The 57,671-nt window shown below is 39.7% G+C and carries 46 protein-coding genes (2 of these 46 cut by a window edge); 33 read left to right on the top strand and 13 right to left on the bottom strand.

All coding sequences use genetic code 11. The annotated features are described in order from the left end of the window. Both D7322_RS20040 and D7322_RS20030 read right to left on the bottom strand, forming a co-directional pair. Nucleotides 1–568: the 5' portion of a type 1 glutamine amidotransferase domain-containing protein gene (locus tag D7322_RS20040; RefSeq protein WP_121126069.1), read on the bottom strand. Its footprint begins 128 nt before the window's first position; 568 of the gene's 696 nt are visible here — the first part of the coding sequence; the start codon lies at nt 566–568; its stop codon lies beyond the left edge, outside the window. 847 nt (nt 569–1,415) lie between these two features. Continuing rightward, nucleotides 1,416–1,691, bottom strand: coding sequence for a helix-turn-helix domain-containing protein (locus D7322_RS20030; protein WP_121126007.1), 276 nt, complete (start codon nt 1,689–1,691; stop codon nt 1,416–1,418). A gap of 350 nt (nt 1,692–2,041) precedes the next feature. Between D7322_RS20030 and D7322_RS20025 the strand changes: the two genes are divergently transcribed. From D7322_RS20025 to D7322_RS20005, 4 genes are all read left to right on the top strand, one after another. Beyond that, nucleotides 2,042–3,385 carry a MutS-related protein gene (locus D7322_RS20025; RefSeq protein WP_121126006.1) on the top strand — a complete coding sequence of 448 codons (1,344 nt, stop codon included), beginning with the start codon at nt 2,042–2,044 and terminating at the stop codon, nt 3,383–3,385. A gap of 381 nt (nt 3,386–3,766) precedes the next feature. Further along, on the top strand, nt 3,767–3,955 hold the full coding sequence (locus D7322_RS20020; RefSeq protein ID WP_121126005.1) for a hypothetical protein: 189 nt from the start codon (nt 3,767–3,769) through the stop codon (nt 3,953–3,955). Between the two features lie 510 nt (nt 3,956–4,465). Next, nucleotides 4,466–5,464, top strand: a complete 999-nt coding sequence (locus tag D7322_RS20010) for a hypothetical protein (protein ID WP_147430495.1) — start codon at nt 4,466–4,468, stop codon at nt 5,462–5,464. A gap of 276 nt (nt 5,465–5,740) precedes the next feature. Then, the gene (locus tag D7322_RS20005) at nt 5,741–7,327 is read left to right on the top strand and encodes a glycoside hydrolase family 16 protein (protein WP_220700134.1); all 1,587 of its coding nucleotides are present in this window, start codon (nt 5,741–5,743) and stop codon (nt 7,325–7,327) included. A gap of 233 nt (nt 7,328–7,560) precedes the next feature. Here D7322_RS20005 and D7322_RS20000 read toward each other — a convergent pair whose 3' ends face one another. After that, a complete protein-coding gene (locus tag D7322_RS20000) occupies nt 7,561–8,817 on the bottom strand; it encodes a hypothetical protein (protein ID WP_147430494.1) in 1,257 nt (418 codons plus the stop codon). A gap of 131 nt (nt 8,818–8,948) precedes the next feature. Between D7322_RS20000 and D7322_RS19995 the strand changes: the two genes are divergently transcribed. The 3 genes from D7322_RS19995 (at nt 8,949) to D7322_RS19985 (ending at nt 10,831) form a co-directional block, all read left to right on the top strand. Beyond that, nucleotides 8,949–9,515 carry a Crp/Fnr family transcriptional regulator gene (locus D7322_RS19995; RefSeq protein WP_121126001.1) on the top strand — a complete coding sequence of 189 codons (567 nt, stop codon included), beginning with the start codon at nt 8,949–8,951 and terminating at the stop codon, nt 9,513–9,515. 54 nt (nt 9,516–9,569) lie between these two features. Beyond that, nucleotides 9,570–10,019: a DoxX family protein gene (locus D7322_RS19990; protein ID WP_121126000.1), complete on the top strand. Its 450-nt coding sequence runs from the start codon at nt 9,570–9,572 to the stop codon at nt 10,017–10,019. A gap of 101 nt (nt 10,020–10,120) precedes the next feature. After that, entirely contained in the window at nt 10,121–10,831 is a 711-nt protein-coding gene (locus D7322_RS19985) for an HAD hydrolase-like protein (protein WP_121125999.1), read from the top strand. A gap of 91 nt (nt 10,832–10,922) precedes the next feature. Here D7322_RS19985 and D7322_RS19980 read toward each other — a convergent pair whose 3' ends face one another. From D7322_RS19980 to D7322_RS19970, 3 genes are all read right to left on the bottom strand, one after another. Continuing rightward, nucleotides 10,923–13,448 carry an outer membrane beta-barrel family protein gene (locus D7322_RS19980; protein WP_121125998.1) on the bottom strand — a complete coding sequence of 842 codons (2,526 nt, stop codon included), beginning with the start codon at nt 13,446–13,448 and terminating at the stop codon, nt 10,923–10,925. 125 nt (nt 13,449–13,573) lie between these two features. Then, a complete protein-coding gene (locus D7322_RS19975) occupies nt 13,574–14,287 on the bottom strand; it encodes a LytR/AlgR family response regulator transcription factor (protein WP_121125997.1) in 714 nt (237 codons plus the stop codon). Beyond that, the gene (locus D7322_RS19970; RefSeq protein ID WP_121125996.1) at nt 14,277–15,317 is read right to left on the bottom strand and encodes a sensor histidine kinase; all 1,041 of its coding nucleotides are present in this window, start codon (nt 15,315–15,317) and stop codon (nt 14,277–14,279) included. The genes D7322_RS19975 and D7322_RS19970 overlap by 11 nt, the downstream gene beginning before the upstream one ends. 233 nt (nt 15,318–15,550) lie before the next feature. On the opposite strand from D7322_RS19970, the gene D7322_RS19965 reads away from it, so the two are divergent. Genes D7322_RS19965 through D7322_RS19955 form a run of 3 tightly spaced genes read left to right on the top strand, consistent with a single transcriptional unit; the run spans nt 15,551 to nt 18,047 of the window. Beyond that, nucleotides 15,551–16,510, top strand: coding sequence for an aldo/keto reductase (locus tag D7322_RS19965; protein ID WP_147430501.1), 960 nt, complete (start codon nt 15,551–15,553; stop codon nt 16,508–16,510). 29 nt (nt 16,511–16,539) lie between these two features. Then, entirely contained in the window at nt 16,540–17,025 is a 486-nt protein-coding gene (locus D7322_RS19960) for a YdeI/OmpD-associated family protein (RefSeq protein WP_121125994.1), read from the top strand. Between the two features lie 38 nt (nt 17,026–17,063). Beyond that, entirely contained in the window at nt 17,064–18,047 is a 984-nt protein-coding gene (locus D7322_RS19955) for a Gfo/Idh/MocA family protein (RefSeq protein WP_121125993.1), read from the top strand. A gap of 192 nt (nt 18,048–18,239) precedes the next feature. On the opposite strand, the gene D7322_RS19950 is transcribed toward D7322_RS19955, so the two are convergent. Beyond that, entirely contained in the window at nt 18,240–19,223 is a 984-nt protein-coding gene (locus D7322_RS19950) for an aldo/keto reductase (protein ID WP_121125992.1), read from the bottom strand. A 296-nt stretch (nt 19,224–19,519) separates the two neighbouring features. Between D7322_RS19950 and D7322_RS19945 the strand changes: the two genes are divergently transcribed. From D7322_RS19945 to D7322_RS19935, 3 genes are all read left to right on the top strand, one after another. Further along, nucleotides 19,520–21,199 (top strand): FAD-binding dehydrogenase, encoded by a 1,680-nt coding sequence (locus tag D7322_RS19945; RefSeq protein WP_220700133.1) that lies wholly within the window; start codon nt 19,520–19,522, stop codon nt 21,197–21,199. A 163-nt stretch (nt 21,200–21,362) separates the two neighbouring features. Next, nucleotides 21,363–22,646, top strand: a complete 1,284-nt coding sequence (locus tag D7322_RS19940; protein ID WP_121125991.1) for a Gfo/Idh/MocA family protein — start codon at nt 21,363–21,365, stop codon at nt 22,644–22,646. Between the two features lie 33 nt (nt 22,647–22,679). Next, nucleotides 22,680–24,446, top strand: a complete 1,767-nt coding sequence (locus D7322_RS19935) for an alpha-L-fucosidase (protein ID WP_220700132.1) — start codon at nt 22,680–22,682, stop codon at nt 24,444–24,446. Between the two features lie 27 nt (nt 24,447–24,473). Here D7322_RS19935 and D7322_RS19930 read toward each other — a convergent pair whose 3' ends face one another. Together D7322_RS19930 and D7322_RS19925 are read right to left on the bottom strand one after the other, a co-directional pair. Then, a complete protein-coding gene (locus D7322_RS19930) occupies nt 24,474–24,950 on the bottom strand; it encodes a hypothetical protein (RefSeq protein WP_121125990.1) in 477 nt (158 codons plus the stop codon). Nucleotides 24,951–24,961: 11 nt separating this feature from the next. After that, entirely contained in the window at nt 24,962–25,798 is an 837-nt protein-coding gene (locus D7322_RS19925; RefSeq protein ID WP_147430493.1) for a cold-shock protein, read from the bottom strand. 303 nt (nt 25,799–26,101) lie between these two features. Between D7322_RS19925 and D7322_RS19920 the strand changes: the two genes are divergently transcribed. Both D7322_RS19920 and D7322_RS19915 read left to right on the top strand, forming a co-directional pair. After that, entirely contained in the window at nt 26,102–26,515 is a 414-nt protein-coding gene (locus D7322_RS19920; RefSeq protein WP_121125988.1) for a GNAT family N-acetyltransferase, read from the top strand. 15 nt (nt 26,516–26,530) lie between these two features. After that, the gene (locus D7322_RS19915; protein ID WP_121125987.1) at nt 26,531–27,415 is read left to right on the top strand and encodes an SPL family radical SAM protein; all 885 of its coding nucleotides are present in this window, start codon (nt 26,531–26,533) and stop codon (nt 27,413–27,415) included. A gap of 481 nt (nt 27,416–27,896) precedes the next feature. On the opposite strand, the gene D7322_RS19910 is transcribed toward D7322_RS19915, so the two are convergent. Continuing rightward, a complete protein-coding gene (locus D7322_RS19910) occupies nt 27,897–28,214 on the bottom strand; it encodes an ABC transporter ATP-binding protein/permease (RefSeq protein ID WP_121125986.1) in 318 nt (105 codons plus the stop codon). 146 nt (nt 28,215–28,360) lie between these two features. On the opposite strand from D7322_RS19910, the gene D7322_RS19905 reads away from it, so the two are divergent. The 11 genes from D7322_RS19905 (at nt 28,361) to D7322_RS19855 (ending at nt 38,601) form a co-directional block, all read left to right on the top strand. Further along, nucleotides 28,361–29,341 carry a helix-turn-helix domain-containing protein gene (locus D7322_RS19905; protein ID WP_121125985.1) on the top strand — a complete coding sequence of 327 codons (981 nt, stop codon included), beginning with the start codon at nt 28,361–28,363 and terminating at the stop codon, nt 29,339–29,341. Nucleotides 29,342–29,514: 173 nt separating this feature from the next. Next, nucleotides 29,515–29,946, top strand: coding sequence for a siderophore-interacting protein (locus D7322_RS28790; protein ID WP_394342599.1), 432 nt, complete (start codon nt 29,515–29,517; stop codon nt 29,944–29,946). Nucleotides 29,947–30,207: 261 nt separating this feature from the next. After that, nucleotides 30,208–30,924 carry a response regulator transcription factor gene (locus D7322_RS19895; RefSeq protein WP_121126065.1) on the top strand — a complete coding sequence of 239 codons (717 nt, stop codon included), beginning with the start codon at nt 30,208–30,210 and terminating at the stop codon, nt 30,922–30,924. A 28-nt stretch (nt 30,925–30,952) separates the two neighbouring features. Then, on the top strand, nt 30,953–32,311 hold the full coding sequence (locus tag D7322_RS19890; RefSeq protein WP_121125984.1) for a HAMP domain-containing sensor histidine kinase: 1,359 nt from the start codon (nt 30,953–30,955) through the stop codon (nt 32,309–32,311). Between the two features lie 134 nt (nt 32,312–32,445). Then, a complete protein-coding gene (locus tag D7322_RS19885) occupies nt 32,446–32,877 on the top strand; it encodes a hypothetical protein (RefSeq protein WP_147430492.1) in 432 nt (143 codons plus the stop codon). Between the two features lie 60 nt (nt 32,878–32,937). Continuing rightward, a complete protein-coding gene (locus D7322_RS19880) occupies nt 32,938–33,939 on the top strand; it encodes an ATP-binding cassette domain-containing protein (RefSeq protein ID WP_121125982.1) in 1,002 nt (333 codons plus the stop codon). Next, nucleotides 33,929–35,290 (top strand): HlyD family secretion protein, encoded by a 1,362-nt coding sequence (locus D7322_RS19875; RefSeq protein WP_121125981.1) that lies wholly within the window; start codon nt 33,929–33,931, stop codon nt 35,288–35,290. Before D7322_RS19880 ends, D7322_RS19875 begins: the two co-directional genes overlap by 11 nt. Nucleotides 35,291–35,300: 10 nt before the next feature. Further along, the gene (locus D7322_RS19870) at nt 35,301–36,731 is read left to right on the top strand and encodes a TolC family protein (protein WP_121125980.1); all 1,431 of its coding nucleotides are present in this window, start codon (nt 35,301–35,303) and stop codon (nt 36,729–36,731) included. A gap of 131 nt (nt 36,732–36,862) precedes the next feature. Next, nucleotides 36,863–37,381: a hypothetical protein gene (locus tag D7322_RS19865; RefSeq protein ID WP_121125979.1), complete on the top strand. Its 519-nt coding sequence runs from the start codon at nt 36,863–36,865 to the stop codon at nt 37,379–37,381. Continuing rightward, on the top strand, nt 37,368–37,868 hold the full coding sequence (locus D7322_RS19860; RefSeq protein ID WP_121125978.1) for a hypothetical protein: 501 nt from the start codon (nt 37,368–37,370) through the stop codon (nt 37,866–37,868). Before D7322_RS19865 ends, D7322_RS19860 begins: the two co-directional genes overlap by 14 nt. Next, a complete protein-coding gene (locus D7322_RS19855) occupies nt 37,852–38,601 on the top strand; it encodes a YoaK family protein (RefSeq protein ID WP_121125977.1) in 750 nt (249 codons plus the stop codon). Before D7322_RS19860 ends, D7322_RS19855 begins: the two co-directional genes overlap by 17 nt. A 57-nt stretch (nt 38,602–38,658) precedes the next feature. On the opposite strand, the gene D7322_RS19850 is transcribed toward D7322_RS19855, so the two are convergent. Further along, on the bottom strand, nt 38,659–41,166 hold the full coding sequence (locus D7322_RS19850; RefSeq protein WP_121125976.1) for a kelch repeat-containing protein: 2,508 nt from the start codon (nt 41,164–41,166) through the stop codon (nt 38,659–38,661). Nucleotides 41,167–41,524: 358 nt separating this feature from the next. Here D7322_RS19850 and D7322_RS19845 point away from each other — a divergent pair, with 358 nt between their 5' ends. From D7322_RS19845 to D7322_RS19825, 5 genes are all read left to right on the top strand, one after another. Beyond that, nucleotides 41,525–42,985, top strand: a complete 1,461-nt coding sequence (locus tag D7322_RS19845) for a glycoside hydrolase family 76 protein (RefSeq protein WP_220700130.1) — start codon at nt 41,525–41,527, stop codon at nt 42,983–42,985. A gap of 123 nt (nt 42,986–43,108) precedes the next feature. After that, nucleotides 43,109–46,288, top strand: coding sequence for a SusC/RagA family TonB-linked outer membrane protein (locus tag D7322_RS19840; protein ID WP_121125975.1), 3,180 nt, complete (start codon nt 43,109–43,111; stop codon nt 46,286–46,288). 20 nt (nt 46,289–46,308) lie between these two features. Then, the gene (locus D7322_RS19835) at nt 46,309–48,369 is read left to right on the top strand and encodes a RagB/SusD family nutrient uptake outer membrane protein (protein ID WP_121125974.1); all 2,061 of its coding nucleotides are present in this window, start codon (nt 46,309–46,311) and stop codon (nt 48,367–48,369) included. Between the two features lie 121 nt (nt 48,370–48,490). Beyond that, nucleotides 48,491–49,303: a DUF3823 domain-containing protein gene (locus D7322_RS19830; RefSeq protein ID WP_121125973.1), complete on the top strand. Its 813-nt coding sequence runs from the start codon at nt 48,491–48,493 to the stop codon at nt 49,301–49,303. Nucleotides 49,304–49,473: 170 nt separating this feature from the next. Continuing rightward, nucleotides 49,474–51,651: a hypothetical protein gene (locus tag D7322_RS19825; RefSeq protein ID WP_121125972.1), complete on the top strand. Its 2,178-nt coding sequence runs from the start codon at nt 49,474–49,476 to the stop codon at nt 51,649–51,651. A 277-nt stretch (nt 51,652–51,928) separates the two neighbouring features. Here the strand turns inward: D7322_RS19825 and D7322_RS19820 are convergent, their stop codons facing one another. Further along, nucleotides 51,929–52,696 carry a response regulator transcription factor gene (locus tag D7322_RS19820; RefSeq protein WP_245971392.1) on the bottom strand — a complete coding sequence of 256 codons (768 nt, stop codon included), beginning with the start codon at nt 52,694–52,696 and terminating at the stop codon, nt 51,929–51,931. 2 nt (nt 52,697–52,698) lie between these two features. Continuing rightward, nucleotides 52,699–55,854, bottom strand: coding sequence for a ligand-binding sensor domain-containing protein (locus D7322_RS19815; protein ID WP_183078778.1), 3,156 nt, complete (start codon nt 55,852–55,854; stop codon nt 52,699–52,701). A 173-nt stretch (nt 55,855–56,027) separates the two neighbouring features. Here D7322_RS19815 and D7322_RS19810 point away from each other — a divergent pair, with 173 nt between their 5' ends. Beyond that, nucleotides 56,028–57,191 carry an aldose epimerase family protein gene (locus tag D7322_RS19810; protein ID WP_121125969.1) on the top strand — a complete coding sequence of 388 codons (1,164 nt, stop codon included), beginning with the start codon at nt 56,028–56,030 and terminating at the stop codon, nt 57,189–57,191. A 158-nt stretch (nt 57,192–57,349) separates the two neighbouring features. Continuing rightward, nucleotides 57,350–57,671, top strand: the 5' portion of a protein-coding gene (locus D7322_RS19805) for a beta-L-arabinofuranosidase domain-containing protein (RefSeq protein ID WP_121125968.1). The gene runs 1,724 nt beyond the window's last position; only the first 322 of its 2,046 coding nucleotides appear in the window; its start codon is at nt 57,350–57,352; its stop codon lies beyond the right edge, outside the window.

Genomic DNA, 57,671 nt, shown 5'->3' with positions numbered 1-57,671 from the left:
CAAGATTGATCAATTCGTCTTCAACTAGAAAAGGGACAACATCTGTCAACTGTACAGCTTCCTCTTCGGAATTCGAAAAACCGGTAATTTTTTTGCCCTGCACCAATGGACTGCCATCAGGATTTTTTACAAATCGAAAGACTCCAGGGGCGTGGCATACAGCAGCAACAGGTTTATTGTGCTTCCAGAATGTCTCAATCAATGAAATAGAAGTTTTGTCATTTGCGAGATCCCACAGTGGACCATGGCCGCCCGGATAGAAAATTGCGTCGTAATCCTGTTCATTAATCTCAGACAAAACGACACTGTTGGCTAATTTGCGCTGAAGTTCATTATCCGCATCAAAGCGCTTTGTTGCTGCGGTCTGGAAATCAGGAAGTGCGCTTTTGGGATCTATAGGTGGTTGCCCGCCTTTTGGCGAAGCGATGGTGATGTCAATGCCTGCATCGGCCATAATATAGTAGGGAGCTGCGAACTCTTCCACCCAAAAACCTGTTTTAGCTCCTGTATCTCCCAGCTGGTCATGTGAAGTCAAAACGACCAATACCTTTAAATTCTCTTTTTTCATCTTTTTAAAAATTAATTGTCTAAATGGTAACACAAAATAGGGCATAAATCTTCAGACCCCTATGTGATATACATCACATTTTAAAGAATGGTTTGTTTTGGTGATATAGACCACATTATTTTTAGTGATAGAGCTGGCTGAGTGTCTCACGCCCCCCCGAGATAAGATGCAATCAAATGTTTTGGAACAATATTATACAATTCAGGATATTGGAGCACCAATTCCTCATAACGACTGCGCGAGTCGTTGTTGAGTAGGGATAGAATAATGGATGGTTTTATCGATATGTTGCCTGAGAATTTCGCGACCGTTCATAGCTTACAGTTAATTAATGGACTAAAATTAAGCAAAATCTCCTGATCTCAGCGTGCTGCGTCTTCTTTTGGAAGTGTGTCTACATATAATTGGTTATTTACTAAATATCAAGCGGATAAGCTCTACTGTATAAATAGGTTATTACCAGCTTAATATCACCTACTGAAATAAAAGTGAAATAATACTATTTTTATACTGTATTAATAAGGGGTTAATAGGGTATTACCCCTGATAAACCCCTGTTAATCCCTTGTTATATCCCTGTAATTACGATGTTACTATTGGCTTTGAGATTAATTAATTCCGGGTTTGTATACTAGATCAAGGAGATTATGTTATTTTTCAAAATCAATGTTTAACCGGTTTAGCGAAGATGAGAAATCCTATTTTTTTTATTTTTTATTTTGTTTATACAAAGTTTTTTTCTACTTTAGTGTTGCCCATCACGGGCACTTTTCATAAAATAGGTTAATAATATGGCTAAAACACCCGGAGTACCCCATGCTATCGGGTGTTTTTTTATTAAAGGCTTTTATTTTCTGTATTCATTCGGTGTAAGTCCTCTGTGTTTTTTTAATAATTTTGAAAGATGGTTTTTGTCACTGAACTCCAATTCGTGGGCGATTTCTCCAAGTCGCGTGCTACTATAACGCAGGTAAGTTTCGACCAATTCCAATCGATAAGCAAGCCGGTAATCTAGGGAGGATGTTCCGGTCTGTTGTTTGAAATACTCATCAAAATAATTTTTGGATATGCCAAAGTGTGAAGCGATCTGCCGGATTGTGGGTTTTATCTTTGTCCTTAGCATACCGCTGTATGTACGTGATGACCTTTAAAATAAAGCTTTTTGATCCTCCCGGATTTCGGATATTTCCTTTCGGATGAGGTTTGCCGTAAAATTCAAGTGAAGGGAGATGCTTTTCGGGTAATAAGGTAATCGTCTATTTTATGAAATGAACTCACGAGCGACCTGAATAACGAGTATTTTTGCAAAACTTTCATCCGAATGATCCGGAATACCGGCACGAGCATGGTAACTGTTGTTGGTATACTGAGAAGTATACAATAACTATTCTGATACAGTATTGTGAATAGTAGTGATTTTAAGTAAGTTTAAATACAAGGAACCAAAGATTACCATAAAAATTCCAAGAAAATATGTTTATTATTGACAAACAGACATTAGCAGACTTAAATGTTACGAATAATCAATATAGAGATTTGTTCGATTTGTTTGATGGTACAGTTACATTGGGCGGGCGTGATACCTTGTATTCCTATTTTCTTGATCCTCTTTCAGCTAAATCTAAGATATTGGACAGGCAATGGATTATCCGTTATATGCAAGAAGTAGATATCACAGATATTTTGGATAAGTATATGATGCAAGACTTGGAACAATATTTATCTTTGCCACTGGAGCCGTATTCACCGACCAGGACCTCCTATTATTTAGAGCTTGTCACCACAAATTTTCTTTCAGTGGATTTTAAAAAACGCCATCTATTAATTAGACGCTCCATTCATGAAATAGCTAAAATAATAGATTATCTCAATGTATTTCTTGGTGCTGTTAAATCTGCGCATCCCACAAAAAGTTTTATCGCTGATTATTTCAACAAAATTGATCGCGTATTGGAAGATATTGATTTAGGTGAGTTTGAAAAATTACTTGAGGATAAACTTTCACTGGAACTGATGATTAAATACGATTATCTTTTTAGGAATATCAAACGGAATGCGATACGTGAAGTCTTTGCTGTCTTGTATCAATTGGATGCGTTGTATGGTGTAGCTATATGTACTAAAGAAAGGCATCTTGTATTCCCCGATATAAAGGATCATGACCCAGGTTCCGATATGGTTCGAATTCAGGCCGGATATAATCTCTTTTTGGAAGATCCGGTTAAGAATGATATTGAAATAAAAAGTGGCGGTAACTTATGGTACCTGACGGGTGCGAATATGACGGGAAAATCTACATTGTTAAAAACAATAGGTACCTGCGTGTATTTGGCGCATATGGGTTTTCCAGTTCCTGCGGAAGCGATGGAAACAGTGCTCTTTGATGGCATATTGGCGACAATAAATTTAGGGGATAATATCAGCGCTGGAGCTAGCCATTTTTTTAATGAGGTGCTTCGCCTTAAGCACTTAGCTGAGTTGCTTGCAGCGGGTAACAAGATATTTGTCCTGATGGATGAGCTGTTTAAGGGAACAAATCATAACGATGCCAGTGAGGCGACGTCACAACTTATCAGCTGTCTTCGGGGATTTGAGAATAGTATATTCTTACTATCATCTCATATCACCGAAATTTCTTCTTCCCTGGAAGAAAAAGGGGCTGTAATGAAACATTTAGGCGTGAAACTGGATGAATCCAAAGGGCTCATCTTTACCTATAAACTCTTAGAAGGTGTCGCTCAAGATAAACTTGGTATGTGGCTATTGAAAAGAGAACAGGTATTTAACGTTTTACTTGCAGCCAGGTCACGGTATTAATCGTATCGGCGGATAATGGCAATGCAGTTGATTTTACTTCTTTCCAAAGTTATTTAAAGTATACAATGGAATGGCATTGATCATCGTAAAAGCGAAAAAGGAGAAACGAGCGAAATCCGTATTAAAGCATCAAGTAAAGAATTAACCCGGCATCCGTAAAAATAAAGGTCAATAACCGAATCTAAGTTTGTTGATCTGAAAATAAGTAATATATTTTACATTATTTACTCAGGGGGTTAGAATTTTTATACCTTGATCGTGGTTGAAAACGACGAATCATAAATTATCCAAGACGAATCGTAAGCGAGAGGAGAAGGGAGGAAAGAAGCTCTTTATATTTGTATCGAAAATTACTGTAGCTGTATCCCATGTATTAATATAATGGAAATTATTAAGGCATTTATCACTTATTTGGTTACTTACGCCATTACATATTATGGTATTAAGTATTCACTTTCCGATCATTTTTTGGTCATTACGCTAAATCTTGGAATTTCGGCGTTGACTGCGGCATCCATTACTGCTTTATTGTCAACTGATCTTTTAAAAAGAAATAAAAACGAATCATAAAGTCCTCTTGTTTGAAATCTGGAAAAGTTATCCAAGTAGTTGATAAGCCTGTTGTTGATCAGCTACCACCTCAACAACTGTGGTAGCCAGACAATCACCTGCGGGATACGGTAGATACGAATCGTAAATCACAGATACGGATTGTAAATAGATGGTACACAGGAGAAATAAACGAGATATATTTGGAATAGGAGATCAACACGTTACCGGTGGCGGTATAGATGTTTTTCATTAGGTTAGAAAGAAGCCGTTCGGAATTCCCCGTTCCAGCGGCTTTTACTTTTTAAGAATTTGCGATTTCCATGATTATCTCTATCTTCTGCTGGTTGCCCGGGATGTTGTACGTATACTTATGATGCTGTTTTTTGTCTTATCCATTTGTTATTCTGATTTTTATATAGGTTAGAATAGTATTTTTCTATATCTTTGATAAAGAGCCAAAAGCCTTTAGCCTTACCGCTGTATGTACGGAAATATTTTGACTTTTGGAAAGCGAGTAATTTTTGAATCATGAAACATCTTTTTGTACTGTTGCTCGGTTTGTTTTTATTGTCCAGTTGTGACAAGGAGGAAGTTGATCCTGATTCCATGGAGATCGATGGTAGTACATTATCAAAAAAATTTAAATTTATTAGTCGTTCTGTTGGTTTTTCGATAAACCAGTTCTACGTTGACCAGACCGTAGATAAAGATTTTTATTTAGGAACAGTATGGGGACTGAAAGATACTATGCCTACCGTTGGACTTGTTTCCTTGCGTAGTCACTATAAGCCGTTTAAAATCAAAATAGTACCAACCACTCCTGTTATATCCAGCGCGAAAATCGTACCTACGTTTGAAGGTGTTCGTTCATATGCCCGAAAAAATAAAAGTTCTGAGTTTACTATGTCGGGTTTTTCAGTGACAGATTTTTTTGATTATGAGTCAATTCGTTATCACCTCAATAATAGTCCTGATGTAGACAGTGTCCTAAAGCTTGTTGAACACCATGATTCAACAACCGTTATAAGAGCTTATAGCTGTTTGATGCGTAGTGAAAATATCGCATTTTCATTAATGGCACAATTCAATGAGTTTTCGTCTGCCTTTCCAAGTAAAGATGTTGTTCAACTCAGGCATGCCGGTTTTAATCCCTATTATACGAATGTTGTGAATTACGGTACTCATGTGATTATGATGGGGGAGAGTGATTTTCCGCGAGTTGATTTCAAAAACGCGCTCGATAAATTACTGAGCGGCCAACCATTGGTTGAAAAAGAGAAAACGATCCTTAATGCTTCGGATCTGTTGATCTATTTACGCGGTGGCAGAAAAGAAAGCTTTATCAGACGTGCGAATGGTCTACAAGAAATTTCAAAACTGGTAACGGAATTTAAAAAAGAGTTTGAAAAGCAAAGCAATTCATTTGATTTTCCCATAAGCTATTCACTCAGAAGTCTTGACAATTTTTCACTTTTAAAGTTTTGGTATTCCTATGATTTTCTTGTTCGCGAAGAAAAGAGTAATTAAATGCGCTAATGGGGGCTCGAAGATTTTTATTATTTGCTCTATAATCTGATGAATACCTTGGGTGTGTTTTTATTTCTGGGAACAATAGAAATCAGCTTTCCATTACGACGGATAAAACGCGTCGGGCCTCCCTGTTTGTCTGCGCTGCCAAATTAAACAAACGGTTGCGTTTTGATCAGAGTTGCCAATACTGATAATTCTCATTATTATCGTGTGGTTATAGTCTGCTCGTAAATAGATCAGCTATAGCTGGTTCTTTTATAAAATCAGACAATTGTGAAAATATATATATTTCTTGCCAGTATTCAGGTATTGTCAGCGCTCGGGCTATTGGCTCAAACGGCGAAATCGGACATACCATTACAACTATTGGGCACCCGGAGCTGGATCCGTGTGGATCTGGATGATAATCAACCGAACATGACCGGGACGAAGGTCTTTTGGGCGAAAACGAATAAGAAGCCGCAGACAACCAATGCCATATTAGCTGATGGAGCCAGACGTTACTATATTCAACAGGTAGACCCCGAAACGGCTTATTATATCTGGGTGGAATCTGCAACAGGTAAATCGTTGGCGAATGGAAAAGTGCATACGAGCAAGACATGGCAGCTTGATGATATGGAGCTAGGTGAAGTACAAAAAAATCCGAGTTCAAGAGCGGTTCCGCTTGGTATGGAAGTCTATTGGCAGGACGAGTTTAATGATCGACTTTTAAACCGGAATAAATGGACCACCAATTATTTCTCCTCATTGAATTATCTAAATGAAAAATCAAAGCAGGAGATGTTGCAGAATCAATTACCCCAGCCGGCCTATACGCTTGACGGATCCGCAATTAACCTCTATGTGAATGATACCATCCCAAAGCGAATCTTTACAGAAGGTGGAAACCAAAAGATTTCATCCATTCAGACCTATGACTGGAAAACGAATGAAAATTTGCTGGACAATAGTAAAGGTGGTTATTTTGAGGTAAAAGTACGGCGCAACCGCCAAGGTAACCCGAAAGGAACAAATACTGCATTTTGGTTCGATTCACCAGGACCGGATATTCGTTACTATCTTCAAGAGGGAGCCGAGGTTGATGGAATAAAAGGAATACGCCCAAAAGGCCAATTGTTTGAAATAGATGTGTTTGAATATATCACGGCTCAATTTGTCATCCACGGACATGTCGATACGAAAGGGGTATTTCAACGTAATCTTGCCACACATATTGCCGAAGGATATGAGCATGTAGGCCAGTGGGTTACCCATGGTGTGTTGTGGACTCCAACGAGTGTTAAACATTATATCAATGGTGATTTAATTAAAGAGTACGACGATAAAAATCAAATCTACTCACCCAACCATTTTATGAATGTGTTTTTAGGCACATACGGTTCCGAAGGTGGGGTAAATATGGAGGTCGATTATATCCGTGCCTATAACTGGCCTTTGCGTGATGGAAATGAGCTCCCTAATCCCGATTTTGAGGGAAAAGCTGGTCTCAAACCCTGGGAAGGAGACGGTACGATTGCGGAGGGTATAGGTGAAAAGGGAAGTAAGGCTCTTGTACTTGCGCAAGGGAAAAAGATAGAACAGTACATTTATCTGGACCCAGCGCAACAATTTAACCTTAGGTATTGGGGCAGAGGTGGCAGTATAGCCGTAACAGTAGACGATGTGAAGGTTGTGAGCGGAGAACTGTCGAATCTAAAGCAACAGACACTGGAGTTGGGTAAGAAAGGTAAAAAACAAGAAATTAATTTTGTGACTGGTCAGGAAATCAATCCAAATAAAAAGATAGTGCGAATAGCTTTTACGAACACAGGTAAAGAGACCATATATTTAGATAATATAACAGTAAAGAAGAAATAAAATAACTGAAACTTATCCTACCATAATTATGGAAATATGGCTCCATGTAGATGAATATCTTTTTTTAGATCTCCACTTTTTTGTTATGCCTGTTTCAAACATTGGCTTTTGGTTAAATATAGTAAAAAAAAGAATGATAAAATTAAGTAGACACGTTTTGTCTTACTTTTTCCATTAATTGTACCAAAAAAAGCAATGTACCCTTTCCAAAAGCTCTTCAATTGTGGAACTTTTTAACGGCTATTTGGATACTCCTGTATCCAATGGAAGGAGCGTTTCATTAATCCTGATTTTTGAGAATCCTGTTTGATAAGCTTAATTTTCTCAATACGGTTTTCAATAGTTTTCGTCAATAAGATATTTCCATTTCGATCGATTTCATAATCATATTGATAATTGTTCAATGTGAGTTTTTGTTGTTGGGAATCAATTAAGACAGATAGGGACAGAGGATTGTAGTCTATATCACGGACAAAGGCACGATCGTTATCCTGCTGAAAAATGATTTGCCGCCATTCTTTTGGAATGGTTTTGATATTCTCATCGTTTTTTTCAAAATGGTAGATTCCGTAGAGCGGTGATTTTTTAAAAAAGGCGTCGATTAACTTCTGGGTGTTAAAAGTCCCAATTACTTGCTGTACTCCAAAGATGGTAAGTATTAATATTTTAAAGACGACAAGTCCTTTTCTCTTCCATACTTTATTAAATAATGGTTGTTGAATGGTTAATAACTGTGCAGGTTGCCCTTTAATAAATAGGGAAACCAGTGTATGTGCGGAAGGTAGCAACAAAAACAGTGAAAACAAAAACAAGGCAGTCGAAACCATCTTCACTGGAACATCGTAAAAATAGTTGATGGACATGATATTAATGCTCGTGACAATGGTTACTAGAGCGCCCAACACAACGGTTTTCCGGAATAGAAGGAATCCCGACAATATTTCAGCTATTCCAATGAGAATATTGTAGCCTTTAGAAAAACCAATAAATGTCCATGCCAGTCCCATCGGAGTGTATTCTCCCAGTGGTTGCATCAACTGTGACAGTGAGGGCGGCTGCATTTGGAAATGCATCACTTTAATTACACCGTAGTTTATCAACATGAATGCAATATAATAACGTATTGTTGTGGTCAACCAATAATATAAGGTTTCATAGTTTTGACGCTTCAAATCAAATAAAGACCAGCTAATTGCGGCTACTGCGGCAACTATGACAAGCAAAAGTAACGATACCCAAGCATAGGAAGTATCCCCACTTCCATTGATAAAAATAGTATAATCGTACTGATATTGTAAAATGGTTTTCGCAAACCAAGGTGTGATCCAATGCATAAGATCAGTTAATGGTTTGCCGATGTATCCGAAAAGTGGAAAAGCACCATTATTGAAAACTAGTATGAATGAAAAGATGAAAACGAAAGAAAATCGGAAGAAGAATTTCTTTGATGGGGACCACGCTTTGATACTTTTTTCTGCAATAGAAGTCATAATAGAAGTTTATATTGATTAATTTAATATTTATCCATGAAATTAAGTGATTAAATAATTAAATAGATAATAAGATCGTGGTTTCTCTTGTTTGACCAGAAGTTTTTATCTTGTTTTAAAATATGGATAGAATGGATAAAATCAAGAATTATTTTGACTCACTCATTAAGATGGAGGCGGGGGACTGGGATATTTTTTCGTCAATGCTTTCCAAGGCAGTTTTTTCGAAAAGATCATTGATTCTCGAAATGGGCAAAACGGAGCGCTATCTATCTTTTATTGAAAAGGGAATTGTTCGGTTCAATATTCCAAAATTAGATTACGATTTTACCTTTGGTTTTGCGTTTGAAAACTCTTTTGTGAGTGCCTATGATTCATTCTTGACCCAAACTGCATCGTCTTATAATCTTGAAGCGATTACAGATTGCGTCTTGTGGCGAATATCTTATGATGATCTGGATACTGTGTACAAAACGACACAGGTAGGGAATTTTATCGGACGAAAGGCAATCGAAGATATCTTTTTGAAGAAAATGAAACGTGAATTTACCTTACTCGAAGATTCAGCCAAAACGAGGTATGTCAATCTGATGCGGGAACAGCCTGAGTTAATTAATAATATCCCACTCAAATACTTGGCATCTTATATTGGGATTAGACCACAATCACTAAGCAGAATCCGGAAGGAAATTTCTTAACAATTGTTCATTGATAGGGAATAGAAAGACCCATAACTTTGAATAAAAAAGATTATGAAACCACTTTTTGTTTTACTTACCGTATTTTTCATCAGCAATTTAGTTATACGACAGTATAAGGGCGATATGGATTATCATTTGGCTGGAAAAATAGCCCTTGCTACCACATTATTGTTTACCTCCCTTGGACACCTTATTTACACAAAGGGAATGGTGTTGATGCTTCCTGATTTTATCCCATTAAAAAAAGAAATAATTTATGTGACTGGACTATTGGAGGTCATGGGGGCCTTTGGTTTATTCATACCATCTATAAGTCGTCTTACAGGGATGCTTTTAATTGTCTTTTTTATACTGATACTACCGACAAATATATATGCGAGTATGAGGCACCTGAACTATGAAACTGCGACTTTTGATGGAAAAGGTACCGAATACCTGTGGTTTAGGATTCCATTTCAACTGCTGCTTATCGGCTGGACTTATTATTGTGTACTACGTTAATTTACGCTCCTCTTAACTTAAAGATAGCAATAACTTAATATTGATAAGTTTAGTGTTGTTTAACAATATTTTATTTTTGCTAAACATTTAATGGTAAATAAATGAGAGAAGCGATCAAGATGGTGGTATTTGATATGGCAGGTACTACTGTAAATGAGGATAATATAGTTTACAAGACACTTCAACAGGTGATAAATCAAATTGGTGGTTATCAACTTACATTGACAGAAGTGTTGGAGCACGGAGCTGGCAAAGAAAAATTACAGGCCATTAAGACTATACTAAAAAATTGCCTCAATATAGTTGATAGCCAATTGGCGGAGCAGATGTTCCAATCATTTTTGCAAGCACTTGAAAATGCCTATGAAGTAGCAGACATTTATCCGAATTCAAATGCGAATGAACTTTTTGCGATTTTGAAAGAGATGAATATACTTCGGGTATTAAATACGGGATATGACCGTAAAACGGCGGAATCCCTTTTGAAAAAGCTTAATTGGGCTGTCGGTCGAGATATTGATGCACTGATTACAGCATCCGATGTGCCTAAAAATAGACCTTATCCGGATATGATCGATCTTGCAAGAGTAAATTTTGCAATAACAGAGCCCACAGGTGTAGTAAAAATAGGGGACTCGATTATTGATATAAAAGAAGGTCAGAATGCGGGTTGTGCTTTGAGTATTGGTATTACGACAGGGGCGCATCTTGCTGACCAGCTAAAGTCAGCTCATCCGGATTACGTGATTGATGATCTACTGGAAATTGTACCCATTATCGAAAAATACAATATACCAAGTCAGGTGGTTTAATGAAATGAAGACCGTATAAAAGAAATAAAGCAGAAAGAGACCATCCAATCGGTCTCTTTCTGCTTTAATATGTCAAACTAAATGTAAGTGTCTATTGCATTTGTATACCTTCCATGGAATTTTGGTTTTTGTTTTTCTTGAACATATTCATGTCCATTTTGCCAAAACGATAGGAAAGGTTCAATTTGACAAGCTGCGGATTGGAGAGGCGATAATAGTCTTGGTAGAAACCATCCCCTGAAGAGACTATGGTATTGCTGCGGGTCCTAAAAATATCGTTTACAGCCAATGTCACGGAAGCAGCTTGATTTTTCAGGAAACTTTTCTTGATGGCAAAATCAATTCCATAAAAAGGCTTTATGTATCCCTGAGAGGAACTTTGAGCCTGATTCATCGGCGGACCAAAGGTTTGATTTTGTGTGACCGGCATATTTGTTTTCCCTTGATATTCAAACGCGAGCTGAAGGTTCCAATTCTTTTTTAGATTGAATGTATTATTTAATTTTCCAAATACAGTCCACATACCTTCCGATGGTGTCTTGTCATCTATTTCAATTTTTGAATTATAGAAATTGAGGTCTGCAGTCAGATCCCACCATTTTTTTAGGTTATTCGTGTACGTAAACTCTGCCCCATAGTTTTTGCTGGAATTTGCATTAATATAGGTATTGATAAAATCCATTTTATCGGTAATGGGATTGAGTTCCTGAGTTAGGTAACGGGTGATCAGGTTCGTGGTTTTTTTGTAATAAACCGAAGCCAAGAAGGTACCTTTGCCATGTGTCCGGCTATAGGATAATTCGCCTGAAGTTGTAAACTCCGGGACGAGGTCCGGATTACCACGTGTAATATTTAAGCTGTCCGTATAGTCAACAAATGGAATTAACTGAAAGAAGTTGGGACGATTCACACGACGGGTGACACTCATCTGTAGCTGATCTTTCTCGGTCAGTTTCTTGCTAAGGAATAGGGAAGGAAAGAGACTAAGCGGGTATTTATTGTGGAATTTTTGGTTTGTGTTGATTAATTCACCGTCATAGGTGGAATTTTCTACACGCATACCGACTTTATAAGATACCCAATCTCTGAGGTCGCCACCAAGTGAAGCATAAGCCGCATAGACCGTATTCTTGTTATCGTAATTGGCTGACGCAGCGCTGATATCCTCGTAATCATCTTTATCGCGGGCTTTAAGGCTGTTGTTATTCAGGTTTTTGAGTTTGTTGATCTGCGCGCGAACCCCCGTCTCAAGTTTCATCCCATTTTTAAATGGTTTAACATAATCTGCCTGTACGGTCATAAATTTATTGTCACCAGATCCAATGTTCTTTTGGATCTGTGAACCAATGATTCCACTTTTATCTAAATAATTGGTGGTGTAAGTACCATGAGAATTGTTTGTTCCACCGAAATAATTAAAGTCCGCGGTCAATTCTTCACCCTCGGTTTTGAATTTCTGAACAAGGCCTGCCTGTAAACCTCTAGGTTTGAAACTACGTTCGGATTCGGAAATTCTATTGCTATTGCCTTGCGTTTCCGTCGTTATCATCGTGTTTTCATTGGGGCGAAATTTACCTTCGACAAAGATTCCGGCAACAGATACTGTCGTGCGTTGACTAAGGTCATAGTCTACCCCGAGCCTTCCAAAGCTGATCATTCCCTTTGTTTTACCTTCGATATCCTGATTAACCTCAGAATTAACGCCACCAATTGTGCTGTTCCGATAGCTATCACCTTCGGTATTTGTCCGCATACGCATATTCATTCCCGTAAGGGATATATTGAATTTGTTTTGACGCAAATTGAGACTTCCCATAAAATTGGTCCCGCCAAAGCGATCTGCTCCAAGAGTAACCATACCGTTGTAACCTGTTTTTTTATTCTTTTTCAGAATAATATTTAAAATTCCGGCCATACTCCCCGAAGCATCATATTTGGCAGAAGGATTGGTGATGATTTCGATCTTTTCGATGACGTCAGCAGGTATTTGGTCTGGGGTTAATGTTGTGGGTTTGCCATCTACAAAAATAGTCGGTGCAGCATTCCGGAGCTTGACATTCCCATCAATATCAACTTGCACAGAAGGCATATTGCGCATAACATCGATGGCAGTACCACCCGCTGCTACGATATTCTTTTCTACATTGTATACTTTTTTGTCGATATCCATTTCAAGTAAAGCTTTACGACCTGTGACCGTTACTTCGTCTAGCTTTCGATTATCATTTTCCAATGTGATAGCACCAAGATCTTTATCCAAAACTTTGCTATCAGATCCATACTCGACCACAATATCTTTAGGGCTGTAACCTACCGAGCTTATTTTTAACTTCCATTTGTCTTTGGTGGATAGTGCCGTAAAACTAAATTTTCCATTTTCAAGCGAACTCGTGCTTTTGAATAAGATTTCCCGCTCTTTGCCTGAAGACTGATCATGGATCACCCGCAGTAGATTGACAGAAGCCTGTGCGATTGGTTTGCCCTGAAGGTCTATCAGTTGACCGGAAAGTTTGCCTTCAGCGACGGAGAAACTACCTGGACGGCTACCGGGAACTGTTTGGGCATGTAAAGAGGCAACCGCAGTTGCCAGTAAGAGTGCTGCTATAATTTTTTTCATTTTTTCTTTGCTATACGGATCAATAGCTGGTGTTGGACAAATTGACCCCAAGCAAATTTGTAAATGATTTTTATTTTACACAATCATCTGTAGACCGATGGGCTGAATGTGTAGACCAATGGCTGTTATCCTTTGTTCGCTGACCCTTTTGTCTGGAACTGCTCTATATTTTTGACATATTTTCTGCCAATTGGTAGTGCAACTTCAGGTAAGGTAAGTTTTGCCGGTGTGCAATGTTCGATTCTGGCTTTGTTGACAATAAAAGAATTGTGTATGCGTAGGAAATCGCTTGCTGGCAATAGCTTTTCCATACCACGTAAATTACTTCGGGTTAGGAGTGGGGTCTGCCGGTCAACCAAATAGATTTTTACGTAGTCTTTTAAACCTTCGATATAGCTGATTTCGTGGTGATAAATCTTGGTTTTTTTATATTCCACATGCACGACAATATGGTCTTTTTCGACAAGGTGTTTGTTCCGTAGTGTCATGATATCCGCTACTTTTCGAACCGCAGCCGTGAGCCGTTCTTTTGAAATAGGCTTCAAAAGATAATCTACTGCATTTAATTCAAATCCCTCAACAGCATATTGATGGTAGGCAGTTGTAAATATGATTAACGGTGGATCTTCGAGATCCCTGACAAATTGTGTTCCTAGTTTTTCCGGCATCTGGATGTCCAGAAAAATGAGATCTACCGAATGATTCTTCAGGTAGTTAACAACGTCTACAGGAGCATGGAATTTCTGTAGAATTTCGATTTGGTCAAAACTTAACAGATCATCCTCCAGCAAATTAAGGGCGAATGGTTCGTCGTCAATGAGTATACATTTAATCTTCATCTGTCATTAGTCTGAGTGCAACTTCAAAATAGTCGTCTGCTGTTCTTTTGATCGTGAGTTCATGGCGATTGGGATAAAGCAACTGTAATCGTCGTTTTACATTTGTCAATCCGATCCCTTCATTTGGCTGGTGCTCGGTATATTGTAATATTTTATTAACTGATTTAAAAACAAGCCCACCCGGAATATCTATGAATTGAAACTGTATGTAGGGGCTGTTTTTGCTATCCACCCCATATTTGAAGGCATTTTCTACAAAATGAATAAATAATAAAGGCGGGATCATTCTATTCTTGACGCTACTTTCGATTTGTAGATCAACTTCACCTGCAATGGGAAGCCTTAATGTCTGCAAAGCAATGAAATTACGCATATGATCAATTTCTTTGAAAAGTTCGACCTTCGGTCCATCAACTTCATAAAGTATGTAGCGCAGCATTTCGGAGAGCTTGACTATTGTCCCTTCGGAGTCAGGAGATTGCTTGCGGATCAGCCAGCGAATATTGTTGAGTGTGTTGAATAAAAAATGTGGACTAATTTGCAGTTTCAAAATAGTCAGTTCAGCTGTTGTCTTCTCTAATGCAATTTGCTTATTAAGTTCTTTCTGTCTCGCTTGTTCATTATAAAGAAAGATCATGGACGAAGTGATCATACATAGAGAGTAGATAATACCTGGACCTACTACAAGTCGCACAAATAGGATATTCTCTTTTTTAAAATGTGCTAATTCTCCGTTTGGGTTGAAATAAACGATGGCATAATTGAGCAGGACGTAGGCCACAAAACCTAGTGCGATGAATAGGATAAAAATCTTTCGGTGACCAAAGAAGTACTTCGGTGCAACAACATAACAATGCAGATAAAAGTTACTCGCCAGGAAGACGATATTGCTGAGATGTGATAGCGCTGAGTAGATTTTGAAATCAGCGATTTTATCGGGCTGATAGAGATAAGTAATAAAAGGGAGTAATAGCAGGATGGTCCATATCACTAGGTGTAAATAGAATTTTCTTAAGAATTTACTGATCATGATGCGCTCTTCAAGTTGTGCTATTATTGGAATGTAATCAAAAGTATAAAAATATTTGCGATAGTAATACGATATCGATGGCAGGGAATGGTATAAATTTTAGTTTAAATTGTTATGTCTCGAAATATTTCGGGACATTGGTTATTGCGTTTGCATAAACTCTTCAAAATAGTTTTGTATTTTGCATACATAAACTTGACAACGTGACATTCAATCCAAACCGATATAATTTAATGCCTTATAGGCGATGTGGGAAAAGTGGTATCCAGCTTCCGGCTATTTCCCTTGGTCTGTGGCAAAATTTTGGTGATATCGATCAAAAAGAAGTGTTTAGGCAGACGCTACGTACGGCTTTTGACAATGGTATCACACATTTTGACCTCGCCAATAATTATGGTCCACCTCCCGGTAGCGCGGAGCGAAATTTTGGTGCTATGTTGAGCTCAGATTTTGTTGGACATCGGGACGAACTTTTGTTGTCGACCAAAGCGGGATACACCATGTGGGATGGACCCTATGGCGATTGGGGAAGCCGTAAATATTTAATGGCAAGCTTACTTCAGAGCTTAAAGCGCCTAAAACTTGATTACATTGATATTTTCTATCATCATCGACCTGACCCGCAGACGCCTTTGGAAGAAACGATGACTGCCTTAAGTGATATTGTACGACAGGGAAAAGCCCTGTATGTCGGTCTATCAAACTATCCTGCGGATTTAGCGAGGAGGGCAATTGCACTATTACATGATCTGAGATGTCCTTGTCTGATCCATCAACCCAAGTATTCCATGTTGGTGCGTAAGCCAGAGGATGGACTGTTGGACGTGTTGGATGAAGAAGGGGTAGGAGTTATTGCTTTCTCTCCCTTGGCACAGGGATTACTGACCAATAAATATTTACAAGGCAATATTCCGACAGGTTCTCGAGCTTCAAAAGAACATTTCTTGAAGAGTACCACTATTACATCTGACCTGATCACAAAATTATCTGCTTTGGATGAAATCGCATTGCAACGAGGCCAATCACTGGCGCAGATGGCTATTGCATGGCTATTAAAGGATGAACGCCTGACTTCGGTTTTGGTCGGAGCGAGAAACAGTGAACAACTGACGGATTCGTTAAAGTCGCTTGATAATTTGAGCTTTAGTATAGAGGAACTCAACCGGATAGCGCATATACTTGATGTAGCTTAATTTTTAACGAATGATAAATAGCAATGTATATGTCGGTCTTTAAAGCCAAATTGGAGATAATAGGAATCAATCCTTTTGTTTTTGTGCCTGATGAAATTTTACATAATCTCTTCGCCGAAGCTGGAGTGGATAAGGGATATATCCCTATCAGTGGGAAGGTAAATGGTAAAGATTATAATCAGACCCTATTACGGTATAAGGGCGAGTGGCGATTGTATATCAACACCCAAATGTTGCCAAATTCACCTAAACGAATCGGTGAAATATTGGAATTATCTGTTGTTTTTGATCCGGAAGACCGAAGTCTGCTCCCGCATCCCGAACTAGAGCAGGCATTATTAGAAAATGAAGAAGCTAAAACAGTCTTTGACCGTTTGGCACCATCCAAAAGAAAGGAGATTATCCGTTATATTTCTTTTCTAAAGACCGATGACAGCCGACGTAAAAATATTGAAAAGGCAATTGGATTTTTGCTTGGTAAAAATGCGTTTATCGGGCGCCTGAAACCGGAATAAAAATTTTTGTTGGGGGATTAGTTCAAAAAATAAATAAAATGGAAGATGCAAAGGTAAGGTGGGGAATCATAGGGTGCGGTGATGTGACAGAGAAAAAAAGCGGTCCCGCGTTTAATAAAGTTAAAGATAGTAGATTATTGGCTGTAATGCGGAGAGATGCCGCTAAAGCTGCCGATTATGCCCATAGACACCAAGTTTCGCATTGGTATTCGAAGGTCGAAGACTTGTTGGACAATCCGGCATTGAATGCTATTTATATTGCGACTCCACCGTCTTCGCATTTTGACTATGCATTGAAGGCGCTAGCAGCCGGAAAAGATGTTTATATCGAGAAACCGGTTACCTTAAATGCACATGAAGCAAGACTGCTTTTGGATGTTGTCAGGAAGACTAATGGCAAGCTTGTCGTTGCGCATTATCGAAGACAGTTACCGCTATTTCTCAAAGTAAAAGAGTTGCTGGACACAGGGCGGATAGGAACAGTTCGTACTGTCCAGCTCCGGTTATGGCAGAGTCGGTCGCCGGATTTAGTGACCAAGGGGGCGGCAGACTGGCGCACAGACCCAACAATATCCGGAGGTGGATATTTTTTTGATCTTGCACCACATCAATTGGATCTGATGTTGTATTTTTTTGGCTTACCGATTTCTTTTGAAGGATTTAGCCAGATTCAGGATGTAGCCTCTGCTGTCGCAGATCAAACAACTGGAACTATATTATTTGAGCATCAAGTTGTTTTTAATGGAAGCTGGTGTTTTAATGTCAGGCAAGAAGATCAGGTAGATCACTGTGAGATCATAGGTAGCCGCGGGAAGATTACCTTTTCCATATTTGGCAATTCGGTAGCCGTTCAATCTGATGATGAAGAGAATGAATTTGTGTTTGAGCATCCTGAGCATATACAATATCCCATGATCGCTAGTACAGTGGCTTTCTTTGAGGGGAATGGTCCAAATCCTGCATCTATGGAGGAAGCAGTGACTTTAATGGAGATTATTGATTGTTTTGCCAAAATAAAATAAGTGACCAGTGACAGGCCGGCGATAGATTTCAACGCTTATAGGTATCAATTCCGATGCTATGGCTGGTCAAAATGAAAACTAGTGGTAGGCAGTCTTTAATCAAATGACAGTTACAATAGCAAATTTTCAACTCTTATAACAGGACAGCACTGAAGTGGAGTACTGTCATAAGAGTTTTTCTATGCCTAAAATTTAAATCTTGGCCAAGGCGCCATTGATAAATGATAGCTCATCTATCGTGAGATCGATTGCTGTAGCTTCTGCATTTGCAATAGCCTGGTCAGCGTTTCGCGCTCCAGCTAATACAACGGTTATAGCAGGTTGCAAGCTTGTCCACCGCAGTACCAATTGTGAGAGCGTAACGCCTTTATCAGCTGCCACTGGACTGATGGTATCTAAGAAGGTTTGTACTTTTTTGAGATCAAATTGCTGAAAGTAGCCGTTACGGTGATCATTTTCTTTCAATTTACCTTCACTAAAGTATTTACCTGTAAGTAGGCCACGTTCCATTGGGCTATAAACAATGATGCTCAAATCATGCTGTTGTGCATAAGGTACAAGATCTTGCTCAATGCCACGGTTTAGCATACTGTAACCGACCTGATTGCTTGCGATCTGGATTGAATTCTGAGCTTCCGAAACTTGCTCAACACTATAATTGCTTACACCCGCTGCACGAATTTTTCCTTGTTGCAAAAGTAAATCTAAGGCTTCCATTGTTTCAGCAATGGGTGTAGTATTATCTGGCCAATGGATTTGCAATAAGTCTATATAGTCCGATTGCAGGCGTTTTAGGCTGTTTTCGACTTCTTTAATCACACTGGCCTTTGAGGCATATTTGTAAACAGGGATAGTTTTGCCATTTTCCTCGGCATCAAAGAAAAATTCACCTTTACCCTGATTACTTCCGTCCCATAGTAAACCAAATTTGGTCAACAACTGAATTTTAGACCTATCGTAACCTTTTATCGCTTCGCCTATCATCTCTTCACTTAAACCGAAGCCATAGAAAGGAGCTGTATCTAGCGTGGTAACTCCATGATCAATAGAAGCTCGTACCGATTCGATAGAGTCTTTTTTCTCATTACCACCCCACATATTTCCTCCAATGGCGAAAGCACCATAGGTGATTACTGAAAGTTCCAAATCTGTTCTTCCTAATTTTCTGTATTCCATATTTTGTTATTTTAATCTTTACTGCCCTCTGAATATTTTCATCAAATCAAAAGAGGGCGACTTGCTCAATACGATGATTCCAAGGATTGATAGTGCAAAGGTAGAACAGTAATTTCTATCATTAAAATAAGTTAAATTACAATTGTATATAATTTTAATTATAGATTGACCTTCTTTTTACAGCTTGAATTTTATTTCTCTTTGTACATCAAAAGAGAAACAGGTAAATTTAGGGGAGACAAAAGTGAACTAACTGCACGAAACCTTAAAGAATATAGAACATTGATATATAGCGTATGCGGATAGAAGAAGAATTTAAACCTGATGCTATCATTATCGGGACTGGTCTGGCAGGATTAACTGCGGCAATGGAAATTACCAATGTAGGAAAGAAAGTACTTCTATTGGATCAAGAGACCGAAAGAAATATCGGGGGACAGGCATTTTGGTCTTTTGGCGGTCTATTTTTTATCAATTCACCACAACAACGTCGTATGGGGATCAAAGATTCTTTGGAGCTGGCGCAGCAAGATTGGTTCGGTACCGCAGGTTTTGATCGGGCAACTGATTACTGGCCCCGTCAATGGGTCGATGCCTACTTGAAATTCGCGGCCGGTGAGAAATACGCGTATGTAACGAAGCTAGGTATTAAATTCATGTTTATGGTAGGCTGGGCTGAGCGTGGAGATGGCCGTGCTTCCGGTCACGGAAATTCGGTTCCCAGATTTCATGTAAGTTGGGGTACTGGAACAGGAGTCGTTAAACCCTTTATTGAAAAGGCCTATACTGCGGAACAAAATGGACTCTTGCAATTTAAATTTAGGCATCGTGTTACCAGGTTGATTATGGAAAATGATGCGATAAAAGGGGTATTTGGTGATATTTTAGAAGATGATGATAAGGAAAGGGGGGCTGCGACCAATAGAAATGTCATTGACACCTTCGAATATCATGCGCCGCACGTTGTCGTTGCTTCGGGCGGGCTTGGCGCCAATCACGAACTTGTACGAAAGAACTGGCCTGAACGGCTGGGTACAGCTCCATCCGCGATGATCTCTGGAGTTCCCGCATATGTAGACGGAAAGATGATTGCGGTCGCTGAACAGATCGGCGCCCACACGATCAATAAAGATCGCATGTGGCATTATACCGAAGGTATCCAGAACTGGAATCCGATTTGGCCCAATCATGGTATACGTATTTTACCTGGTCCTTCCTCTCTTTGGTTCGATGCGAAAGGTAATAGACTTCCGGCGCCTTTTTTACCGGGATTTGACACCTTGGGTACGCTAAAGCATATACAACATAGTGGTTATTCGTATTCCTGGTTTATTTTGACACAGAAAATCATTAAAAAAGAATTTGCGCTTTCCGGCTCCGAACAAAATCCAGATATCACTAATAGGGATTATAAACTCTTCCTCCAACGGATTTTCGGTGCCAAGGCGCCTGGACCGGTTGAGGCATTTAAGGAGCATGGGGTGGATTTTATCGTTTCGGACACATTATCGGAGCTGGTACGAAGAATGAATCTCCTTTCCGGAGATGATCTGTTAAATTATGAATTTATTGAATCACAGATCCTGGCAAGAGACCGTGAATTGGATAACAAATTTACGAAAGACACCCAGGTCAATTATATCCGTAGTACGCGAAAATATCTCGGCGATAGGCTAGGAAGAGTTGCTTCTCCACATAAGATATTGGATCCGAGGAATGGACCATTGATTGCTGTACGGCTACATGTGCTGACACGTAAGACGCTGGGCGGGATTAAGACGAACCTTGATGCACAGGTTCTGACAGTAGAGGACCAAATTATCGAAGGACTGTATGCTGCCGGAGAGGTGGCTGGTTTTGGAGGCGGAGGCATGCACGGATACAGAGCATTGGAAGGGACATTTTTGGGCGGTTGCATTTTTTCGGGCATGAAAGCTGGAAGGCACATCGCGGGAAGACCGGCGGCTACTTTCTGAAAATGTAAAACTCATTTCAATGGAAAGAGAATTTCCTTATTTTTCCTGATCTTCATGATTAAATGTTATATTAGTTATCTGTAGGGAAAGTGCTGCATGAGTCGTCTTTACCAAAAAGATGATAGATCTAATCAAAATAAAACAAACTAAACCAAATTAAACAATGAAAAGAAAAGATTTTCTCCGTAATACCGGGATCCTGACGGCCTCAGTGCTATTTGCCAATACACCTGTTTTCGGCAGGGAATCTCGAACTGTGCGTGTCGGGCTGGTCGGCGTAAACGGAATGGGCTGGTCCAATCTAAATGCGATATTGAAAGTTCCCGGTGTCCAATGTACAGCACTTTGTGACGTAGATGAAAATATACTCAGCAACCGAGTGGAAGAATTAAAAAAACGAAATATTACAGTCAAAACCTATATTGATTACAAAGATTTACTCCGGGCGAATGATGTGGATGTTGTGATCATCGCTACACCCGACCATTGGCATTGTTTACAGATGGTAGATGCGGTTGCAGCGGGTAAAGATGTATATGTTGAAAAACCTATTGGAAATTCCATTCGGGAATGTGAAGTCATGGTTGCCGCTGCAAAAAAGTATAAACGGGTTGTACAAGTGGGACAGTGGCAACGTAGCCAACAGCATTTTAGAGATGCAATGGATTTTGTGCATGGGGGGAAACTTGGTAAAATTCGTTTGGTCAAAGCTTGGGCTTATCAAGGTTGGATGAAAAGTATTCCTGTACTGGCGGATGCTGCGGTGCCTGCAGGTGTTCATTATGATAAGTGGCTCGGACCTGCACCAAAGCGGTCTTTCAATCCCAATCGTTTTCATTTTAATTTTAGGTGGTACTGGGATTATGCGGGGGGGCTGATGACGGATTGGGGCGTTCATATGTTGGACTATGCCCTGATCGGAATGAAAGTTTCTGATCCGGTATCCGTTATGGCCGCCGGAGGAAAATTTGCTTATCCTGATGATGCGGCTGAAACTCCGGATAGTTTAACTACAGTGTACGAGTTTGACGGATTCAATGTCCAGTGGGAACAGGCAACGGGAATAGATCTCGGGCCTTATCAAAAAACACATGGGGTCGCTTTTATCGGTAATAATGGCACATTGGTGGTCAATCGTGAAGGCTGGGAGGTTATTCCTGAAAAAGGCCGTATGGAAGCTGTCGTATTTCAGCCATCAAAAGATAATGGACTGGATAAACATATGATCAATTTTATAGAAGCTGTTCGCAATAAATCCAGTGAAGAACTGCATGCGCCGATCGAGGCGGGTGCCCATATTGCCATTTTTTCCCAGATGGGGAATATTGCTTATCGAAGCAAAAAGAAGCTGTACTGGGATAAAAATAAGCGCACTTTCAATGATAAAGATGCAGATCGCTATCTGGCTAAAATTTATCAAAACGGGTATAGTATGCCTAAGGTATAATGTTGCATACGGATGTATCAAAAGTTTTTTGCGATGAGTTTTAAAACGATCGTATTCGGGGTAGCAATCAGTACATTATGTGCATATTATGCCCTTGCGCAACGAATGGAAGAGATGTGGGATGGTGGCAGCGGGAAAAGTGCTGTTTCACAAAATAGGGGAAAGCTGTTCCGGGAGGGCAAATATGCCCTATTTATTCATTGGGGTATTTATTCCCAATTAGCAAATAAATGGCAGGGAAAAACCTATTATGGAATCGGAGAATGGCTGATGAACAAGAGCATGGCGAATATTCCCCCTGCGGAATATAAATTGGCGGCGTCTTCTTTTCATCCGGATCAGTTTGATGCCACAGCGATTGTAAAGCTGGCAAAAGATGCCGGAATGCGTTATATCGTTATTACCAGTAAACACCATGACGGATTTTCAATGTTCCATTCGAAAGTTAACCCCTTCAATATTGTCAATGCGACGGATTTTAAACGCGATCCAATGATTGAATTGGCGCAAGCTTGTAAAGAAGGCGGCATCGGTTTTGGATTTTATTATTCTCAAAACCAGGATTGGACTTATCCCGGTGGAAACGGTGGCCCAAAGGTTGATGCACAGGGTAAAGCGAAATCTTTTGACGATTACTTTTGGGAGAAATGCTATCCTGAGGTACAGCAAATTACAACAGGCTATGGTCCTATAGAACTGGTATGGTTTGATACGCCGGGTGGAATGGATAAAAAATACGCACAGAAGCTTGTTGAACTGGTGCATAAAAATCAACCGGGAGCATATGTATCTGGAAGGGTAGGGCATGGGCTGGGAGATTATTCTACACTCGGGGACATGGAAGTACCTCGGGAGAATGTGGATGGCATTTGGGAAACGGTTGATGTGGCTAATGATTCCTGGGGCTATGCTTGGTATGACAATAATTGGAAGAGTAGCCGGGAGATATTACAACGCACACTATCAACTGTCGCACGTGGGGGAACATACATGCTGAATGTAGGCCCGAAACCGGATGGTTCTATTCCGGATCAGGCGGGTTTGGCTCTGCGCAATGCAGGTGCTTGGATCAAGCGTTATCCCGAAACGGTTTATGGTGCGCAAGCATCACCTTGGAAGCATGCGCTACCTTGGGGCGATGCCACCGTGCAGGGGGATCGTATTTCCTTACTGGTCTATCATTGGCCTGCAGATGGAACCTTATACGTTCCGGGCTTGACCAAAGGGGTTCAGTCGATTAAACTCCGGGGTTCGAAAGATCAAGAAAAATTGAATTGTACATTTGAAAAGGACTGGCTTAAAATTGATATTCCGAAAATTGCCCCCGAAAAGATGGTATCTGTCATCGAGATTAAATTAAACGGTACAGCTCAGGTCGAAGAAATGCTGGGAGTTGATCCAGCACTGGAAACCGTTATTCCCGTTGATTTTGGAGAGGTGGAGGGCTGTAATAAAGAAGGAAAATCGTGGATGGAGAAATTTGGTGAATGGAAACATGTTGTTCAGGTCCGTAAATGGACAGAAAAAAGTAAGTTCTCCTATGAAATAGCTGTCAAAAAACCTGGTTATTATCAGGTAGACATGAATTATGCAGGCGAAGGACGGATGGTATGGCGTATTGAAAATTCAGCGGGCGAGGTTGTTCAAAACCAACAAGAGTCGGCCCATGTCTATAATTGGTATCCCTGGGGCTGGATGAAATTTGAAAAGGCTGGACGATATAAAATAACTGTTTCGTTGGTCGAAGGCAATGGTGATAAGGCGAGTCTGACTGCTCTTCGGTTTAAATATGTGGAATAGGAAGGAGATAATTTGTGAAGATGGCTGTTATTTCCGGTATTTATTCGTCAGAAACCTGAAAAGTTCAGTCATGGCTTTGAAGGTAAGTAAACCTAATCCTATACCCAAAACAATGCCCAGGCCAATGCCGATTAAAATAGCCGTATTATTGCTGTGCCAATCATAGACGGCATTCAGGAAAATACAAAATATAACGGAAACTATAGTGCTGCCCACGATGGCTGAAGAAAGGAATAGAGTTTTGAAACCTTTGGTTATTGACCGCTGTTGTATTCCGACGATAACCGATGTTGAAATAATGCCGCCGCTAATAAGCAGGATGATTGTTGCTACAAAGAGTAAACCAAGAAGGATGCTGATGACCGTGAGTGCCAGAAACACGAAAGAACCCATCAGCAGCAGTACCGCTAAAAAGTCATCATCGTTACGGAAAGAGTCAATTATGTAATAATGACTCGATAAGAATTTGATTAGTAATGTGAATAATAATTCTGGCAAACCCATTCCGCTTCGTTTTACTGCATGATCAGATTGATTTTCTCAATGGAATCTTCGTTTTCAAGGAAATCAATATAGGGAATTAAGGGCTCGATATCTTGCTTGTCCATTGTATCCAAATCGTCAAATAATGCTTCTACAAAATCATTACAGAAAGATTTACCAAAACTGTAAGCTCTGATTCGTATTAAATCATCGTAATTTATCTCAGTTGCGTTCAGATTAAGCACTTCTTCGGGAATCTCATAGTCGCCATCGGCCGGATAGCCAATATACCTGAACATCCTTTCTTTCCATACCCTGAATAAAATCTGATGTGAAACATGGTTCCCAAAGTATGTGAAAACCTGAGCGAGAAGTTCAGATGCTATTTCTTTTTCAAAAATGCCTGAGATACTTTTGTCAAGCAATTCAGCATAAGCTAAGAAAATGGAGCTGTTGAAACGGAAGTCAAAATGAGAGGTCAACATGGAAACCACGTTGTCTTTGCCCTGGGCTCGTAATAATTGTCTTGCTGCTAATGAGGTGAGGTTGTGCTTTTGCTCGTGGCCGTGGTTATCGGGGATGAGTACAATATGATCCTTTTCAAAGAGAGAGATGACGAATTTCCAATCTTCAGGTCTCTTGAGGATTTTACAGTTGTGGGCTAAGTAACCGTTCCGCTTGGGGTCAGACTTTTTGTCTCCGACTATTACCTCAGCAGGCTGAATAATATGCTCCGGAGGAATTTTAAACCTGCGTATATGCACAAAGAGTTCTTCTCCGGAAGGTAACGCAAGGGTACCAAATCCTTTGTTATTGTCGAACCATTTGACAGCGCCGATAAACATGGCTGGTGTTGAGTTTTGTTTCAATGCTATAAAGGTAATGAATTAAAATATTTATTATGCATTGAAAATTAAATATTTGCGATTATCCGCTGAATAAAGAGGTTTTTTAGGAGCATTCGTCCATTCGAAGTGATTTTCCGCCGGTGAAAATACAGCGAAATCCAGTTAATTGAAGTGATTTAAGGAAACATAGCGTGCTGATCCCCAACTGGAATTTGTAGTTTAGAATAACTATTTATGGCGTTTTTTAGTATCGTATAATCAATGTGGTTTTGAAAAATGTATTATTATGAATAATTTCATAGCGAATAAACTGATCATTTTACTATGCACTATCAAGCCGTATATCAGAAGATAGATTATAAGCGCTATCAATTTTTAAGGGAACACTCAGGCTTATCTCCAAAAACGGAGGAAGCTGCACGTCTAGGAATGGAAAATTCCCTATGCTGTGTGGCTATTTTAGATGAGGACAACGATAATGAAATAGTAGGTATGGGTAGAATTGTAGGCGATGGTGCTTGCCATTGCCAGGTCGTTGACATCTGCGTGCTTCCCGAGCATCAGAAAAAAGGACTTGGAAAGCTGCTTATGCAGAAACTTGATGAATATATGAATTCAAACCTCCCTGAAAGCTGTTATGTCAGTTTGATCGCAGATGGTGTTGCTTCCCAGCTTTATGCGCAATATGGTTTTAAGGAGGTGTGGCCTGCATCGAGAGGTATGGGTAGAACGTTTTAAAGTGAATGGGATATTATGCGCCGTATAATTGCGAAATCCATTCTCAATAAGACCAAACGAAGAGATCCTTGGTTTCTTGACGATTATACGCTGAATCCCTATAGTGGTTGCTCTTTCAATTGTTTGTATTGCTATATCAGGGGAAGTAAGTACGGGATAAACATGGCTGAAAAGTTGAGTATGAAAAGCAATGCTGTCGAACTTTTGGAAAAACAGTTGTCTCTGCGTGCGCGAAAAAAGCAGTATGGAATTATCGTTCTTTCTTCTGTGACAGATCCTTATCTGCAGTTGGAACAGAGCGAATTGCTTACCAGACAGCTGTTGGAGGTCATCTTGCACTGTCGTTTTCCGGTACATATTATTACAAAGTCAAACTTAGTGACCCGGGATTTTGATTTGTTGAGAGCGATTAATGCCACGGCAATACTTCCTGAGGATCTTCAATCAAAATTAACACATAAGGCTTTTGTTACTTTCTCATTTTCAACAATAGATGACCGTGTTGCCGGTATTTTCGAACCAGGGGCTCCATCACCCTCGTTACGATTGGAAGCATTAAGGCAAGCGCGTGAACACGGACTCCATAGTGGGGTCAGTCTGATGCCACTGTTGCCCTATATTTCGGATACTGGAGCGAGCCTGGAACTGCTATTTCAGACTTTTCAGGCTATTGATGCTAGCTATATTTTTCCTGCCACCCTTGCTTTATATGGGAGTGATCCAGCAGATAATAGCGCGCTGGTCATGCGCGCTATTGAAAAGCATTATCCACAGCTATTGCAAAAGTACCAGCGACTGTTTGATTCAGATGGAAAATTGCCAGGTTACTACCGCCAAGCCTTTGCAAATAAGGCTAAGTCGTTGTGTTTAAAATATGGATTACGGGATAGTCTATTTTAGCAGCCGCTAACTCCTATTTTTACCCTTTGTTTTACAATTTTATAACGCGTTGGTGGTGTGTTGTTTATGTGTCCAAAAAGGCGATTAATTTATTTTTCGTACTTTTATGCTGCCAAAAGACAGCATGGCGTAAGTTTATTCCGCTAGTACTGAAGCCTTTTTTGAGCCCAGTCCAAGTTGTTCGTTGTATTTGCTGAAGTATATTTGGAGCTGTATTTAGCATAGCTCATCTTTAAAAGACTAATTTCTTTTTCATCGTTGCACTTATCGAACCGAGAGTAAAGCGTCTACACAGGACAATATATAACCATCGCGGTCAATTGGTTGACAGACAATCTGAAGCCGTTTTTTGATCTGATCAAAAACATCGGAAATACATCTATTCTTGGTCTTGAATGGCTATTGATCGGGGTATCATGTGGTGGTACAGACAAACCGCTCAGTTTGCTATCGTCTCTCTTTTCCTCCTGCAAATAGATCGCTAAAATATATCAGGAGTCGAAATATCGGCATCCGAGGCTGTACTTTGTGTGTTTTTTAAATATATACGTGCTAAATTAATTTGTCGTTTTTGTTCTGCGGAAAGTGGATAGCGTTCGTCGTGGACAAAGGTGTCCAAGCCTTTGGGAAATTCCCAGGCAAAGTCCAGCACCATTGCCTTTTCGGCCGCGTAAATAACGTCGAGCTTGCTCGCCAGAGGGTTGCCGACTTTGATATTGTTATAAATGCTATCCGGGATTAAGTGCATGTCGATGTGATCTGTTAAAAACTGCTCAATATTGCTATTTTTCTTTTGCATAAGCCAAATGGTATTAAATAATTAAGAATCATTCTAAATAAATTTGTAATTTAGCCAAAGATAATAGCTAAAGTGCTATTGTTGGGTATGCAATGAGGAGTAAAAAGTCCGCGAAAAGGAATAGTTGAAAACTTAAGAAATATGGAATGGGATTAAGGCTTTATGATATTGATTCGGCTAATTTGTTATTGGAAAGAAACTATCCACAGACTTTCTTTTCTATCGATGGCGGTATCCAGGAATGCGTCACACATCTGGGGGCTTCATTTGGTGAAGGTTATTACAAGGAGATTTTCTTTGACGGAATTCATATAGGCTATGGTCATGCGAATTTATATGAACGCGTACTTTTTCGTTTCGAAAGTGACTTTGAGACTGTTGAAATGCATTTTGCATTGAAAGGCAAGAGCCAGGCTACAGGAGGAACTTTATCTAAAACCATTAATTTTGAGACTTATCAGCATAATATTCTCTATGGCAATTCAATCTGTGGTCAGATACAATGGGAAGGTAATGAGATTCAATTGTGCGAAATAAACTTGTCACCAGTTTTTTTTAAGAAATTTATACCCGATAATTCGATCTTATTTAATGACTTTAGAAATATTATTGATAAAGGAAAATCTGGCTTACTTAAGGATGGTAATAGAAGAATTACCCATGAAATGTATGCTATTATCGATAGTATAGTAACCTGTGAGCGAAAAGGGATTTTTAAAAAAATATACCTTGAGTCAAAGATCATGGAATTATTGCTGCTTCAATTGGAACAGTTGTCCGATACAACTATTTTGAATACCACGCTTAAAAAGACTGATGTCGATAAAATCTATGCGGTTCGTGAATTTTTACTTGAAAATATAGATTCAAATAACACACTTGTCAACTTGGCCCATCTGGTCGGGACAAACGAGTTTACGTTAAAGAAAGGGTTTAAGGAGCTGTTTGGTACAACCGTTTTTGGCTTTTGGAATGATGCAAAAATGGAACATGCCAAAAAACTCATCTTAGACAAAAACATGACCATTGGTGAAGTCTCCGACGCCGTTGGGTATAAAAATCAGCGTCATTTTTCAGATGCTTTTAGACGAAAATTTGGATTTCCACCAAGCAAATTGAAAAAATAAAGTGACTTGGATATTTTAATTGTTCCCTGATGGAGTATGGAAATAGCTATTTTTTAAAATTGTTACTTAGAATTATTTTTAATATTGTTGGGTGTTATGAAAATACGACATATCATTTACCCTTAAATTTATTACACTATGGGCAGAGCTGAGATGAAAATTATACAAACTGAATTAAGAGTCAGCCGAAAAGAATACCTGACGCCGCACTATATTCGCATTTATTTGACTGGAGATGGCGTTTTGGAAATTGTGCCACAGCTCTTCCCGTATTAGGTGCTCTATTGGAAGGTCTGCCGGCATCTGTCAAAGGAACTTGTATCATTGAAGTTCATGGCCGTGAAGATGTACAAAAATTATATACAAAAGCAGCGATAGACTTTATCTGGTTGTATAATGAAGTACCGCAAGAAGGAAGTCTGCTCGCAGATCTGGTGAAGATGAGATCTCTTCCCCAGACAGCCCGGTTTTCTTATGTTGCTGCCGAATTTTCGACCGTTAGGAAGATACGCAACTATTTGCGTAAAGACCTCGGTTGGAGAAGGGAAGAACTTTACGCTTATTCCTATTGGAAAATCGGAGTTGCAGAGGATAAAATCTGCTAACGAGCGTCGTCAGGAGAGTGAAGAAGTCAATTCCCCCTTGGGCTCAGCTGAATAATATGATAACGTAGCCCTAGCCGTCATATACATACGAATGGGGCTACGTCTTATAGCCAATAAACCGTACACTGATACTCACTTCTTTTGATCGATATAGTCCTGATGCCCTTGATCAAGGCTAAGAGATTTGTGTCTATAGTATCAAAACAGTATTTTTATGGTTTGGATGAGGAGCGATAATAGGAAATATAGATTATGACGAATATGGAGGAGCAAAAAATTATTTTGGTTGAAGACGAGCAGGACGTTGCAGATTTGATCGTTCAGGGATTAGGAGAAGAAGGTTATAGGGTCATTCATCTCGGACGTTCAGAAGGACTCGAACAATTATTGGCTAAACAAGATGTTTCTCTTGTTCTGTTGGATATTCTTTTACCGGGCACCAACGGACTTGATATCTGTAAACAGATTCGGCAATGGGGGTACACCGATTTGCCAGTCATGATGTTAACAGCCCTTGGTACGCCAGAAAATGTGGTTCTTGGGCTTGACAATGGCGCCGATGACTATCTTTCCAAACCATTTAAACTCATCGAACTCAAAGCCAGAATACGTTCGTTGATCCGTAGACAACAATCCATTGTTCAGGCGACACAACGTGAAACTCTACCTCCGAAAGACACATTCAATTATGGGTTTCTAACGATTGATGATTACAAAAAAATTGCCTATTGTGAAGGTCAGGAGCTCAATTTGACAAGTACCGAGTATCGCTTACTTCTATTATTTATCCAGAGCCCTAAGAAAGTATTTGAGCGCAGTGAGCTGCTGGATAAAATATGGGGAATTAATTTTGATATCGGATCAAATGTCGTGGATGTATATGTGAATTACTTACGGAAGAAAATCGAGAAGGTCACCAGCAAAAAAGCGATCCATACCGTTATCGGAATGGGGTATGTGTTAAAAATTGAAGACTGAATAGGTTAAGCAGACAGAATAGGTTCAAATGAATAATTACAATAGGAAACTCATCTATTTAATTGCAATATTAGTCATATACGTCAGCTGTTTCGTTGGCTTTATCTTTTATTCGATTACAAACTTTGCTTTTACGGATTTTTATAAGCGCCTAGATCTGCGGAGAAATATTGCGGCAGAAAAATTCCTCAATGGTAAATCTGCATCACAAACGGATCAGTGGAGTTTGGATTTTATAGAAAATCTAAATAATCAACATGAATTTTTTGTTGAATTTGATAAGAACGGGGAGATTTTAAGAAGTCAGGGCTTTCATTCAGTGTTATGGGATAAAATTAATAAGACCGGAACATCAAATTTCAAAGCTGGACATCAATTCTATTCGACAAAGTATTTCTCAAAAAACAATAAAAATTATATTATCGGTGCGTCGGCTGAAAATTACTTCTATACACATCACTTGGCCTACCTGCGTAATTTGCTCATTATTAGTTTGATTTTGGGTATCCTCTTTATCTCGTTGGTTTCAGTATTCATGAAACGTTCCTTTTTGAAGCCTATTCTTACAATGATGAAAGAAGTCCAGCAGATTGGTTCTGAGAATCTCGATAAACGGCTTGACGAAGAGAAATATAAGGGTGAACTTCATGATCTGGCATTTACCTTTAACAGTATGCTGACGCGCCTAGAAACGTCATTTGAAACACAAAAAAACTTTATCAGCAATGCTTCACATGAATTAAATACACCCCTGACCTCTATTATCGGACAGGCCGATCTGGCACTCTCCAAAGAGAGAACAATCGAAGAATACCAACGCACGCTACTTAAAATTATTGAATCTGCTGAACATCTGGAAAAAAAGACCAAAGCACTTTTACTGTTAGCACGTACCGGCTTTGTGAGCAATTCAACAACATTCAATCCTGTTCGTATAGATCAGATCGTGATGGATGCAGAGTTGACGGTCAAAGCCATCAATGATAAATTTAAAATTACAACCGATTTTAGTCTGCTTCCGGATGATAGTATGCGACTCAAAGTCAATGGAAACGCAATTTTACTCCAGCTTGCATTATCCAATATCATTAGCAATGCCTGTAAATATTCTTCTAATAGAACAGCTTATATCGCTTTGGGGGCATTGGATAATAAAGTGTTTATTTTGATAAAAGATAAGGGAATCGGGATTCCTTCAAAAGAATTGGAATATATTTATGATCCCTATTTTAGGGCGTCCAACACCAGTGGTATAGACGGATATGGTATTGGCTTGCCACTGGCGAGAAATATTATTAAGCTTCACGGTGGGACGCTAAAGGTTAATTCTGTCGTTGGCGAAGGTACTACAGTAGAAATCGAATTGCCTACTTATCTTCGATTTTAATAGCATTCTAATGCCCCGGGACTGTTTTTAATCCCATTTTAATAAGTTGCTAAAATTCTAATGAAAAGCTAATTCTAGCTTCATTCAGTTGCCATTTGTGCCGACTAATTTTGTCCAAAAGAAGTATGGCCAAAATGACACGCATATTAATCCCGAGTGATTTCACCGTTGATTCACTCTATTTTGTAAGACAGAGTATTGAAGCATCGTCAGCTGAAGAAGTTGATGTAATTCTTGCTTATGGTAATAAAAGTAGTACATCCGCGAGCGAGCTCATAGGCATCGGAATGGAAGATCAGCTCGATGAACTTCAGTCTGATGCTTTTTTGAAGGCATGTGAAACAATATGCCAACGATTTAAGAACCGAAAGCTGACTATTTATGCGGATATTATAAGAACCGATAACGCCAATTATTTACAACATTACCTTCGAGGGGCGGGTGTAAACGAAATCAAGATACCAGCTAATTATAGCTATCAGAATAAAAACCGCAATTTTTTCGATGTAGGAAAAGCATTACGAAAACTAAAGGACCATGTTCTTCATCCCATTTTGGTCACTTAATATTACATTGATTATTTAAAGAAATTATCTCCGCATACTTTCAAACTATTTTCTATTTATATGGCTCACACACAAGGCGGCCCATCAGCTCTACAACGTTTAGTCAATTTATTGCATACTGAACGGAATACGATTAACTATATTTTTATTTACGCTATCGTTATCGGTATTTTTAGTTTAACCATTCCAATAGGGATAACAGCAATTTTTAACTTTTTGAGCAATGGTGCGATGTATAGTTCCACCTATATCTTAATTGCTTTTGTTCTATTGGGTGTTATCGTTGCAGGATCTCTTCTGATCGGGCAATTAGCACTTGTTGAATATCTAGAACAGAAAATCTTTCTAAAATCAGCAATGGAATTTGCCTATCGCCTTCCGAGGATCAAGCCCAAAGAATTAATTGGGAAAAACCTTGTGGAACTGGTGAACCGTTTTTTTGATGTGATTATTATTCAAAAGGGTATTATTAAGCTTTTGATAGATATCATTGCTGCGGTTGTAACCATATTCTTTAGTGTCGTGCTCTTGTCTTTTTATCATCCGGCTTTTTTAGCCTTTGGACTCGTGGTTATATTCGCTGTGGCTATAATACTTGTTTTGTATTATAAACGTGGACTGAAAACAAGTATTGATGAATCGGAACAAAAGTATGCCACTGTTGCTTATCTGGAACAGGTTGCGGCGGATATTGGCCACTATCGTGGAAATGATGTCAAAATGAATGAAGTTACTCAAGTCACTGATATGATTGTAAGCAAATATCTGAATTCCAGGAATCAGCATTTTAAAGTGCTAAAACGCTTCTTTGTTGGGTCCGTTCTGCTACGCACCGCATTATTTGGCATAATGCTTTTGCTGGGATCTTATTTTGTTGTTGAGCGGCAAATAACTTTTGGTCAGTTTGTCGCCGCAGAAGTGGTCATCGTCCAAATTGGCTATGCCATAGAAAAACTAATGACAAACTTAAATACCATTTTTGATATGTTGACCGGTGTTGTCAAGTTAGGCACCGTCACTGATCTGGCGTTAGAGGAGGGGGCAGCTTATTATGTTGACTAATGAGGAGCAACCTGTCAAGACAGCTGTCAGCTGGAAAGATCTTTCCCATCATTCAGTTCACGCCCTTTTAAAAGATAAAGGATCTTTGCTATTGGGCCGTATCCTGATCCTATCAGGACTGGTTTTTGCTTTTGCCTTATTTCTGCCCTGGAGACAGACAATACCCGGGAAGGGCTCCGTCACTGCATTACGGCCACAAGACAGACCTCAAACGATACAGAATCAAATTGGAGGCCGAATTGAACGTTGGGCGGTGACAGAAGGCCAGGAAGTCAAAAAAGGAGATACAATTTTAGTCCTATCAGAGACATCACAATCTTACTTTGACCCCAATTTGCCTTTACGATTAGAGGAGCAGTTGCTTGCTAAGCGAAGTGGAGAATCTGCTGCACAGCAAAAAATGAATGCGACGGAAGAGCAGATCAAGGCCTTGAACTATGGCCTGACTTATCAGTTGGAATCCGCTCAAAACAAGGTTATACAAGCTCAAAATCTTGTTAAAAGTGATAGTGCTGAAGTGATTGCGATAATGAGTTTTTTTGAAACAAGCGAAAAAAGACTAAAACGTTATGAAGAAGGTTATCAGGACGGCTTATTTTCCCTTACAGATATCGAGACTAGGCGCTTAAACCTACAGAATGATCGGGCTAAGGTGGTCAGTGCTGAAAATAAGTTGTTAAACTCAAGACAGGCATTATCCAATGCACACATCGAACTCAATAATATTCGGGCAAAATATAATGAGTCATTGGCTAAAGCGCAGTCGGATTTAAGTTCGGCTTTTTCCTCAAGGGCGTCTGTACAGGGCGATATCGCTAAATTAAGAAATGAGATTTCCAATATCGACATAAGACGCGGCCTTTATATTGTCCGGGCTCCGCAGGACGGCTATATTGTAAAAACCTTTAAGGCTGGCATCGGTGAAAATATGAAAGAAGGAGAATCCGTGGCAACACTACAGCCCAAAACGCCATTACTTGCCATAGAACTGTATGTCAATGCCATGGACGTGCCTCTTATCTTGCCGGAGAGTGATGTTAGAATTCAATTTGATGGTTGGCCATCGATCCAATTTTCAGGTTGGCCTTCTGTGGCGGTAGGCACTTTTGCCGGAAAAGTCTCGGTCATTGATAAAGTGAGTAGCACGAATGGTCAATTTAGAATCTTGATACGTCCGACAGATCCCGTTCCCAAGGGTGATGAACCTTGGCCTGCGCAGCTCAATCTGGGATCTGGCGCCTATGGTCGAATCATTTTAAATAAAGTCCCCTTATGGTATGAGATCTGGAGGCAATTAAATGGATTTCCACCAAGTTTGGAGCGTGAACCGAAAGAAGACAGGAAGAAGTGATTGTAATTATATGAATAAATTGAATTTTATCCTTATAGCCTTATGTGCTGTTCTTTTTCATAACCTATCCGCACAAGAGCGGGCAGATCGCTTAAAAATAGATTTTACAACAGATGATCTGGAAGAACTTTTAATGGCCCATCATCCAATTGTTAAGCAAATTAATCTATTGACTGAAACTGCTAAAGCCCAGGTTGTGCAAGCTGCGGGAAAATTTGACCCAACTATTTATTCGAATTTTAAAAACAAAAATTTTGGTAATACCAACTATTATAATCAGTGGAACAATGAATTAAAAATTCCATTATGGCTGGCCGGTGCGGACCTAAAAATCGCTTATGATCGAAATGTTGGAAATTACACCGATCCTCAATCAAGAACGAACAACGATGGATTGTCTGCCGTGGGTATCAGCATTCCACTGGGACAGGGCTTAGTAATTGACGGTAGAAGAAACACTTTACGGCAAGCAAAGGCCATGTTAAGTTATGTTGAGGCCGAGAAGATTAAACAGATCAATACCATTTGGTATCAAGCATTGTCCGATTATTGGAACTGGTATTTTGCCTATAGGCAATACGAACTTTTGCTGGAAGGCGTGAAATTAGCCGATACGAGATTTAAGGCGATCAGCGAACAGACAGCATTGGGGGATAAGCCACTAATTGATTCCGTTGAAGCAGCGGTTGTTGTACAAGAGAGGCGAATAGAACTGGTAAAATATGAAGTTGAACTTCAGAATGCAAGAATTGTGTTGTCCAATCATCTGTGGAATGCACAGCAACTTCCCGTTGAGCTTCCTGAGCATGCTGTACCTAATAAAACGGATAGTACAGCGATTTTGCCGGACAGTAAGGTGATTTTAGGACTTCTTGACTCCGCAAAAGTTGCACATCCCGAATTAATAAAACTTGCCAGTAAAAGCCAGCAATTAGTTTTTGAGGAACGTTACCGAAAGGAAATGCTCAAACCAAAGTTAAATATTTCAGGTACACTTATCTCAAGTCGTCACGGTTTCAATAATTTTATCCCCCCAGCATATGATTTTAACTGGCATAACTATAAATTGGGATTCGAATTTGCATTTCCTCTATTCATCCGTAGTGAGCGCGGAAAATTGAGGGAAGTAAGAATTAAACAAGATCATCTACAGTTTGAAAGACGTATTGAAGAGCGAAATATTTACAATGACATCATGAGAAAATATAACGATTTAAGTGCATATAGCAAACAAATTGAATTTCAGTCGGTAAATGTGCGTAATCAGGAGCGATTGCTTAAAGGTGAGTTGAATAAGTTCAGACTTGGGGAATCGACATTATTTGTTGTCAATAGCAGAGAAAATAAGCTGATCGAGATGAAGATAAAGCAGGAGAAACTTTTTACCGACTATCGGAAAGCGTTAGCAGAACTGTATTATAAGGCCGGAACTAAATTTTAATCTCATTTTAATTTTCCCCGTATTTTTAATCCTATTTTAATAAGCCTGTTTAAATTCTAATGAAAAGCTAATTTTAGCTTCATTCCGTTGCCATGCGTGGCCATTAACTTTGTTAAAAAAAATAATTGGGCATGGCAAAAACAACGCGTGTATTGATTCCAAGTGATTTTACAATTGATTCACTTTTTTTTGTAATCCATAGTATTGAGCAGTCTAAGGCCGAACAGCTGGATGTCATTTTGGTTTATGGAAATAAAAGCAGCACTTCAATCAGTGAGTTATTGGGAATAACACTTGAGGACCAGCTCAGCGATCTCCAGTCTGAGGATTTCTTGAAAGCCTGTCAGATAATCTGTCATCGGTATGAAAATCGCAAACTGAATATCTATACAGATATAATTGGTACAGACAATCCCAATTATTTACATCATTATCTGAACGGAGCCCGTATTGACGAAGTCAAGATTCCGACAGATTATCAATTTGAAAAAAGAACAAGACATTTTTTTGATGTTGGACAGGCTTTGTTGCACTTAAATGAAAACAAGCGTAAGCATGTAAATATTGTCGAAAAACCGGCAACAAACAAAACAGGAAGCAATGTCTTAGCGGATTTATTTTTTAACAAACAATGGGATGTTAACTATTAAAAGAAAAATACTGGCAAGATTCAACTTTGTCTTTTTGGCATTGTTGCTTTTTGGGGCATCAGCAATGGTCATGCTTTATGAAAACCCCGAACGACTTTTAGAAGGAGAGTGGGAAGAACAGGGCTGGTACTTTGAAAAGGTGGAGAAATCACCAACCTTCAAAAAACAGGCGATTATCCATGAAGGAATCAAAGATGCGGCCATCGCGCATTTGCCGCCATTACAGGATGGCCTATGGCATTTTGAAAAAATGGGTGAAAAGAATTTTGTGGCCCATCACAAGGATAAGCAGTATAACTGGTTTCTAAAAGGAAGGGGACATATCCTTGAGCTGCGTAAAAATAATGAGCTTGTGGAAAGCTTTATTATTCAGAAACTGAATAAAAACCAGCTCGTCTTACATCTCAACCTGGATATGCAAACGAAAGGAATAGCACGTATTGTGCTGAAAAAAGGAGGAAAGGAAAAATATGCTAAGGAAATATAGCAATCATCGAACGATTCAAGACAATATTAAGCTGGGCGGACTAACGGCATTTTCAGCTGGCATGGTCAACGTAGCTTCTGTTATTGTATTTTTTTCCTTTACATCTAATGTAACAGGATATTATGCCGTTTTTGCACAGGAGATAGCGAAAGGAAACTGGTATCAAGGGGCTGTCGTTTTGTTTTGGATATTGTTGTTTTTAATTGGAAGCATGTTTTCCAATTTGATTATCATCCATGGTAAGGGTAAGTTCAGCGCATACCTGACACATTCGATACCGTTGGTATTGGAGATTTTAAGTATATTGTTTGTCGGTATATATCTCGATATCTTCTATGAAGATTCGCTAAAGGAAACCGAAATATTGGTCGGGGCCTTATTGTTTGCGATGGGCCTGCAAAATGGACTGACGGCGAGTATATCCAATTCAGTTGTGAAAACAACCCATTTGACCGGCTTGACGACCGACTTGGCGATACTCATATCTATGTTTACCAAAGAATCCAATAGAAACAATAAAGATTTGGTAGATAAGTTTCATTTGCTGCTGACCATTGTCACTAGTTATGTAATGGGAGGGCTACTCAGCGGAATTTCATTTAATTATCTGTCCAATAAAACATTTTATGTCGTTTGTTTTGTGTTGCTGATAATTGGTTTGTATGATCACTACAAACTATATCTGCTCAAAAAGCAATTCGTAAAACGTCATCGCGAGGTATTGGTTTCCTAAATTTATTGGTGGTTATATAAAAAGGCCAATCATACCTCGTCGTATGATTGGCCTTTTTTATATAATTCTATCCAGGTGGTGCGGAAAGTCCTCATTCATCAACTGTTTATAATTGAGGCAGAATTGCTGAAATTTAATACGGGCATCATGCTGTTGATTGAGAGCAAACATCGCTCTTATTTCAGAAAATAAAGCCTGTTCATTTAACGGGTCCAATAGGAATACCGTATGCGCCAGCTCAATACTTTTTTTATGTTGATGTCCGAGATCCGCTTGCTGAAGTTCCGCCAGTAAAATGGGCAGCAAACTTTGCTCAACCTCAGCTTTTAAGGCATCAAAGATAGGCTGATCCAATCCCTGTAAAAACTTGCCTCTTTGGATGATCTGTATGAGTCTATTTTCATTGATATTGGAAGGATTTGCCATCAAATGGATGCATTCTAAATAATCACAATAGAATTCATTCGTCTCTTCGATAAAGAATCGGCCCTGTTTATATACAAGTTCTATTCCTGTAAACTCGCTCAGCACTTTTCGTAAATGATTGATCGTAACCCCTCTGGAGTTTTTTACCTTATCTTCTGATTTGTCAGGCCACATCATCAGGCTGAAATATTGTGAACTGATCCCCGACCTGTGGGACAAGATGAGGCAAAATGCCTGCTTCAGCTTTGTGCTAAATAAATGGGAAACATCACGTTTGTTTCGATCAAATGCACGAAACTCACCAAATAGAAAAATTGCATTTGCGCGAATATATTCATCATTTTGTCGCAATTGATTTGTCCCCGCTATTGGAGCGATAGGAAATGTTGATTCCTGTGTGATAGGAATAGTGCTTCTTTTCCTTCCGCTTCGTCCCCAGATAATGTAAGCGCCAAGCCCACATATTCCAAACAACATTAACAATAAGAGTACTTTGTGGTTTGAACGGTATGTCGGGAAGCTATTTAATTCAGCGAAGGTTATTGGCATCATATTTAACGAATAAACCTTTAGCGTCGATTGTATGTCATCTTTTGACTCTTGAACTAATATCAAAAGCCGTCCTAATTGCTTATCTGAATAAAGTTGGGCATGTGTACTTATTTTATCTGAATAGATCGGGACAGAGTCTCCCAATATATCAAAACTTCCATCTTGAATAGCAAAACGGTAGAGCTGGATATTGGATTTAGTCAGATATTCCGGATAGCATAAGGCATAGAAGTGAGCGCTATCAGGGAAGACCAAACCACGGGCAGGTACAATATGTTTGTCTTTCCAAACGATATCCCATTTTTTTGTGATTTTCTTGCTGTCTAGATTGATCTGATAGAAATCATAAAGATATTTTCGTCCGACAATGTGTTCACCGGATTCATTTCCCATACCGCCGAATATATAAGCTGTTCGATCCTTAGGTCCTTGGCCTGCTGTCAGAAAATAGCGTGGAAAAATTTTATCACCTGACCATCCTTCGACAGTTTGCCATTTGCCGGAGTCGAGGTCATAGCGCCTAAACTCGCCACTATAGGCCATATTTCCGTAACCTCCAAAAATATAGAACTGCCGACGTCTTTCATCATAAAAAGACCCATGATGGTTTAGCTCCTTTTTTATCAGGTCATAGCTTTCAACTTTCCATTCTAAATTTTCAAGATCAAGGCTGGCGACTGTAGGACCTAAGTAAGGTTGCGTATAAAAAAGCTCATAGACATATAGTTTATTTGTCATCGAGTCTATAAAATTGTTTCCTAAAACCAGTTTGACGGGACAGGGGTTATAAAAAGCGAGCTTCTTTGTCTGATTGTTTTTGACATTGAATATGGTAATAGAGTCCTGATTAAAATAATAAATCTCTTTTGTTCGTTGATTGTAGCTAGAACCGGCCTGTGATGGGGAACTGCCAGTAAAAATATTTTTCCATTTGTAAGAATCCACAATCAGCCAAGTGGGGTTGGAGACACGTCCATAAGCCTTGCCGTTTTCATCGTGGACAATATGACCTGTATTCTCCTTTAATGGAAAGGAGTATCTATTCGTTGCATTTCCAATACGTACATTTTTGACGGACATCATGGGTACATCGATCAGGTAATCACTTTTTCCAAAAATAACCTCAGGGCTATATTGTTTTGGTAGTTTCACCTTTGGAGACTGAAAGGTCCGATCCTGTATTTTGAGCTTGAATAGTTGCTCCTGAAGATCGAAAGTCAATTGGACGTCGATCCACTCTTCTTTAAATAGTCGCTGTTGGTTTATTTTTGCAATAATCAAACTACTTTTGCCCTCTTCATTCAGACGGAAGATACAATTTCCTGCCTCCTCGTCATAAAATAGATTGTAAACCGTGTTATTGTGTTTATTCTTGACACGGAAGATGTTGCCTAACGAGTTTGATGCATATATGGATAGCTGGAATGTTAGGGTAAACTGCTTTTCAAAAGAAACGTCTTTATTGTTGAACAATTCATAGGAGGTTCTTTTATCTATGGGTTCATGTCCGGCTCTAAACTTGAGCCCCTGAGATCGGGAAAGTATCGGAATTAAAAGTAAAAAAACTATATATATACAGCGTCGCATAGCGCAATCAAAAAAACTTAAACCAATAGTTGTCGACAAAGAGCTGTTCAATATAGAGATTGTCCCTTGTCGGCTTTTTATGAAATCGTAACGGTTAGGATATATCCCTTATCAATATCTTACAGGATTAAAAGTATGCAAAAAAAAGCGCGCAATAAAATAAAAGCTATGTTACAATCACGACAGGCATGCTATCTCCAATGATGATATAAAAAAATAGTCGCTTGGGTTATCGTTTTATTTTACGTTTTAACCCGATTTTAACCCAAAAATTAATCATTCGACATTACCTTGCGTTAGAATTCCTGCAGGTATTTCCAGTAGGAACTCGAACTAATTATAAATCGAAATCTTACTTATGAAAGTCTTTAAAAAGCTGCAATTTATTGTTGTTGCTTCCGTGTCAATGATGATTGTTCGGTACGCACATGGTGAAACACAAACTTCCTTTTCTGTTATCAATATTAATATCCATCAGCCTGTCCAAGAGCAAAACTTGGTCCGTGCGATGGAACTCGTTGACCGGGCTATGGAAGTTTATTTCTCAGCGGATAGGCAAGCCATGTATCGTTTCTATAATCCGGATACGGAGGTGCGCCCCGAAGAAAAGGCAAGCGTATGGATGTATTCCGCTTCGATAGAAGCTGTCAATGCAATATTAAATGGTCTTAGGCTGCAAAAAGAAAAAGGGAGTCCTGGCCTATTTGATAAACATTATCAGCGCTATGTTGAGCTATTGGCCCAGCTCCATGAAAATGCTGCTTATTATTTGGGGAACTTCAACCTGATTTCTTTTACACAAACTAAGGACTGGACCGTATATGCGGTGGACCGGGCGAGCGAAAAAGGCGGAGCTAACGTAACCGGTATCCTGAATGTTTATGACGATCAAATGTGGATAATACGGGAATTGATAGAAGCTTACCATCTGACCGGTAAAGATACCTATTTGAAAGAAGCAGAATATCTAACAGCTTACGTCCTGGATGGATGGGACTGCACCCGCAATAGTCAAGGAATTGAGAACGGTGGAATTCCATGGGGCCCCGGATATGTGACCAAACATGCCTGTAGCAATGCTCCAATGATTAGCCCTTTGGTCTGGCTGCATGAAATCTATAGGAAAAAGAACGATCAGATAACATATAATTATATCGATGCACAGGACAAGCAATCTCGTCGTTCTAAAATGCTCCGAAAAAGTGATTTTTATTTGGATTTTGCTAAAAGGATTTATGCTTGGCAAAAAGATCATTTATTGAATAATAAGGGCGTCTATGATGATATGATGGGCGACTGTTATCCAGATTGTACCATTGCATACGAAATTGTTGACGGCGTAAAATACCGAAAAAATACCCAATTAAGGAAAGCCGTCGGAACTTCTTTTTCCTATAACAGTGGTACAATGATTTCTGGCGCTGCCGACCTGTACCGGGTGACGAGATCTAAGGTCTATTTGGAAGAGGGAAAGGAACTGGCGAATGCCAGTTTCCGGTACTTTGCCAAGCTAGGTTCAGAGGTTCCGGCGCATTATACCTATGCTTCAGAGGGGTTTAACAATTGGTTTAATGGCATATTACTTCGGGGATTTCTTCAGATTTCTCCAGTCTTTGAAAAAGTAGGAAGTTACATGGACTCCTTTCAGCAGAATTTGGACTATGGGTATACCCATTTTTTGCGCTCCGGTTTATTACCACAGAACCTTCTTGGAGGGTGGCATGCAGACAAAGACAAAAATAATCTGGAAGGGATGTTCATGTTCGCTTATGCGGCACAGTATGCGATGCTGTCTCAATATGAGGCTGGCAAAAAGTGAAATGAATAAAAAGATCGACATAAGCAATTGTGATAAAAAAACGAATACCAATAAAAACCGAGCTTTCGAGCTCATGAAATACATCAGATAGCATAGTAACTATTTAAAAACCAATTTATTTAAATGAAAAAGGATATAGGGAAATCAAGGCGGCGACTCAGCACACTGCTCGTGCTGCTGGCGCTGGGCATTCCGTCCGTCGGATTGGCGCAACAGAAAAATGTCAGCGGAAAAGTGCTCGATAGTAACAATAAGCCAATTGCGGGAGTGACAATATCGGTTCAGAATGCCGATACTCGGATTGAGACAACCACTGACGCAGATGGTAGTTATTCCATTAGCGTTCCTGAAGGGAAAAAGCTTTTATTTAAATCACTAGGATTCAACGCTAAGGAAGAGCTTACAGACGGAAAATCCACGATTAATGTTGTCCTGCAAAGCGATGATACTCAGTTGGAAACTGTGGTCGTGGTCGGTTATGGAACGCAGAAAAAGCAATCTCTTACCGGGGCTATTTCCTCCGTAAAGGGGACGGAAATGCGGCAGACGAAAAATGAAAATCCGCAGAATATGCTGACTGGTCGTGTGGCTGGTGTACGCGTGTGGCAGCGGAGTGCAGAGCCGGGTGCCTATAGTGCTAATTTCGATATTCGTGGACTTGGTGCTCCACTGGTTGTAATTGATGGTGTGCCCCGTACGAGCGAAGACTTTCAGCGTCTGAATCCAAGTGATATTGAAGAGGTTTCGGTATTAAAGGATGCATCGGCAGCAATTTATGGGGTGCGTTCGGCAAATGGTGTTGTGCTGGTCACGACAAAAAAGGGAAAAGAAGGAAAGACTACGGTCAATTACAATGGTTCCTATACCTTCCAACGACCTTCGGGGTTGCCTGTATTGGCCGATGCAATCAGCGCGATGACGATCTACAACGAGAAGTCCATGAACAACATCGATAATCCGAAACTTATATACACCGAACAACAAATTGAGGCGTATAGGAATGGAACGAAGCGCTCCGCTGATTGGACATCATTAATTTTCTCAAAATATGCCCCACAGACTTCGCATGATCTTAGTATCTCGGGCGGAAGTGAAAAGGTTCAATATTATATCGGAGGGGGCTATTCTTATCAGGAAGGATTCTTTAAATCGGGTGATCTCAATTATAATAAATATAATTTACGCTCAAACATTACTGCGCAATTGGCCAAGGGATTAAAACTGGATCTGAATATTAGTGGTATGGCCGACCAGCAAAATAATCCCTATAACAGTTCCGTTGATATTATCAGGAATTATTGGCGTCAAGGCGTATTGTTTCCCGCCTATGCAGATCCCGAAAATACCTTGTTAAATTATGAAGGACTGGATTTACAACAAAATACGGTCGCAATGATGGACGCGGATATTTCCGGGTATCGCAAATTCAAAAAGAAGACTTTTCAATCCTCCGCAGCGCTGAATTACGACCTGAGTAATTTATCTCCCGCTCTTCAAGGGTTTTCCGCAAAAGCATTGATTGGTTATGATTACCGTGCGGATAATAATGCTTTTTTCAGAAAGGAATATTATCAATACGCATTTAATGCAACTTCCAATACCTATGAACAAAGACTCTATACACCAAGTGGCCCAAGTCAGATGAAAAGGGAATTTTTTGATAAACAGCAGCTATTGGGGCAATTTATGGTGAATTATGATCGAACTTTTGGCAGGCAACATAAGGTTTCAGGGGTTATAGGTTTGGAATCACAAAAAAATGATGGTGATAATTTCTATGCTTTAAAAAATCTGGCATTTGACTCGGATCGACTGTCAGCAGGAGTGGAGGACGGTCAGATGAGTTCCATGTATCCCGGGATAGCGGATTACTATAATGAAGCGAAATCCGCTTTATTTGGGAGAGCAAATTATGATTTTGGGGGGCGTTACATAGCCGAATTCCAGTTTCGGTATGATGGATCTTCGCGTTTTGCAAAGGGACATCAATGGGGATTTTTCCCCTCTGCTTCTGTGGGCTGGCGTATCTCGGAAGAGCCGTTTTTCAAGTCTAATGATGCACTTTCTTTTGTTAATCAGTTAAAACTGAGAGCAAGTTATGGCGCATTGGGTGATGATCAGATTAAAGATTGGGATTTTGGTTGGCTTCCGGGATATATTTATCCCGCAACCAGTGGTAATGCAGAAAATGGCTATAATAATCAATATGCTCCGGGTTATATTTTTGGTGGTAAATACGTTACTGGGGTTACTCGAAAACCTATTGCAAACGAGTTGATTACATGGTTTACTGCAAAGACTTTCAATGCAGGTATAGACTTCGAAGGCTGGAATGGTCTGTTTGGATTTACATTAGATTATTTTGAACGTACGCGGAATGGATTATTTAAACGTCCAGAAAGCGAATTCCCTACAGTGATCGGAGCTGTTCCGCCCTTGCAAAATGCGGATAGCGATCGTCATATGGGACTGGAACTGGAATTGAAACATCGCAATAAGATCAATGATTTCTCCTATAATATTCGCGCGATCGCCACAGTGACAAGAAATAAATATTTGGTTTCCGTTGAGAATGGACCTTATAGCAATTCCTACGATCGTTGGCGTAATGATAATCTCAATAATCGTTATCAAGGGATAGAGTTCGGCTACGAGTCCGCCGGTAGATATGAAAATTGGGAGGATATCTGGAGCTACCCGATTTATAAGGAACGTGATGTATTGCCCGGAGATTATAAGTATCTCGATTGGAATGGCGATGGCGAAATCAATGGTCAAGATGAGCATCCTTTTGCTTTTAATCAGACGCCTTGGGTTAACTATAGTATGAACCTTGAGACTTCTTACAAAAATTTTGATATGAACTTATTATTGCAAGGCTCTGCTCTCGGTTCCATGCAGTATAAAGAGCCTCTTTATGCAATATGGGGTATAAATGGTGGTGGAACATTGGAACAATATCTCGATCGCTGGCATCCTGTGGATCCTTTAGCTGATCCCTATGATCCAGCAACAGCATGGGTGAAAGGATATTATGCCTTTACGGGGAGATATCCAAAGGAAAACTCTGAATTCAATCGCGTCAGTACAGCTTACTTGAGATTGAAGAGTGTGGAACTAGGGTATACTTTCTCAAATCTAAAGCCTTCGTCAACGATGCGTTTACGCGTATATGCGAATGCCTATAATCTATTCACAATAACAGGCGTACGATTTGTGGATCCAGAACATCCGGATGATGACTTAGGTCGGATGTATCCATTGAATAAGACCTATTCATTAGGCTTATCGCTTACTTTTTAGCACGCAAAAAAAATATTCCAATGAAAAAATTACTCATTATATTATCATTAGCTGGCTCAATCGGATTTACAGGTTGTGCCGATCTGGATATAACGCCCAAAAATGTGGTTACGGATCAAGATCTGTTGAGCTCGCCCGCCGGTATGGATATTTACATGGCCAGGATGTATAGCCTAATGCCTTTCGAAGATTTCAAGTATATGGCACAATGGGGTATAGAATTTAATGGTTGGCTGGCTGCCATCGGTATTGAAGGAACTGGGGAAGCTGTGACCAGGGATGGCATCAGCACTTCTTTTACAGGTGAAAGGACAGCCTATTGGGAAAGAGCATTCGAATTACTTCGGGATGCGAACCATTTAATCGAGAATTTACCCAATTACAAGGACAAGTTTTCTGAGGATCTTTACAATCATTATTTAGGTGAAGGATACTATGTTCGGGCAACAGTATTTTATGCCATGGCACGACGCTTCGGTGGCGTACCATTGGTCACCAAAGTCTTACAATATCCAAATACCTCAGCTAATCTGGAAATTCCCCGTTCGAGTGAAGAAGATACCTGGAACCAGATCCTTAAAGATTATGATGAAGCGATCAAATTAATGCTTCCAAAAAGTCCCAAAACAGGTTACTCCAATAAATTTGTGGCGCTTTCTTTTAAATCCGAAGCCATGCTCTATGCGGGAAGTGTGGCTAAATACAATGAAACTGTTTCCGGTCGCTTGACAGGCCTCGGAAGGAAAACTGGTGTACGGGTTATCGGATTCGATGCATCCACAACAAAAGCTGCTTCACAAAAGTACTTTACGGAAGCCTATGCTGCCGCCCGACAAGTAATAAAAGCGGGAAGCTATTCTCTGTATAAAAAGAAATGGGCAGCGAACGATAAAGAAGCACAATACCAAAATATGGTTGATATGTTCAGTGACCTCAGTAGTCCGGAAAATATCTATGTCAAAGAATATGTCTATCCGACATTGACGCATAGTTTTGATGCATTTAGCTCGCCTTTCACCTTTCGGTCGCCACTTTCTGCAGGCACCTGTCCTACGGTAGATTTTATGGAACTTTTTGATGGATTTGACAAGTATGCTGACGGAACAGTCAAAGTGACTACCGGACAAAGCAGCAAGGAGGGCGAGTATAAGCTGTACGACAAACCGATGGACTTCTTTAAAAATGCGGAACCCCGCTTGCGTGCTTATGTTATTTTTCCCGATGATATCTTCAAGGAAAGAAAGATGGATATCAGGGCAGGGATTTATACCGGTCAAACACCTATAAAACCTTTGTTTACAGATTATTCCTATGCTACGGCGGATACGCGTTATCAACATTTAAGTGCTTATACTGGTTCACCAAAGACCTTGTATCTGAGTCCAAGAGATGGCGGTGGTCAACAAACGGTGGATTATAATGGGCAAAAAATGAATGCTGCTGGAAACGAAGGACCATTCTTCGATAATGGTGAAGCGACATTAACAGGTTTTTATGTGCGTAAATGGCTTAACACAAATCCAGCAAAAGAAGTTGGAGAAGGAAAATCTGATCAGCCCTTTATTTTGATGCGTTATGCTGAGGTCTTATTAAATGCTGCCGAAGCAGCAGTTGAACTGAAAATGCTCGGAGCAAGTCCAACAGATGGAAGCGACCCTTTACAGACAGCGACTAGCGCTGTCAATGAGATTCGCGCACGTGCGGGAGCAGATTTATTAACAGGTACGATTACTGGTGATAATATCGGAAGAGATATTGTCAGAAGGGAACGTCGCAAAGAACTCGCATTTGAACATAAAGCGAAATGGGACTTACGTCGCTGGCGGGTACTGCATTTTGAAGGTCGGGATGGTTTCTGGGGAACACAAAAGGATAAAAATCTATATAGTAATAACGAGAACTTCAGGTTCAGGGGATTGTATCCATTTTTTTCCACCTCAACAGGTAAATACTTCTTTGATGCACGATTTCAATGGGTAAGTACCAAAACATTCCGCTACACACCTGTAGACTATTATTTTGAAATTCCTGGCGGAGAGGTGGCAAAAAGTTCGGTGATCGACCAGCAGCCCAACCGATAGGTATGTATACTGCGTTGTGAACGTAAATACGCTAAGCACATTTTGCTTAGAAGGAGTGAATTTTTAATATTAACGTATAATGAATTATGGTGGAGTGGGACCACCACTAAACATATAAGAGATGAAAAATAGCATTTTTGGCGCGATGGGTATATTATGTATGCTGAGTTCGTGCAGCCTTTTTGAGGCAGATAATTATGAAGCCCCTTCGGTGGCATTAAAAGGAATTGTCGTTGACGCACAGACTGGTGAGCCAGTATTGACCGATCAGGGGAGTGAAGGTATCCGTGTCCGATTGACAGAACTTAGTTGGGGAGATAATGTGGACCACAACCCTGACTTCTATTGCATGCCCGACGGAACATTCCAGCATACCAAATTATTTAAAGGTAATTATAACATCACCGTAGACGGTCCTTTTATACCATTGGTGCGAACAGACAGTGATGGTAAGGTGCTGTCAGATGATAGCAAGAACATGGAGCTGAATGGTTCACATGAGATCAAGATGGAGGTGCATCCTTTCCTCAAGGTGGAATGGGTTGGTGAACCGACGGTGGAGAAGGGCAAAGTTAAGGCAAAAGTTCGGGTTACTCGTGCGGTGACCGAACAGTTTTTTCGCGAAAAAATAGAACCGATGGGAAATTATAGTCCCGATTTTCTAAATGTTAAGGATATTCAGTTATTTGTTAGCTACTCTTCCACGGTAGGATATAGGACACGAGATGAGCGATGGTCAACTAAAATAGACTATAGTGGAAATAGTTTTGATACAAAGTTGGGACAGGTTATCGAGATCGAGTCTGCAAATGAAATTCCCGCTGGTCGCACAGTTTTTGTTCGGGCGGCGTCCAGAATTAACTATGATACCCCCCGTGGTACAGGAACTCAGCGGTGGAATTACAATGAAGCCAAAAGAGTAGATATTCCATAAGGGAATCTACAACCATGTTGAGCCGGTCTGTTTAAAAGATCAATGTTGCAGTTGGATTTTGAATAACTGGTTCAGCTGGTAGACCAATAAACATGATAAAATCATATTGCATAGTATAAAAAATGCAGAAGTAAACGATAAGTAATAGCAATGGAAATAAACAATAGATTATGATTAAAACGAATATACTCGCTTTATTGACGCTGACGACGCTTCCTTTGTTCGCTCAAAGAAAAGATCCCGTAAAGACGACATTTCAGAGTTCCAGAGAATGGCGCCCGACCATTGACAACCGGGCGGACGCGGTGATGGTCTATGGAACAGGGGGGAATCCATCTGACAAGTCTCGAAAGATTCCATTTGAAGAGCGCGTGAAATCTTGGCGTGATAAGGGATATATTACCCATTTTATGACCGGGATTGCCTGGGGCGAGTATCAAGATTACTTTACAGGAAAATGGGATGGAAAGATGCACTTGGATGAGGGGCAAGTTGACGTAAAAGGTGATACCATCTGGCATGGTCATATGGTTCCCTATATTGTTCCTACAGCAAATTATTTAAAGTACATCAAAGAGCTGCATGTTAAGCGGGTTATTGATGCTGGGATTGACGCCATATTTATGGAAGAACCGGAATTCTGGGCACGCGCGGGTTACAGTGAATCATTTAAGAAAGAATGGAAAAAGTACTATGGTTTTGAGTGGCGACCGCAGCATGAATCGCCAGAAAATACTTACTTATCGAATAAATTAAAGTATGCTTTATACCTCAATGCACTGAATGAAGTGTTTACCTATGCGAAGTCGTACGGGAAAACCAAGGGAATGGACGTAAAATGCTATGTGCCCACGCATTCCTTGATCAACTATTCGCAGTGGATGATCGTCAGTCCTGAAGCGAGTTTGGCTTCGCTTCCGTGTGTGGATGGTTACATCGCGCAGGTATGGACAGGGACTTCGCGTGAACCCAACTATTTTAATGGTGTCGCGAAAGAACGTGTTTTCGAAACTGCTTTTTTGGAGTACGGTGCAATGGAATCTATGACCGCACCCACCGGACGAAAGATGTTTTTCCTGACGGACCCGATCGAAGATTGGCCGCGAGATTGGGCCGATTATAAGAAAAATTACCAAGCTACGTTCACAGCGCAGCTGCTATATCCGAATATCGCTGATTATGAAGTGATGCCCTGGCCCGAACGTATCTATGAGGGACTGTATAAGACAAGTCCCGATAGCGACCAAAAGGAAAAAATACCGCGGCATTATTCGACTCAGATGCAGATAATGATCAATAGCCTGAATAATATGCCAAAAACGGCAAGTCAAGTTTCCGGATCGACAGGAATTAGTGTCCTGCTGGCAAATTCGTTGATGTTTCAGCGTTTTCCGACGCATGCCGGATATGACGATCCACAACTGGCCAACTTTTACGGTCTTGCTCTTCCTTTTCTAAAACGTGGGGTGCCCATAAAAACAGTTCATCTGGAGAATTTAGGAATTAAGGATGCTCTGGCGGAGACGAAGGTACTCCTAATGTCTTACTCCAATATGAAACCCCTAGCTCCCGAAGCGCATCAGTACCTTGCAGATTGGGTGAAAAATGGTGGTGTTCTGATTTATTGCGGTACCGATCTCGATCCTTTTCAATCGGTACGGGAATGGTGGAACACCCATGGCAAACAGTACCAGCGGCCATCGGATCATCTATTTGAGAAAATGGGGCTGAAGACCGGTATGGCAGAAGAGGGGAAATATAATTACGGAAAAGGTACTTTTTATGTGTTACGATCAGACCCCAAAGAATTTGTGGTCAAACCCGATAACAGCCTCAAACTGTTGGACGTGACGAAGAGCCTTTATGAAAATAATCCTAAATCCGAAAAGTTGCAATTTAAAAATTATTTTACGTTGACGCGCGGTAATTACGATCTGATTGCCGTATTGGATGAAAGTGTGAGCAATGATCCTTATCAGGTGAAGGGAAATCTAATTGATCTTTATGATCCGGCTCTGCCCATTGTTACTTCCAAAAATATCCAGCCGAATGAACAGGGGCTGTTTGTGAATATAGATCATATAAAAAACAAACAACAGCCACAGGTACTGGCCTCAGCAAGCCGTATTTACGATGAAACATCGGCTGGGTATCATTATTCATTTACTGCAAAAAGCCCGATTAATACCACAAACATTTCTCGGATATTATTACCTGGTAAGCCAATGAGTGTTCTCGTGAATAAAAAAGAGGAATTTTTGGAAGCAAATTGGGATACGAAAACAAAAACGTATTTGCTGGGATTTGAAAATAATCCCGATGGTGTACGTGTAGATATCAAATGGTAATAGGTTAGATGCTCGATTTTCAGATTAAGGAGAGGATAGCAAGCTTGATTTTGTAAACTAGAGATTAATTATACGTTAGTTGCCATATCTGGAAAAAAATAAGAACCATATTCCCCGTGAATTTGGTTCTTATTTTATAGTCGCATTTAAGAGCGATCTCCAGTGAATCTGGGTAAGTTTCTGCCCCTATCCGGCAATATACAGCCAATGATTTGATTTGATTTTCAGGATGTAAATTTAATCTGTATCAAAATGAAAGCCGCTGTTTGATAGTTTACTATTTCAATTGCGAGTCTTGGAATTCGGTTGGACTGAGTCCAAATTGTTTTTGGAAATTTCGGGAGAAATGTGTGGCTGAACTATAACCTAATAAATTTGAAATTTCATAGACTTTGTATTGTCTTAAACTAAGTAACTCTGCCGCTTTTCGAAGCCTTGTCAGGTTAATCAGTTCATTTGGCGACAGGCTTGAGACCAGATTTATTTTTCGATATAAGGTGGGCCGACTCATGCAGAGAATGTCTGCCATACGGTCTACATTAAATTGTGGATCATCCAGATGTTCCATTATGATTTCTTCGATCTTGAGCAGGAAATCCTGATCACTTTGATTTTGACCGATTTGCTGTATCTGGGACATCGGATTCTTGATGAAAAATTCCTTGACTTTAATCCTGTTTTTTAGCAAGCTAGCAATTTGAGCTCTTAAAAAAGCAGGCGAAAATGGTTTTTCGATGTATGCGTCAGCACCATATTCTAAGCCTTGGATTTTTGATCCTATGCTATTTTTTGCCGTCAGTAAGATGACGGGAATATGTGCATAAGCAATATCTGCCTTGATTTTCTGGCAAAGCTCATAGCCATCCATTTCGGGCATCATCACATCACTGATGATTAAGTCGAAATACTCCGACGCGAGTAAATTTAAGGCCTCATTTCCATTTGTACTGGTGGTAATATGGTAATCTTCATTAAGGTCATCTGCGATAAATTCAAGTAATTCAGCATGATCATCTACTACTAATAAATTGGCTTTTGCATTCATAATCATTGGTTTGAACTGTGGTCTAGCGGTAACGTCAAACGGAATACATTCCATCGTGAACTTTCGACTTCAAATACTAGATTGCCCTGATGTTTTAATGCCAAGGATCTTGTCAATGCTAATCCTAAACCACTTCCGGGAATATTCTTATTTTGTTTTAAGCGATTGAATGGTTCAAAAATTCGTTCCCTTTCTTCTGAAGGAATTAAATCACCGTCGTTTTTCACGGTCAATATAGCAATATTTTTCTGTTTCTCCGCTGCTAAATTCACTTCAATATCCTTTAATGAGTATTTTAAGGCATTATTGAACAGGTTATAACAGATTTTATCAAAAGCATCTATATCAATGTACCCCATGATATCGGGAGCGATGGTGACCGTCATGTTTCTTCCCATGGCTTGAACCGTCACACTGAAATCATTGCTGATTTTTTGTACTGCCTGACTAATGTTTTCCAGCTCAAAATGTAATTTAAAGCTTTCCGTTTCGACTTGCCTAAAATCCAGCAACTGGTTACTGAGAGCAATCAATTTTTCGGTATTGTTCTGCATGGTCGTCAAGAGCTTGTCTGTTATTGGATTATGTTCGACCTTGTCCATAAGTTTTTCCAAGGGCGCTTTAATCAAGGTTAATGGTGTACGTATTTCATGGACTACATCCGTGTAAAAATTGATTTTTGAGCGATAGAGCTCTTGTTCGCGAAGATTTTGAACGGTCAGTAAATGTTGACGGTTTCGTTGTTTTATCTTTTCATTAAAATGATAAATAATAAATATAATAAGCGCGATAAGAATAAATGCATAACAGATGTAAGCAGGTATACTTGCCCAGATCGGGGGAAGAATAACAATTTTAAGACTTGCAGACGTAGGAATAACATTTCCGTTGGGGTCTTCAGCTTTAACCGTAAAAATATAGTCTCCCGGTGCAAGCTTGGTGAAATAAGCCCGTTGATTGCTGGTGATATCAACCCAGTTATTATCTAGGCCTTCCATCTTGTAACTGTAATGGATAGAATGGGGGGCTTGGTAATGCAGTGCGGCAAAATCAAGACTAAAGGATGATTCATCGTGTTTCAATTGAATTTTATCCGTGAATAGGATGGATTTGGAGAGTATATTGCCATCAGTATACTGGTTAATCGCTTTGTTATTGATATAGAGGTTTGTGATATAGATCGGAATTCCTGTATTATAAGTGATCTGATTGAGTTTTTTTGGATCAAAACGGATTAAACCGTTGATCGTGCCAAAATAAAAATTGCCCTGCCCATCATTAAAGGAGGAATTGTAATTGAACTGGATGGACGGTAAGCCCGATTCTAAGTTAAAAACCCTTTTTTTTCCATTCGACAAATGATAACGGACCAGTCCTTTGGAGGTGCTTACCCAGAGGTTATTTTGCTGATCCTCAAGAATAGCCAGGATCACGTTGCTGGGCATACCTTCATGTATGCCTATTTTTTCAAACCCGTTACCTGTAGGCTGCTTTTTGGCCATACCGCCTTCTGTAGCAACCCAGATCTGTTTTTGGGAGTCTTCAAATAGACTATTGATTCGGTTGTTTGGTAGGGAAGTTTGATCTTCCTTATTATGCGTATAATGCTTGAAAGCTCCTGTAGTCGGATTGAAGTAGAATAAGCCATCCCTCCAGGTGCCTAACCAGATATTTCCCTGTTTATCTTCAAGCACGGTTGTGTAAAACATATATTCGGGAACGTTTCGGAGGATATGAAAAGATTTATTGGAGAAATTAAAACGATACAAACCACGGGTGGAAGCTGCTAAAATCTCTCCCTTCCTTGTTTTATACAGATAAAAGAGGAAATTGCTCTGTAGATCGGTGTTGGAATAACTATTTCGATCAATGTGGTAAACAACTTTTTCTTGTCCGGGATCAAAAATATCCAGTCCGTTGACAAAAGTACCGACCAATATTTTATTGTCAAAGGGTAGAATTCCATGAATATTATTGTTTGCCAGATTTCCCTGTTTTTCAGAGAAATTTTTGATTTTTCCGGAAATAGGGTCTAGTTTGGACAAACCGCCATTTTCAGTGCCGATCCAGACATTGCCTGTAGGGTCTTTGGTAATGATACGTACGACAGATCCCTTTAAGCTACCGGGTTTATCCTGAGGTAAAAATTTTTCGATTATGCTGTTATTCTTATGATAGTAATTAACACCACCAAAATACGTCCCAAGCCAGATTCCTCGATCCCTGTCCTGGAGAATGTTATAAACGGCATTGTCAGAAATACCCCATGGGTTCTCCTGTTCTTTTTGAATATTGATAAAACTTTGATCCGCAATTTGATAAATGAAAAGCCCGGATTCAGTTGCAAACCAATACTCGGTATCATTCGGCTGCAGGATATCCCTGACATAGAGAAATTGCTTTAAGCGGTCTGGGCCTAAGATGGATTTTAAGCTTTTTTTCGTTAAATCGTATATATAAACGCCAGATTTGGAAGTGCCGATCAATAACTCCCCTTTACGGTTCTCCGTTATTTTTTCGATACTGAACCAATCTTTTGCACCATATTTTAATTGAAAGTCTAATAGGAGAACTGGTTCGTCGGCATTATTGATCCGGAAAATTTTTCCTTCCGGAGTACCAAAGAAAATAGTTCCATTTTTCGTGCAACTGACTGCCGTAATATAGAGATCTGATCTGGTAATTTGTTTAATTTCGTTGCTGATCAGATGATGGTAATAGAGCATACCGTTCGATATAAACCAGATTCGTTTTTTTTGATCTGTAATGATAACGGGTACATCCGAATTTTCGAACTGTTTACTTAACAACCTAAACTGTTCATCAATGGGGTTGTAACAGTAGATTCCCTGGTCGGTGCCAATCCAGATCCTTCTCCTGAAATCTTCTTTCAGGGAGATGATATTGTTGCCTCCTAAGCTGTTTTTTTCAGAGGTGGAAGCGTCAAAATGTTTGAAACTATTTCCGTCAAATCGGTTCAGACCATCTTTAGTGCCAAACCAGAGAAATCCGTAACTATCTTGCATACTACAGATTACTGCATTGTTTGAAAGCCCCTCATTAATCTGATAATGGTTAAAATAATAAGGCTGTGCCCGGATCAGCAAAGGAGACAACAGCAAGAAAAATAAAAAATGCAGCGGCTTGAGGTTGATCATGATCATTTGGTTATTGATACAAAATAGCTTAAAATTGAAACAATTTAATCCAAAAAAAATAAAAAAAAATTGGATTTTAGTATCTGTATTGTAACCAATAAAATTATAAAAAATATAGATAACAACGCACGTTGTCATTCCATAAAGATTATAAACGATTTAAATCATAATAAATGAAAGGAAAATTGCTGTTGCTGGGTATTTCCGGTATACTGACTTGTTGTTGTCTGTCTTGTCAACAGACGAATAGTTCAAAAGGTACCCCAAAAGATACGATTGCAGCCTTGATGGACACTGCATCATTTAGTACAACAATCGATACCAAAAAAGTCTATTTATACGAATTGACCAACAAAAATGGTGTACAGGCCTATTTTACAAATTTTGGTGCACGTATTGTCGGTCTGTGGGTGCCTGACCATACGGGTAAATTGTGTGATATTGTTTTGGGATTTTCTAAAGCCGTTGATTATAATAATCCCAAAGAACCATTTTTTGGAACGATTGTAGGGCCTTTCGGAAATCGTATCGCAAAAGGAAAATTTAAGCTGGATGGCAAGGACTATACGCTGGCGGTCAATAATGGACCTAATACATTGCACGGCGGCTTTAGAGGCGTACATTTTGCGCATTGGACCCTGAAGAAGTCGGACCCATCATCGCTTACTTTTGCGTATACATTACCCGATGGGCAAGAAGGGTTCCCGGGAAATATTCAGATGGAAGTTACCTACACACTCAATGACAACAATGAATTGATGATCGCTTATCGGGCTGAAACCGATAAAAAGACAGTGATCAATTTAACAAATCATGCTTATTTTAATTTGAACGGCGAGGGTAGCGGAACAATTTTAGACCATCAGCTTCAATTGTTTGCCAATCAATATACGCCCGTCGATAGTACCTTGATACCTACGGGACAATTGGCCGAAGTAAGAGGAACACCGTTTGATTTTATCTCTCCCAAGACTATTGGAAAAGATCTCAATACCGATGACAGGCAGCTCACCTATGGAAAAGGATATGACCATAATTTTGTGTTGAGCAAGGAGAAAGAAGGTGAATGGTATAAGGCCGCACATGTCGTGGGAGATAAGTCTGGTATTATCATGGATATTTTGACCACCGAACCGGGGATTCAATTCTATAGCGGTAACTTTATGAATGAGCAAGTGCAGTTAAAAAATGGTAAAAAAGATTCGTTTCGGACAGCTTTCTGTTTAGAACCGCAGCATTTTCCGGATGCGCCAAATCAAGCCAGTTTTCCAACCACAATTGTAAACCCCGGAGAGATCTATCAAACAAAATCCCTGTATCGTTTTTCAATAAAATAGTATAGATTAATAATGATTGGTTTTGGAAGTACATCTCTATGGGGATGTGCTTTCTTCTTTTGATACAAATAGGCAGTTTTTTGAGAAAAATCAATCGTCCAACTCATTGATTAAACCTTATTTTTGGATAATCAGTTATAAAACTAATCAAGTCAATAATGACAAAAAAAATAGGTCTATTATCTTATTTAATTGGAATTTGTTTTCTAAGTTCAGCGCAGAGCAATGCCGTCGTCGCTGTTGATCAACTACCGGTAGAGGGTAAAAATCTAAACTATATTAATAACCGATTGCCGTTAAAACAGAATGCCCTGCTAAAATTGCCTGTAGGAAGTATTGTTCCTCAAGGTTGGTTAGGAAAATATTTGGAGTTACAAAAAAATGGTCTTACTGGTCACCTTGGTGAGATCAGTGCCTGGTTATCAAAAAAAAATAATGCCTGGCTGAGCGCAGACGGAAAGGGTGATTATGGCTGGGAAG

It is taken from the genome of Sphingobacterium puteale (genome assembly GCF_003627955.1).
GTDB lineage: Bacteria > Bacteroidota > Bacteroidia > Sphingobacteriales > Sphingobacteriaceae > Sphingobacterium > Sphingobacterium puteale.
Note: the sequence above shows the minus strand (reverse complement) of the source record. Positions and strands in the feature narration are given on the sequence as shown.

Coding starts and splice junctions, on each gene's coding strand:
- D7322_RS19970 (WP_121125996.1), bottom strand. CDS start 15,317: ATGATCAGTAAATTCTTAAGAAAATTCTATTTACACCTAGTGATATGG.
- D7322_RS20030 (WP_121126007.1), bottom strand. CDS start 1,691: ATGCTAAGGACAAAGATAAAACCCACAATCCGGCAGATCGCTTCACAC.
- D7322_RS19840 (WP_121125975.1), top strand. CDS start 43,109: ATGAAAAAGGATATAGGGAAATCAAGGCGGCGACTCAGCACACTGCTC.
- D7322_RS20025 (WP_121126006.1), top strand. CDS start 2,042: ATGTTTATTATTGACAAACAGACATTAGCAGACTTAAATGTTACGAAT.
- D7322_RS20000 (WP_147430494.1), bottom strand. CDS start 8,817: ATGACTTCTATTGCAGAAAAAAGTATCAAAGCGTGGTCCCCATCAAAG.
- D7322_RS19985 (WP_121125999.1), top strand. CDS start 10,121: ATGAGAGAAGCGATCAAGATGGTGGTATTTGATATGGCAGGTACTACT.
- D7322_RS19990 (WP_121126000.1), top strand. CDS start 9,570: ATGAAACCACTTTTTGTTTTACTTACCGTATTTTTCATCAGCAATTTA.
- D7322_RS20010 (WP_147430495.1), top strand. CDS start 4,466: ATGAAACATCTTTTTGTACTGTTGCTCGGTTTGTTTTTATTGTCCAGT.
- D7322_RS19850 (WP_121125976.1), bottom strand. CDS start 41,166: ATGCGACGCTGTATATATATAGTTTTTTTACTTTTAATTCCGATACTT.
- D7322_RS19895 (WP_121126065.1), top strand. CDS start 30,208: ATGGAGGAGCAAAAAATTATTTTGGTTGAAGACGAGCAGGACGTTGCA.
- D7322_RS19885 (WP_147430492.1), top strand. CDS start 32,446: ATGACACGCATATTAATCCCGAGTGATTTCACCGTTGATTCACTCTAT.
- D7322_RS19815 (WP_183078778.1), bottom strand. CDS start 55,854: ATGATCAACCTCAAGCCGCTGCATTTTTTATTTTTCTTGCTGTTGTCT.
- D7322_RS19945 (WP_220700133.1), top strand. CDS start 19,520: ATGCGGATAGAAGAAGAATTTAAACCTGATGCTATCATTATCGGGACT.
- D7322_RS19905 (WP_121125985.1), top strand. CDS start 28,361: ATGGGATTAAGGCTTTATGATATTGATTCGGCTAATTTGTTATTGGAA.
- D7322_RS19940 (WP_121125991.1), top strand. CDS start 21,363: ATGAAAAGAAAAGATTTTCTCCGTAATACCGGGATCCTGACGGCCTCA.
- D7322_RS19855 (WP_121125977.1), top strand. CDS start 37,852: ATGCTAAGGAAATATAGCAATCATCGAACGATTCAAGACAATATTAAG.
- D7322_RS19880 (WP_121125982.1), top strand. CDS start 32,938: ATGGCTCACACACAAGGCGGCCCATCAGCTCTACAACGTTTAGTCAAT.
- D7322_RS19870 (WP_121125980.1), top strand. CDS start 35,301: ATGAATAAATTGAATTTTATCCTTATAGCCTTATGTGCTGTTCTTTTT.
- D7322_RS19955 (WP_121125993.1), top strand. CDS start 17,064: ATGGAAGATGCAAAGGTAAGGTGGGGAATCATAGGGTGCGGTGATGTG.
- D7322_RS19860 (WP_121125978.1), top strand. CDS start 37,368: ATGTTAACTATTAAAAGAAAAATACTGGCAAGATTCAACTTTGTCTTT.
- D7322_RS19810 (WP_121125969.1), top strand. CDS start 56,028: ATGAAAGGAAAATTGCTGTTGCTGGGTATTTCCGGTATACTGACTTGT.
- D7322_RS19820 (WP_245971392.1), bottom strand. CDS start 52,696: ATGAATGCAAAAGCCAATTTATTAGTAGTAGATGATCATGCTGAATTA.
- D7322_RS19865 (WP_121125979.1), top strand. CDS start 36,863: ATGGCAAAAACAACGCGTGTATTGATTCCAAGTGATTTTACAATTGAT.
- D7322_RS19835 (WP_121125974.1), top strand. CDS start 46,309: ATGAAAAAATTACTCATTATATTATCATTAGCTGGCTCAATCGGATTT.
- D7322_RS19935 (WP_220700132.1), top strand. CDS start 22,680: ATGAGTTTTAAAACGATCGTATTCGGGGTAGCAATCAGTACATTATGT.
- D7322_RS19875 (WP_121125981.1), top strand. CDS start 33,929: ATGTTGACTAATGAGGAGCAACCTGTCAAGACAGCTGTCAGCTGGAAA.
- D7322_RS19825 (WP_121125972.1), top strand. CDS start 49,474: ATGATTAAAACGAATATACTCGCTTTATTGACGCTGACGACGCTTCCT.
- D7322_RS19980 (WP_121125998.1), bottom strand. CDS start 13,448: ATGAAAAAAATTATAGCAGCACTCTTACTGGCAACTGCGGTTGCCTCT.
- D7322_RS19920 (WP_121125988.1), top strand. CDS start 26,102: ATGCACTATCAAGCCGTATATCAGAAGATAGATTATAAGCGCTATCAA.
- D7322_RS19975 (WP_121125997.1), bottom strand. CDS start 14,287: ATGAAGATTAAATGTATACTCATTGACGACGAACCATTCGCCCTTAAT.
- D7322_RS20020 (WP_121126005.1), top strand. CDS start 3,767: ATGGAAATTATTAAGGCATTTATCACTTATTTGGTTACTTACGCCATT.
- D7322_RS19845 (WP_220700130.1), top strand. CDS start 41,525: ATGAAAGTCTTTAAAAAGCTGCAATTTATTGTTGTTGCTTCCGTGTCA.
- D7322_RS19915 (WP_121125987.1), top strand. CDS start 26,531: ATGCGCCGTATAATTGCGAAATCCATTCTCAATAAGACCAAACGAAGA.
- D7322_RS19930 (WP_121125990.1), bottom strand. CDS start 24,950: ATGGGTTTGCCAGAATTATTATTCACATTACTAATCAAATTCTTATCG.
- D7322_RS19890 (WP_121125984.1), top strand. CDS start 30,953: ATGAATAATTACAATAGGAAACTCATCTATTTAATTGCAATATTAGTC.
- D7322_RS19995 (WP_121126001.1), top strand. CDS start 8,949: ATGGATAAAATCAAGAATTATTTTGACTCACTCATTAAGATGGAGGCG.
- D7322_RS19950 (WP_121125992.1), bottom strand. CDS start 19,223: ATGGAATACAGAAAATTAGGAAGAACAGATTTGGAACTTTCAGTAATC.
- D7322_RS19965 (WP_147430501.1), top strand. CDS start 15,551: ATGCCTTATAGGCGATGTGGGAAAAGTGGTATCCAGCTTCCGGCTATT.
- D7322_RS19830 (WP_121125973.1), top strand. CDS start 48,491: ATGAAAAATAGCATTTTTGGCGCGATGGGTATATTATGTATGCTGAGT.
- D7322_RS19910 (WP_121125986.1), bottom strand. CDS start 28,214: ATGCAAAAGAAAAATAGCAATATTGAGCAGTTTTTAACAGATCACATC.
- D7322_RS19960 (WP_121125994.1), top strand. CDS start 16,540: ATGTCGGTCTTTAAAGCCAAATTGGAGATAATAGGAATCAATCCTTTT.